This window comes from Frigoribacterium salinisoli (genome assembly GCF_054781095.1).
In genome coordinates this window covers 327,396-382,418 of record NZ_BAAGVB010000003.1, presented here as the reverse complement: position 1 = coordinate 382,418, position 55,023 = coordinate 327,396, and the positions used below count along the sequence as shown (strand labels likewise).

Here is a 55,023-nt window from a genome sequence, read left to right as displayed (position 1 = left end):
CTGCTGATCCTCGTGCCGGCCATGGAGATCTACTTCGACCTCCGGCCCATGAACCTGCACATCTCGGTGGGGCAGTGGGCGCTCTTCTACGCGGGCTTCTACGTCCTGCAGATCGTGCTCGCGTTCTACACGCTGGGCTCGTTCCGCTGGGAGGTGCTCATGCTCGCCACGGTGTCGTTCCCGATCTACGTCAAGGCGCTGTGGAACGTGCTCTGCGGCAAGGACGTGGCCTGGAGCGTCACGGGCGCCGGCAAGACGTCGTCGCCGTTCAACGTCATCGTGCCGCAGGTGCTCTTCTGGGTGTTCCTGAGCCTCACCAGCGTGGTGGCCATCGCGCGCGACCTCGACAACGGCGTGCCGACGCTCGCCACGGGGTGGAACCTCGTCAACACGGGCGTGCTCACCGTCTTCGTGGTCGTCGCCCTCCGCGAGCACCACGCCCTCCGGCGTGCCGCGCGGCCCCGCCGCCGCCGCGCCCTCGTCGGGCCGATCGCCCCGACCCCCGCTCGCGAGGCGGTGCCGACCCGCACGGTCGTCGCCCGCCCGCTGCCCCGCACCACCGACGTCGAAGGACCCCGCCGATGACCTGGACCAACCGTTTCAAGCTGACCCTCGGCCTGGTCGTCGTCCTCGCGGTCGTCGCCGTGGCCACCCTCCTGTCCACCCAGCGCCAGGCGCAGGCGACCAGCACGAGCGCCACGGTGCAGGCGCAGGACTACGCGGTCGGCACCGACTACAGCGGCACCGTCGTCGAGCAGTTCGTCGTGGTCGGCGACGTCGTCACGGCCGGCGACCCGCTGTTCCGGGTGCAGAGCCCGTCGCTGGTGCAGGAGGCCGGGCGCGGCCTGGTCACGGTCGACACCGCCTCGTACTCGGTCGCCTCCGACGGCACCGTGACCTTCACGTCGACGGTCGACGGCACCGTCTCCGAGGTGACGGCCGAGGAGGGCACCTTCGTGCCCGGCGGCTCGCAGCTCGCGACCGTCGCGCAGGACGGCAGCCTGTCGGTCCAGGCGGACTTCCTGCTCAGCCCGCGCGACTACGAGCGCATCGAGGAGGGGGCCGAGGTCGACCTCCTGCTGCCCGACCAGGAGTCCGTGCGCGGCACGGTCGACACGGTCGCCGTGACGACCGTGGAGGGCCAGGCGCAGACGAGCATCCGCGTCGTCAGCCCGGAGCTGGTGGAGGGCACCTGGAACGGGCTCGCCGCCCCCGGCACGCCCATCGAGGCGACCCTGCACCTCCGCGGGGACGGCATCCTCGCCGGGGCCGTCGACGAAGGGCGCCAGTTCCTGCGCCAGATCGGACTCTGACCCATCGTCCCCCGTGCCTCCGCTCCCACCCGCCCGCGCGCCCGTCCGCGCCTCCGGCCGGCCGCGCTCACCGGGCTCGTCGTCGCCGGCCTGCTCGTCGTGACCGGCTGCACCACGGCCTCGGTCGACCCCGACGACGCCGCCACCAGCCGTCCCGTCGGCGGCCAGGGCACGGGCACCGTGTTCCCCGCCGAGCAGGTCGACCCCCTCGTGGCGGCGCTGCCGACCGAGTCGGTCGCCGCGCCGCCCGAGATGCGCCTCGCGGACGGCCTCGTGCCGCCCACCAACCGCTGGTTCTCGGGCCTGGCCTTCGGGGACGCCCCGATGCCGGTGTTCCCGTACCCGATCTCGTTCCAGGTCACCGGCACCGGGTTCGCCGCCGGCCTGCCCGAGCCGGTGGCCTCGGCGGACGCGATCGTCTCGACGGCACTGCCCCAGGTGGGCCTCGACCTCGGCGCCGACGGCACGGTGGTCAGCGACTACGACGCCGTCGCCGTCACCGTCGAGCACCGGGCGGGCGACCGCGCGCTCGGGCGCACCACGATCGCCGAGGGCTCGCCGCTCGTCTCGTACGTCGCGGCCGAGCAGCAGGAGGTCGCCCTCACGACGCCGCTCGACGACGTCGACGAGGAGGCCGGGCGCGGCACCGTCGAGGTGGGCGACGCGCTCTGGGCCGTCGCCGTCACCGGTGGTCGGCTCGACCGCGGCTCCGTCGAGCTCGACGAGGGCGGCTCGGTCGTCCTCGCCGCCCTGCCCGCGGCCGCCGCGGACGACGCCGACCGGCTCGACGAGCTGCTCGACGCCGCCGCCTCGCCGCTCACGGGCGTCACCGTCGAGCGCTCCGACGAGGGCGACGCGCAGCGCACGACCCTGCGCTACGCGAGCGCCTCGGGCGAGGCGACCCTCGTCGTGGCCGCGCCGCACCAGGAGGCCCCCGACGGCGCCGCCGGGCTCGACTACGCGACGGTCTACGGCGAGGGACGCCTGGGCGTCGCCACGTCGCTCGGTGCCGCGGCCCCCACGGTCAGGGCCGAGGCCGGGCTCGACCTCGAGGGCCTCGACGACGCCGAGCGCGACGAGCTGCGCGAGCACCTCGTGGCCGACGTCGCCGCCCTGCCGACCTTCGCCGCCGACACCTACTTCGGCGGCAAGTCGCTCTACCGCGCGGCGATGCTGCTCGAGCTGGCCGAGCAGCTCGGCGACGACGCCTCCGCCGACACCCTGCGCACCGCGCTCGTGGACGCCCTCGACCGGTGGACCGACCCCGAGGGCTGCGCGACCCGCGACCAGGAGTGCTTCGTCCACGACGAGGCGATGCACGGCGTCGTCGGCAAGGCCGCGTCGTTCGGTGCGGACGAGTTCAACGACCACCACTTCCACTACGGGTACTTCCTCTACGCCGCAGGCGTGGTGGCCGCCGACGACGAGCGGCTCGCCGAGCGCTGGGCGCCGGTCCTGGACCTGCTGGCCGCCGACATCGCCTCCGACGCGGGCAGCGGGACCTTCCCCGACCAGCGCGCCTTCGACCCCTACTGGTCGCACAGCTGGGCGTCGGGCACCTCGCCCTTCGTCGACGGCAACAACCAGGAGTCGTCGAGCGAGGCCGTGACCGCCTACGCCGGGCTGTCGCTCTGGGCCGCCGCCTCGGGCGACGACGCGCTCGCCGCCGAGGCGACGTGGATGACGAGCGCCGAGGCCGCCGCGGCCCTGGCCTACTTCGTCGCGCCGGACCTGTCGTCGCCGGTCCTCGAGGGCTTCGACCACGACCTCGTGTCGCTGAACTGGGGCAGCAAGCGCGACCACGCCACCTGGTTCTCGGCCGAGCCCAGCGCGATCACGGGCATCCAGCTCATCCCGCTGAGCCCGTCGTCGATCGGCTACCTCACCTCCGAGGCGGCAGGAGGCCCCGACCACGTCGACGCGCTCGTCGCGTCCGCCGCCCCCGACGGCTACGAGGGCGCGCTCGGCGACTTCGTGCTGATGTACTCCGCGCTGGCGGGGCGCGAGCAGGCCGCGGCGGCCCGGGAGGCCCTGGCCGCGCTGCCCGACGACGCCCTCGACGACGGCAACTCGCGCACGTACGCGACGGCCTTCGTCATGGTGGCGGGCGCGCGCGACTGAGCCGGGCGGGCCTCCTGACCCGAGCGGGCCTCCTGGCCCGAGCCGTGCAGGAGGCCCGCCCCGGCCCGGCGGGCACGGTAGCGTGGGCCGGGCCATGGACTCCCTGATCGTCTCCGTCCTCGTGTCGGCCGTCGTCCTGTTGATCGTCGTGCAGCTCGCCTACCGCCGCCGCGTGCTCAAGCGTCGCGAGGCCGCGGGGGAGCAGGTCGTCGGCCGGTCGTCGTGGATCGTGCTGGCCGTGATGGCCGCCTTCTTCCTCTTCGCGGTGTTCGTGTTCCCGCAGCTCGTGCGCTGAGCCGCCCCGCCCCGAAGCACGGCCCGACCGGCGGCGGTCGCCGTCAGCCGACGACGCGCGGCGGCGCGAGGCCGCGGGCCACCCCCAGGGCGTCGACCTCCACGAGGGTGGGCCCCCAGAAGTCGAACCGCCCGTCGGCGGCGCGCTGCCAGAGGTGGTGGCCGTCCGCCAGGTCGAAGGCCGTGACGGAGCCGCCGGCCCAGCCCCAGCCCCCGATCGCGTAGCCGGTCGTGCCCGACGCGGCCACGACGACGGCGTCGGCGGGGAGGTCGGCGCGCCACCGCTCCGAGCCGTCCGCGCGGACCGCGACGGTGGGCAGGGTCCCCGTCGTCCCGCCGTCGGCGGAGAGCTCGAGCGCGCCGAGGCGCACGAAGGCGTCCGGCGAGCCCGTCGGGCGGGTCAGCCCGCCGACGGGCTCGTCACCGGGCAGGGGACTGCTCCAGCGGTCCTCGCCCCCGTCGACGTCGAGGCAGCGCAGGCGGGCGCCCTCGCCGAGCAGGAGGCAGCCGGAGGCCGCGAGGGTCGACTGCGGTCCGCCCGTGGTGGGGTCGACCGCGACCGGCCGGCGCCACGCGACGTCGCCCTCCTCGTCCACCCCCAGGACGGCGGCGCGGCTGCTGCCGTCGGTCGTGCTCACCACCGTCGTGCGGCCCATGGTCGTGACCGACTGCAGGAACGCGCCCTCGAGCGGCACGCGCAGCACCGACTCGGCGGCCCCGTCCTCGGGCACGTCGACGACGAGGACCGCGTCGTCGACCGCCGCCACGATCCTGCGCCCCAGCAGGGTCACGCTCGTGAAGTCGGGCAGCTCGACCGTCCAGGCGGGCTCGCCCAGCGACCCGGAGGCGAGCACGTCCGCCACGCGGTGCACGCCGTACCGGGTCGTGTCGCCCTCCTCCGAGGTCCACGTGCCGTCCCGGAACCGCTCCCGGGGCCGCTCGGAGACGAGCAGCAGATCGGCGGTCACCTGCTCGACGGAGGTGACCCGGGAGCCGTCCGTCGCCTCGCCGGCGAGGGTGCGCACGACGACGCCCTCGGCGAGGTCGACGATCGAGGTGGGGGCGTCCGGCTGAGGACCGGCCCCCGTGACGAGCGCGAGGGGCGGGCCGTCCGCGGGGCCCTCGACCGGCACGACGGTCCACCACGACATCGGCCCCTCGCCGAGCTCGTCGGAGCCCAGGGCCCACGCGACGTCGCCGGTGACCGGGTCGACGCGCGCGAGCCCGCCACCGGCCGCGCCCTCGCAGGCGGCGCCGAAGGGGCCGACCGCGGCGGCCACGAGGACGTCGTCGCCGACCCTCCCGGCCGCCTGCCAGTTCGAGCACCCGGGACCGGCGAGCGGGGTGAGCCGGCGGCCGAGGTCGGTCGTCCAGGCGACGCCGTCGGGCGCGGTCCGCAGGTCGTCGACCGGGCCCGCCGCCGTCCAGTCGTCGCCGCGGGCCAGGGCGAGGGGGTCCAGCCCGGCCGTCGCGGCGTCGGGGTACGCGGGTGCCGTGAGCAGCCCCGCGGCGACGACGACCGCGGTCCCCACCGCGAGGGAGACCGACGCGGCGCCGAGGCGGCCCGGGCCCGAGGCGCGGCGCCAGCGCGAGGCGGCCGCGGCGCGGAGCCGGTGCGCGGCCCAGGCGACGGGCGTCGGGAGCCGGGGCGGGCCTCCTGCGCCGTCGTCGAGGGGCGCCGGGCCTCCTGCCGCGTCGCCGGGGGACGCGGCACCCCCTGCCGCGTCGCCACCACGGTGCGCGCCCGCGGGAGGCGGAGCCGCCGCGCGGAGCGGCGGCGTCGCCGTGCTCACGGGCCTCGTCGGCGTCCACCCCATGCGGTCATCGTAGGGGCGGCGCGCGCCGCTGACGAGGGCCGCCTCAGCCAGCGACGCGCACCGGGTCCACCAGCCGGTGCGCCGTGCCGTCGGGGTCGACGCGCACCAGGGAGCCGCCCCAGAACTGCAGGTCGCCGTCGTCGCGGGTCAGCTCCCAGAGGGCGTGGCCGTCGGCGAGGTCGAAGGCCGTCACCGACGTCTCGCGGCCCGTCTGCGACCGGGCGCTGAAGGCGTAGCCGACCGTCCGCGACGCCGCCCGCAACCGGGACTCCCGCGGCACGGCGGCGCGGAAGCGCTCGGCCCCGGTCGCCTCGTCGAGCGCGAGGACCGTCCGGGTCCACGCCGTCCGTGCCTCGTCGCCGCCGGCCCCGGGCGCCCGCCGCGCGACCTCCACCCACACGTCGCCCGTCGTCGTGCCGGGCGGCGCGGGGCGGGCGGAGAGGAACGGCGCGCCGTCGTCGGGACGCTCCCAGCGCTGCTCGCCCGTGTCGACGTCGACGCAGCGCACGCCCGCACCGCCCGCCGTGAGCAGGACGCACGAGCCCGACAGCACGGGGAACCGCTCGCCGACGTAGTCCCTGGTCCACCGCACGCGACCGTCCGGCGCGTACGCCGTGAGCCGCCCGCCCGCCTCGCCCGCCGCCGTCCCGCCGAGCGCGGACGCCGCGTACGCGCGCCCGTCCACCGTGAAGGGGAGCGCGGAGGTCGGCAGGGCACCCCGCCACGTCGACGCCCCGCCCGTCGCCGCGTCGACCACCAGGGCCGCGTCGTCGCCCGGCAGCACGAGGCGGTCGGCGAGCAGCAGGGGCGTGGCGTCGTCCTCGGTCGTGCCCGTCCAGATCGGGTCGCCCAGGTCGTCGACCCGCAGCAGCGACCACCGGGTGCGCGTGACCGCGTCCGGTGCGAGGGCGTCGCGGGCGGCGGCGGCGGCGCCGTCGGTGCCGGCGGCGTCGGTGGCGGTGCCGCCGTCGGTGCCGGTCCAGCTGTCGTCGGGGACGGTCCCCGTGTCGTCGGGGGCGGCGTCGGCCCGGCTGTCGGTGGTGCCGGCGGGGGCGGCGTCGGCGACGAGGGCGAGCGGCCCGACCGTCGACACGACGCGCGACCGCCCCTGCCCGCCCGAGCGCTGCACGTCGTGGACCTCGCCCGTGCCCAGGTCGAGCCGGGCGTGCGCCGCGGCAGCCGCCCCGGTCACCTCGACGACCACCGAGGTGCCGGAGGCGCGCGCGGTCGGTCCCGTCGCCGCGACCCCGGTCAGCACCTGGTCCGCGTCGTCGAACCACACCGTGACGAGCCCCTCGGCCCCGTTGCCCTGGTCGACGCCGAGCACGGCGGCAGGGTCGAGCACCCAGGCCACGGCGCCCGTGGCCGGGTCGAGGCGGACCAGGCGGGGCGACTCGTTCGGGCACGACGGCGAGCCGAACACCTGCCGACCGGTGAGCGAGACCGAGAGCAGCACGTCGTCGCCGACCGTGCCCACGACCTCGTGGTCGACGCAGGTCTCGCGCGCGTCGAGGCCGAGGTCGGCGACCGGGTCGAGGGACCAGGAGGCCGCGACCGGCTCGTGCCGCAGGTCGTCGACGGCCCCGCCCGCGACCGGTCCGGCGCCGCCGTAGTCGGGGAGGGCGGCGGTCCCCGCCGTGACCACGAACGCGGACGCCACGGCCGTCGCGAGGAGCGCCGCCGCGACGCGCGTCCGGCCGGAGGCCCGCCCCCAGCGCGTCCGCACCGCACGCCCCGCCCTCCGCAGCGGCACGTCGTCGGCCGCTGCCCGGGCGACCGTCGTGGCGGGGTCGACCGGCGCCTCCTGCCCCACCCGGTCACGGCCGGCGGAGCGCGGCCCGGGCGCTCCGGCCCCGGTCGGGCGCGGTCCCGTCGAGGCGCCGGACGGGCCCGCGTCGGAGCCGCCCGAGCCCGCGCCGCGCGCCCGGTCCACCAGTGGGTCCTCGCCGCGCCGGCCGGCGGGCGGGACCGACGCCGGAGGTGCCGGTGTCCACCCGCTCTCGCCCATCCGGTCATCGTAGGCACGCGCGGCGGCGGGCGGTCCGAGGAGCCGCGGCCGCCGCCGACCCCGACGTGGCCGGGCCGCGGGCCGCTGGGTACACTGACGCGTCGCCCCCGCGCCGGGGGCGGTGCGCCCCCTCGGCGCCCCCGGACCAGGAGACCGCACATGGCCGACGCACGCAGCACGACGACACCGGGGGCGAGGCCCAGCCGGAGCCTCCTGCGCACCAAGTCCGTGGAGTCGTCGATCGCCGACTCCCTCGAGGAGTCGACCGGGCTGAAGCGCTCGCTCGGCACGGCCGACCTCACGCTCATGGGCATCGCCGTCGCGGTCGGTGCCGGCATCTTCTCGGTCGGCGCGAACGCGGCCGCCAACTTCGCCGGACCGGGCGTGATCCTCTCGTTCGTGCTCGCCGCGATCACCTGTGGCCTCGCCATCATGTGCTACGCCGAGTTCGCCTCGACGATCCCCGTCGCCGGCAGCGCCTACACCTTCACCTACGCGACGCTCGGCGAGTTCCTCGCCTGGATCATCGGGTGGGACCTCATCCTCGAGACCCTCACCGGTGCCGCCGTGCTCGCGAAGTACTGGGGGATCTACCTGACCGAGGTGTTCGCCGGGTTCGGGCTGGACGTCCCCGACACGCTCGCGCTCGGGCCGGTGACGCTCAGCTGGGCACCGTTCCTCATCGTCACCGCGTTCACGGTGCTGCTCGTGCTCGGCACGCAGCTCAGCTCGCGCGTCGGCTCGGTGTTCACGGTCATCAAGGTCGCGATCGTCCTGTTCGTCATCGTCGTCGGCTTCTTCTTCGTCAAGGCCTCGAACTACACGCCGTTCGTGCCGCCGTCGCAGCCGACCGGCGACGCGGGCGGAGCGGGCGACGTGTGGTCGCAGTCGCTCTTCTCGTTCCTCTCGGGCGCCGAGCCCGCGCAGTACGGCGTCTTCGGCCTGCTCGCCGGGGCGTCGCTCGTGTTCTTCGCGTTCATCGGCTTCGACGTCGTCGCCACCAGCGCCGAAGAGGTCAAGGACCCGCAGAGGACCATGCCGCGCGGCATCTTCCTCGGCCTGGGCATCGTCACGCTGCTCTACGTGCTCGTCGCGATCGTGCTCACCGGCATGGTGTCGTACCGCGACCTGGCCGCCTCCGGCGACCCCACCCTCGCGACCGCCTTCCGCCTCGTCGGCATCGACTGGGCCGCCCAGGTGATCGCCGTCGGCGCGCTCGTCGGCCTCACGACCGTGATCATGGTCCTGCTGCTGGGCCTGGCCCGCATCGTCTTCTCGATGAGCCGCGACGGCCTCCTGCCCCGCGCCCTGTCGAAGACGAGCGAGAAGCGCCGCACGCCCGTGCGCGTGCAGGTGCTGGCCGGCGTCCTCGTCGCCCTCATCGCCGGGTTCACCGAGGTCAGCGTGCTCGAGGAGATGATCAACATCGGCACCCTCAGCGCCTTCGTGCTCGTGAGCATCGGCGTCATCGTGCTGCGCCGCACCCGCCCCGACCTGCAGCGCGCCTTCCGGGTGCCGTTCGTGCCGGTGCTGCCCATCGTCTCGGCCCTGCTCTGCGTGTGGCTCATGTTCAACCTCACGACCCTCACCTGGGTGCGCTTCGCCGTGTGGCTCGCCGTCGGCGTGGTCATCTACTTCGCCTACGGACGTCGTGCCTCGCGCGTCGGTCGCGGAGAGGACGCGGCCGCGCCGGCCGTCAGCGCCTCCTGAACCGGCCGTCTGTGCGGGGACCGGTCAGCGGACCGGTTCCCGCGCAGACGCGTGGTGCGGGGGCGCCGTCGCGGGGCGCCGTCGCGGGGGCGCGTCGTGCTGTCGCCGGGTGCACGGGCGCCCTCGGCACCGCGACGTGCGCTCCGCACCGCGAAAGTCTGCGGTGCCGAGCGAACTTCGCGGTGCGGTGCGGTGCGGTGCGGTGCGGTGCGGCCGGGTGCCGGGTGGCGGGCGCGCCTCCTGCGCACCAGCCATCTGCTCGGGAACCGGTCAGTTGACTGGTTCGCGGGCAGGAGGGTGGTTCGGCGCCGCCGCGGGGGCGCGTCGTGCTGTCGCCGGGCGCGCGGGCGCCCTCGGCACCGCGAAGTGTGCTCGGCACCGCGAAAGTCTGCGGTGCCGAGCGACCTTCGCGGTGCGGTGCGGTGCGGCCGGGTGGCGGGCGCGCCTCCTGCGCACCAGCCATCTGCTCGGGAACCGGTCAGCTGACTGGTTCGCGGGCAGGCGGGTGGTTCGGCGCCGGTGGCGGTGGCGGTGGCGGTGGCGGTGGTGGCGGCGGCGGCCGTGGCGGCCGTGGCGCAGCGACCGTCGGCACCGTGAAGTGCGCTCGGCACCGTGGAAGTTCGCGGTGCCGTGCTCACTTCGTAGTGCCGAAGAGGTGGCGCCCCGGTCCGGTGCCGGTGCCGGTCCCGGGCCGCCCGCGGCCGCCGGTTCAGGTCTGGCAGTGGGGGCACCAGTAGGTGTCGCGCAGCTCCAGCTCGCTCTCGCCGAGCTGCCCGCGCAGGACCTTCGTGCCGCAGCGCAGGCACGGCTTGCCGGCACGGCCGTAGACCCAGTCCGTGGTGCCCCGGAGCCGACCGGTCGTGGTGCGTTCGACGCGGTCCTTGTTGGCGACGATGAGGCGGTGCGCCAGGTCGACCATCTTCGGCAGGTCGGGCACCTCGCCGACGGGCCGTGTGGGCAGCACGCCGCGCAGGAAGCACAGCTCGGCCCGGTACACGTTGCCGACGCCCGCCATGACCCGCTGGTCGAGCAGCGCGAGGCCGATCTCACGGTCGGGGTCGGCGGCAAGGCGCTCGAGGGCGAGGGCCGGGTCCCAGTCGGGTCCGAGCAGGTCGGGGCCGAGGTAGGCGGTGACGGAGTCCTCCGGGTCGCGCGGCACGAGCTCGACGATCCCGAGGTCGAACCCGACCGTGACCCACTCGGCGGTCTCGAGCACGACCCGCGCCTGGTGCGTCGGACGCCGCCACTTCGTGCCGTGCTTGTAGACGTGCCACGACCCCTCCATCTTGAGGTGCGTGTGCAGGGTGAGGTCGCCGAGGTGGTGCAGGAGGTGCTTGCCCCGGCTGATCACGTCGTCCACCACGACGCCCGTGAGGTCGACCGTGGCGAACGCGGGCACGCGGAAGTCGGTGCGCGTCAGCACCTGGCCCCGCAGCACGGCGTCGAGGTTCTTCGCCGCTCGGTAGACGGTGTCGCCTTCTGGCACCGGTCAGCCCTCCGTGCTCGGGCTCAGGAGGCGCGCGCCGGCCCGCCCCGCCCGTCGCGTCGACCTCGCCCCGCTGGCGCGGCTGGTGCCGCTGGCGCCGCTGGTGCGGCTCGCACCGCTGGCGCGGCTGGCGCGGCTGGCGCGGCTGGTGCCGCTGGCGCCGCTGGCGCGGCTGGTGCCGCTGGTGCCGCTGGTGCGGCTGGTGCCGCTGGCGCCGCTGGCGCCGCTGGTGCGGCTGGTGCCGCTGGCGCGGCTGGCGCGGCTGGTGCCGCTGGCGCCGCTGGCGCCGCTGGCGCCGCTGGTGCGGCTCGCACCGCTGGCGCGGCTTCCACCGCTGGTGCCGCTCACGCGGCCATGACGGTCGCCACCGCTCACGCGGCGACCGCAGCACCTGCCGCTCACGCCGCTCACGCCGCTCACGCCGCTCACGCCGCTCACACCCCTGGCGCCGCTCACGCCCGGAGCCTCACGCCGCTGGGCGTCGGGGCGAAGCCGGCGTCGCGGAGGGCGTCGCCGAGCGGCGTGCCGAGCACGAACTCGCCGTCGACGCGTTCGACCGCGAGCTTGCCGAGGCTGCGGCGGACGACCGCGGCGAGGGACCCGGCCGCGAGCGAGAGCGCCCGTTCGTCGGGACCGCCGAAGGTCAGCACGGTCTTGCCGCCGCGCTCGACGTAGACGACGAGGCGCCCGTCGACGAGGACGACGAGGGCTCCCGCCTTGCGCCCGGGGCGGTGGCCGCGGCCCTTGGCGGGGGCGTCGGCGGGGGCGACGTCCGCGCTCGGGCCGGTCGGGCCTCCTGTCGGTGCAGCCGGGGCAGCCGCCTCGGCGGCGCCCGCCTCGGACCCGGCCTGGTCGGGCCAGGGCAGGGCGGCGCCGTAGGGGTTGGCGGGGTCGGTGGCCGCGAGCGTGACGACGGGGACGTCGTGCGAGCGGCCGGCGGCGACGAGGGCCTGCTCGTCGCGGCGGTCGCCCTCGTCGCGGGCGAACGAACGGAGGCGGTCGACGGTGGGCCCGGTCGCGAACTGCGCCGCACCCAGCCCCTCGATGAAGTAGCCCCGGCGGGCCCGGCCCGTCTCCTCGAAGCCGCTGAGGACCTTGTAGACGGTGGAGAAGCCTCCGGGCACCCCCTCGGTGACGACGGCCCCGCGCGTGACGACGCCGTGCCGCTCGAGCAGGAGCTCGCTCGTGGCCGCGGCCCGCACGGTCGCGTCGGGCTCGGCGAGGGGCAGCAGCGACCAGCGGCCACCGACCGTGGGCGGTCCGCTCTGCCGGGGCAGGGCCGCCCGGCCACGGCTGCGGTACGACGATCGGGAGCGGGTGGGCGTGCGCGGCTTCACGGCACGGCCGCCACCGACCTGCGTCCGCAGCGGCGCGAAGGTGTCGTTGGTGATCTGCCCCGCCCAGACGAGGTCCCAGATGGCGGTGACGAGCCCGGCGTCGTCGGTGCTGCCGACCGCGTCGGAGAGCTGGCGGAAGAAGTAGGCGCCGCCGCCGGCCAGGGCGGCGAGCACCTCGCGCTGCAGCTCGTCGGTCTCGGTGCCGACCGGGGTGGGCAGCGTGACCTGGGCACCGTCGGCGAGGTGCAGGCTCACCCAGCCGTCGGAGCCCGGCAGGGTCCCGGTGCCCGACCAGATGACGTCGCCCGTCGCGGTGAGCTCGTCGAGCATGGCGGGGGAGTAGTCGAGCACGCGCGCGGGCAGCACGAGCGACTCCCACGCGGAGGCCGGCAGCGAGACGCCGCTGAGCTGGTCGACGACCTGCAGCACCCCGTCGAGGCCGCGCAGGCCGGAGCCCTTGGTGCCCGTGGCGACGTGCTGCCAGGCGGGCAGGAACCGCCCGAGGGTGTCGGGCGCCACGGGCTCGACCTCGTGCCGAAGCGCGGCGAGCGAACGGCTGCGCAGGCGGCGGAGCACCTCGGCGTCGCACCACTCGCTGCCCTGCTGCTGCGGCCGGAACTCGCCCTCGACGACGCGCCGCTGCACGCCCAGGCGGCGCAGCACGTCGAGCACGACGGCGCTGCCGAGGCCCAGCCGCTCGGCGACCGCCGAGGGGGTGAACGGCCCGTGGGTGCGGGCGTAGCGGCCGACCAGGTCGCCGAGGGGGTCGTCGACGGGCTCGACGAACGCCGTGGGCACGCCGATCGGCAGGTTGACCCCTAGGGCGTCGCGCAGCCGGCTGGCGTCCTCGACGCCGGCCCAGCGCTCGGTCCCGGCGTGCGTGAAGCGCAGCACGCGATTGCTGCGCGCGAGGTCGGCGAGCGCGTCGGTGAGCGTCGCGCGGGCGGCGTCGGCGGCGTCGCCGGAGGCGGTGGCCCCGTCGGCGAGCCAGGAGCGCTCGACGATCTCGGTGGTGGTGAGCGGGCCGAGCAGGCGCAGGAGGTCGACGACGCCCTCGACGTCGCGGGCGCGGCGCTCGGGCACGAGCCGTTGCAGCTCGAGCTCGTGGCGGTCGATGACGTCGGCGTCGAGCAGCTCGCGCAGCTCGGCCCGGCCGAGGAGTTCTTGCAGGAGGGTCGAGTCGAGCGAGAGGGCGGCGGCGCGGCGCTCGGCGAGGGGCGAGTCGCCCTCGTACATGAACGCCGCGACGTAGCCGAACAGCAGCGACCGGGCGAAGGGAGACGGCACCTGCGTCTCGGTCTCGACGACGCGCACCTCGCGGCGCTCGAGGGCTCCCGTCAGCTCCATGAGGGCGGGCAGGTCGTACACGTCTTGCAGGACCTCGCGCACCGCCTCGAGCACGATCGGGAACGACGGGTACTTGCGGGCCACGTCGAGCAGCTGCGACGCGCGCTGGCGCTGCTGCCACAACGGCGAGCGGCGCCCCGGGTCGTACCGGGGCAGCAGGAGGGCCCGTGCGGCGCACTCGCGGAACCGCGACGCGAACAGGGCCGATCCGCCGACCTCCTCGGTGATGATCGCCTCGAGGTCGTCGCCCTCGAACGAGAAGAGGTCGGCCCCAGGAGGCTCGGCGTCGGTGTCGGGGACGCGCACGACGATCCCGTCGTCGGCCGCCATCGCCCCGCCGTCGACGCCCAGCTGGTCGCGGATGCGGGCCGAGACGGCCAGCGCCCACGGGGCGTGCACCTGCATGCCGTACGGGCTGTGCAGGACGAGCCGCCAGTCGCCCAGCTCGTCGCGGAAGCGCTCGACGACGAGCGTGGTGTCGGTGGGCACGTGCCCCGTGGCCTCGCGCTGCTCGGCGAGGAAGGTCAGGAGGTTGCGCGCGGCCCGCTCGTCGAGGCCGCCGGCCGTGACGCGGGCCGTGGCGTCGGACTCGCTGCTGTGCGCGAGCTCGCGCACGTAGCCGCCGATGGCGCGGCCGAGCTCGGCGGGGCGGCCGAGTCCGTCGCCCTTCCAGAACGGGACGCGGCCGGGCTGGCCGTAGGCGGGCGAGACGAGCACGCGGTCGTGCGTGATGTCCTCGATGCGCCAGCTCGTGGCGCCCAGCGCGAAGACGTCGCCGACGCGCGACTCGTAGACCATCTCCTCGTCGAGCTCGCCGACGCGCGCCGCCTTCTCGCCGACCATGAACACGCCGAACATGCCGCGGTCGGGGATCGTGCCGCCGCTCGTGACGGCGAGCCGCTGGGCCCCGGGCCGCCCGGTGAGGCCGCCGTGGACGCGGTCCCACACGATGCGGGGCCGCAGCTCGGCGAACTCGTCGGAGGGGTACTTGCCGCTCAGCAGGTCGAGCGTGGCGTCGAAGGCCGAGCGCGGCAGCGTCGAGAACGGCGCGCTGCGACGGACGGTGTCGAACCAGGCGTCGGCGTCGAGCTCGTCGAGCGCGACGGCGGCGACCGTCTGCTGGGCGAGCACGTCGAGGGGGTTCGTCGGCACGCGCAGCTCTTCGATGAGCCCGGTGACCATGCGCTCGGCGGCGACCGCCGAGTGGATGAGGTCGGCGCGGTGCTTCGGGAAGAGCACGCCGCGCGAGGTCTCGCCGACCTGGTGCCCGGCGCGCCCCACGCGTTGCAGGCCGCTCGCGACGGACGGCGGCGACTCGACCTGGACGACGAGGTCGACGGCGCCCATGTCGATGCCGAGCTCGAGCGAGCTGGTCGCGACGACGCAGCGCAGGCGGCCGCTCTTCAGGTCGTCCTCGATCATGGCCCTCTGGTCTTTCGACACCGACCCGTGGTGGGCGCGGGCCAGCAGCGGCTCGGCACCGCTGGTCTGCCCCGACCCGCCCATGAGCTGCGCCGGCGCTCCGCCCGCGGTCACCGGGTCGCGAAGAGCAGCACCGGAGGCGCGACCCGGCCCCGTCGCGGAGGTCGCGCCGACCTCGCCCGCGGAGGTCGTGCCTCCTGCGCCGACCGCGCCGACGGTCGCGAGCTCGACCTCACCGGCCTCGTCGCCCTGCTGCGCCTCGGCGGCGGCGTCGCCGCCCGTGCGCTCGAGCCAGATGTCGTTGAGCCGGGCCGTGAGGCGCTCGGCGAGGCGCCGCGAGTTCGCGAAGACGATGGTCGACCGGTGCTCGAGCACGAGGTCGACGATCCCCTCCTCGACGTGCGGCCAGATCGAGCCCTGGGGTGCGCTGCCGGCCGCCGACCCCTCGAGCGGGGCGGCGGTGCCGAGCTCGGTCATGTCGTCGACGGGCACGACGACGCGCAGGTCGAACTGCTTCTCGCTCGGCGGGGCCACGATCGTCACCGGTGCGGAGGCCGAGAGGAACCGCGCCACCTCTTCGGGCGGGCGCACCGTCGCGGACAGGCCGATGCGCTGCACGGGCTCGTCGAGCAGGTCGTCGAGCCGCTCGAGCGAGAGCGCCAGGTGGGCGCCGCGCTTCGTCGCCGCCACCGCGTGCACCTCGTCGACGATGACCGTGCGCACGCCCTTGAGGGTCTCGCGGGCCTGCGAGGTGAGCATCAGGTAGAGCGACTCGGGGGTCGTGATGAGGATGTCGGGCGGGGTCGACAGCAGCTTGCGCCGCTCACCGGTCGGGGTGTCGCCCGAGCGCACGCCGACCGTCAGCTCGGGCGCGTCGAGGCCGAGCCTCTTCGCGGTCTGCGTGATGCCGACGAGCGGCGACCGGAGGTTGCGCTCGACGTCGACGCCGAGCGCCTTGAGCGGCGAGACGTAGAGCACGCGCGTGCGGTGCGCCTTCTCGTCGGGCGGCGGTGCAGACGCCAGTGCGTCGATCGACCAGAGGAACGAGGCCAGGGTCTTGCCCGACCCGGTCGGCGCGACGACGAGCGCGTGCGCACCCTCGCTGATCGCCCGCCAGGCACCCGCCTGGGCGTGCGTCGGCGCCGCGAACGCCCCGCGGAACCACTCGCGGGTCGCGGGGGAGAAGCGCTCGAGAACGTCGTCCATCGGGGACATCCTGCACCGGACCCCTGACAGTGCTCGGGCGGGCTACGGTGGCGGCATGCCCCCGCAGCGACCCTTCGACGCCGGTGCCGCGCTCGTCGCCCGCTCGCTGGGCCTCCTGGCCGCCGCGCTCGCGATCATCGGCGTCGTGCGGTTGGCGCAGGGCGCGATCCTGCTCGGGCTCGTGCTGCTCGCCGTGGCCTTCGTCGCGGTCGCCGGCGCCTACTCGATCCTGCGTGCCGCCACGCGTCGCCGCTGACCGGGCCCGTCGGTCCCTGCCCCCGGTCCGTCCGGCCTCCTGCCGGCCTCCTGGTGTCTCCTTCCGCCTCTTTCCGTCCCCTTCCGCCCCCCTTCCGCCCCCTTCTGTCGTAAAAGGCGACAAGTCGGGGCCGACGCGCCGCGGCGGTGGCGCGGCCGTCGGCGTGTCGGCGGAGAACCGTCGCCTTTTACGACGGGAGGGGGCCTGGAGCCCACCGGGAGGGCGGCAGGAGGCGCGACGGGAGCAGCCGGGGAGCCAGCAGGGGGCCGGAGGGCCCAGGAGGGCGGCAGGAGGCGCGACGGGAGCAGCCGGGGAGCCGGCAGGAGCCGCAGGGCCCGGGGAGCCTGCAGGAGGCGCGGCGGGAGCAGCCGGGCAGCCGGGCAGGCGCCAGGAGGCGCAGGTCGGCGGCCCGCCGTCGGGGGTCGCGCCTACGCTCGGGCCCATGCAGACACGCACCCTCGGAAGGACCGGCCGCGAGGTCTCGGTCATCGGACTCGGAACATGGCAGCTCGGCGCCGACTGGGGCGACGTCAGCGAGGCCGACGCGCTCGCCGTGCTCGACGCGTCGGCAGAGTCGGGCGTGACGTTCTTCGACACGGCCGACGTCTACGGCGACGGCCGCAGCGAGCAGGTCATCGGCCGGTGGCGGCGGTCGAACCAGGAGGCCCCGCTCACGGTGGGCACGAAGATGGGGCGCCGTCTCGAGCAGGTCCCGTCGAACTACGTGCGCGACAACTTCGTCGCCTGGACGGACCGCTCGCGCGCGAACCTCGGCGTCGACACCCTCGACCTGGTCCAGCTGCACTGCCCGCCCACGGCCGTCTTCGAGGACGACGCGGTCTACGACGCCCTCGACGAGCTCGTCGAGCGCCAGGCGATCGCGGCGTACGGCGTGAGCGTCGAGACGGCCGAGCAGGCCCTCACGGCGATCGCCCGTCCGGGCACCGCGACCGTGCAGATCATCCTCAACGCCTTCCGCCTCAAGCCGCTCGACGAGGTCCTCCCCGCGGCGCAGCGCGCCGGCGTGGGCATCATCGCGCGGGTGCCGTTGGCCAGCGGCCTGCTCTCGGGCAAGTACACGACCGAGACGACGTTCGCCGCCGACGACCACCGCAGCTTCAACCGCCACGGCGAGGCCTTCGACCAGGGCGAGACCTTCAGCGGCGTCGACTTCGAGCAGGGCGTCCGCGCCGCACAGGAGTTCGCGGCGGCCGTGCCCGACGGCGTCACCGTGCCGCAGGCCGCGCTGGCCTGGATCGCCGAGCAGGAGGGCGTGAGCACCGTCATCCCCGGTGCCCGCAACGTCGAGCAGGCCCGTGCGAACGCGGCGGCCGGCGCCGTGCGCCTCGACGACGGCCTCGACAGCGAGGTCGTCCGGATCTACGACCAGTACTTCCGCGAGGTCGTCCACCCGCGCTGGTGATCCGTCAGGAGGCGCGCGCGGCCCAGGTGGGCACGCGCGCCTCCGCCCCTACCGCGGCCGGTAGACCCTGAGCGACCGGGCGTGGAGCCGCACCCGGAGGTCCCAGCCCTCCGTCGCCGCCGTCGCGGGCAGCTCGGTGTCGGAGTCGCCGTCGTGGGCGAGGGCGGGATCGCGGCGGGGCCCGACGCGCAGCCGCAGGTCGTCGGTCGTCGTCACGGAGAAGGCCGACTCGTCGGGCAGCAGGCCGAGGCCCCGCACGATCGCCGTGCTGCGCGGCCCGAAGGCGAGCGAGGCCAGGGCGCCGACGCGGGTGCCGCGGGTGAGGGCCCGCACCTCGAGGGTCCCGTCGTCGAGGTGGCGGCGGCGCATCGGCGAGACGACGTCGTCGTCGTTGCGCCCGACGCCGACGAAGACGCTCCACACGTCGGTGGTGGCACCCTCCCGCGAGACGGTGACCGGCCGACCGCGACGGAGCACCTGCAGCCCGGCGGCCAGGCCGGCGATCCGCTTGCCCAGGCGCGGTTCGAGGCGGTCCCGCTCCGCCAGGTAGTCGGCGTAGACGCCGATCGCGACCGCGTTGTCGGCCAGCGCGTGCGGCCGGCCGTCGACCTCGACCACGGCGGTGTCGACGAGGGCGCCCCGACCCTCCTGCAGCGTGCGCACGGCGACGTCGACGCTGGTGGAGCCGAGGGCCCGGGCGAAGTGGTCGAACGTGCCGCCGGGCACGACGAGCAGCGGCAGGTCGTGCTCGCGGGCCACGTCGGCGGCCGGGGCGATGGTGCCGTCGCCCCCGCACGCGGCGAGGACGGTCGGGCGGCGGCCCGCGGCGATCTCGTCCGCGACGAGCTCGGCGGTGCTGCCGTCGGCGAGCGACCGGAACCGCGCCTTCGGCAGGGCCGCGCGCAGCTCCTCGAGCGGGTGCCGGCGGAGCTTGCCCTTGCCCGCACCGGGGTTGCCGACGACGAGCACGCCCTCGCCCCGGCGGGAGCGCGGCAGGTCGACGAGGTCGCCGTGCAGCACGGCCGGCCCGGCCGGGTGCGCGGGCACCGGCGCCACGAGGCGCCCCACGACCGCGATGCCGGCCCCGAGCAGGGCACCGCCGATGACGTCGGAGGCCCAGTGCACCCCCACCTTGAGCCGGGAGAACGCGACGGCCGAGGCGAGCGGTGCGAGCAGGAGGCCCGTGCGCGGCGACTCGAGGGCGACCCCGGTCGCGAAGGCCACGGCGCTCGCGGAGTGCCCCGACGGCCAGGACTTGCTGCGGGGCTGGTGCCGCAGCTGGCGGGCGAGGGGCACGTCGTCGAGCAGGGGGCGCGGGCCGCCGACGAGGTTCTTGCCCACGGCGTTGGCCACGAGGCTGGCCGCCCCCAGCGACAGGGCACCGCGCACGCCCGCCCGGCGGTCGCCGACGACGAGCAGCACGGCCGCCGTCGCGAGCCAGAGGGTGCCGTGGTCGGCGGTCCGCGAGAGCGACGCCCACGCGCGGTCGGTGCGGTGGGTGCCGGGCCTCCCGTTGACGGCGGCGTTCACCCGCCGGTCCCAGGCGCGCACGGGCTCCGGCAGGGTCACGAGCGGACGGCGGCGCGGAGCGTGGGCGTCGGACGGGGTGGTGCGGCGGAACATCCCGGCAGCGTAGCGCGGCGACCTGTCGGGGAGCCGCCCCGTCGGGCACCGGTCAGGGGGCGCTGGTCGTGGCGAGGCGCGCCTCGAGCCCGGCCCGGACCTCCGGCCACTCGTCGCGCAGCACCGAGAAGTACGCGGTGTCGCCCACGCTGCCGTCGGCGGCGACCCGGTGCCCGCGGAGCACGCCCTCGGGCGTCGCGCCGAGGCGGCGGATCGCACGGGCGCTGCGCTCGTTGCGGCTGTCGCAGCGGAGGGCGACGCGGTGCAGCCCGAGCGCCTCGAACGCGTGCGTGAACAGCAGCAGCTTCGCCTCGGGGTTCGTGCGCCCGCCCCACCAGGCGCGGCCGTACCAGGTCGAGCCGATCTCGACGCGGCCCTGGGCCGGGACGAGGTCGTAGAGGGTCGTCGCCCCGCGGGCCTCGCCCGTCGCGGCGTCGCGGACCGTGAAGGGCAGGAGGCCCGGTGCGGCCAGCTGCCGGGCCAGGAGCTCGGCGTGCGCGCCGACGTCGGCGGGCCGAGGCGCCGTCATGCCCGCCCACAGGGCGTCGTCGGTGAGGGGCCACAGCTCGGCGGCGTCCTCGGGACGAGCGGGGACGAGCCGGATCGTGCGGCCGGTGAGGGTGACGTCGTGCGCGGTCATGCGGCGAGGGTAGCGGGGCGGTCGCCGGGCCGGGACCGCCGGGTCGGCCGCCACGGGCGGCTCCCGTCCGGGCTCGCTAGGCTCGGAGGATCGACCGCGACCGCCGGTCGAGCAGAACCGTGAGAGGCGACCGCTCCGATGCTCCCCACCGACGTCGCCCTGCGCGCCCCGGCGACCGGTGACCAGTCGTCCTGCCCCGACCTCTTCGACCTGTTCGAGGGCGTGCCCACGACGGCCGTCTTCGCCTGCGACGGCGTGTGCGACGACTACGAGGGTGCCCTGAGCCTCTTCGAGGACCGCATCGAGCTGGGCTGCGGCACGCCCCGGTCGATCGCGTTCGTCGACGTCGAGGCCTGGTGGGCCACGGTCGTGGGCGCTGCCGTCACCGTGACCGTGCAGGCCCGGGGCGCCCACTCCACGACCCTGCCGTCGGCCTACCGCGCCGCGCTCCTCGTCGCGCTCGACGCGCAGCTCGGACCGGAGCGGGTCCGTGCCTGACCGGGGGCGCGGCGCGTCCTCCCCGCTCGACCGCGCGCACATGCGCGCCTCGGCGACCATCGCCGGCACCGACGTCGACCAGGCCAGGGCGCTCTACCAGGAGGCGTACCGCGGCGAGGACTTCCGCATCACCACGACGGACCGGCCGTTCCGCTACCGCTACCGGGTGTCGGGCGACGACGAGGTGTCGGTCCGCGCCAACCTCTTCTCGGGTGCCGTGTCGGGGTCGTTCGAGCACCCCGGCGAGTACGTGGTCACGTGGATCACGGAGGGCGAGGGCTCCCACGTCGCGGGCGGGACCGAATCGGTGCTCGTGCACCGGACGCCGAAGCTGCACCCCGTGGGCGAGCGCACCTCGTTCCGGTTCCGCGACCACGTGCAGAGCCTCGTGCACGTGCAGGCACCGTTCCTCGAAGCCGTCGCCGCCGAGGCCGAGGGGCACCCCGGGGGGCAGATCGCGTTCGACCACGCCGCCGTCCCCGGGCCCGGCGCGCTCGCGGCCTGGAACAGGACACTCGCGGTCGCCGCGCCGGTCATCGTCGATCGGGCCGCGACCGTGCTGGCCCGCGAGGCCGCCAAGCGCGACGTCGCGCTCGCGCTCCTCGAGACCTTCTCGCACGCACCCGTGGCAGGAGGCCCGGCCGAGCCCGCCCCCACGGCGCGCGTCCACGAGGCGGCCGACCTGCTCCGCGCCCGCAGCGGGGAGCCCGTGCGCCCGAGCGACGCCGCGGCCGAGCTCGGCGTGCCCCTCGCGAGCCTGGCGGAGGGGTTCCGGCGGACGTTCGACGCGGCTCCTGACGCGTGGCTGCAGCAGGTGCGCCTCGGGCGGGTCCGGTCGGAGCTGACCGAGCAGGGGCTCGAGGGCGAGGCCTCGCTCGAGCTCGGGCGCCGCTGGGGCTTCTACGACGAGCTCGGGTTCGTCGACGCCTACGGTGCCGCCTTCGGCGCCGACCCCCGCCACCGGGGCTGAGACCGCCGGGCCAACGGCGCGGCCGCGCCCGCCGGGCCGGCAGCGCGGCCGCGCCGGCCGGCCCACGGCCCCGCCACCCGGCGACGGTGTCCCCGAACGGTGGTCCGGTCGGCCCGGGAGGGGCCGTCCGTGGACAGCCTCGGCTCGAGGGCGTCCACGAACGGTGGCGACGCCCGGACGTGAGCCGCGTGTCGTGGACACCGTCGAGGTGGTGGGCACCGGGCCGGCGGAGCCGGGCCTGGGGCCGCGGGTCAGGGGTGGCGGACGCCCTCGCCGGCCAGGACGGCCCGGTAGCCCTCGCGGAAGGTGGGGTGCTCGAACGTGAACCCCGTCGAGCGCAGCAGGGCGTTCGACAGGCGCTTGCCCTCGCCGGCTCCGACGTCGACGCCGTCGGTCGGGTCGGCGACGCCCAGCTCGGCGGCGAGCCAGCGCAGCACCTCGGCCAGCGGCGCGGGCTCGTCGTCGGTGCCCGTCACGAGGCGCGGCGGGTCGGCGACGTCGAGGGCGAGGTGCAGGAGGGCCCGGGCGGCGTCGTCGCGGTGGACCCGGTTGGTGACGCGCGCGGGGTCGCGGGGCGCGCCTCCTGAGCGGACCTGGTCGATCAGGCGCTCCCGGCCGGGGCCGTAGATGCCCGACAGGCGCAGCGCGACGCCGTCGGTCGTGCGCTCGTGCAGCAGGCGCTCGGCCTCGAGCAGCGCCGGTGCCGTCGGGGAGCCCGCCCCCGTGGCGGGCACCTGCTCGTCGACCGGGCGGCCGGAGGCGCGCTCGGCGTCGGCCTCGCCCCACGCCGCCGTCGACGAGACGAACAGCACCCGGGGCCGCTGCGCGCCCGGCAGGGCGTCGACCGCGTCGAGCACGTGCCGCAGCCCCTCGACGTAGGCGGCGCGGTAGGCGTCGGGCTCGCGGGAGCCGGCCGCGAGCGCCACGACGACGACGCCCGTGCCGTCGGGCAGCGGCGGGCAGGCCACGGAGATGTCGGCGGCGACGCCCTCGATCTCGGGCGGCAGCACCTCGGGCCGGCGGCGCAGTCCCACGACGCGGTGTCCCCGCGCCGCGAACCGGAGCCCTGCCTCGGTGCCGAGGTCGCCGCACCCCGCGAGGACGACGGTGCCGAGGGGAGTCCGGGCGGGGGACGGGGGCGCGCTGGTCATCCTGCGAGCGTACGACGGCGGGGTGGTCCCGGCCTGGGCGGACGGGGCCGTGGAGCGGGCTTGCCCGGGCCGTCGCGCCGCCACTAGCCTGGTCGGCTGCCCCGTCCCGGGCGGCACCGGGCGCGCCGAGACGCGGCCGGGTCCGTCCGCCCCTCCGGAGACCGCCATGAGCACCACCCCCGACCGTCCTGCCGACCCGGCCCGCGCCTCCGGTCCCGTCGTGACCGAGGTGACGGTCCCCGCGACCGCCGACGCACCCGATGGTGCGCTCTACCGCGCCTGCATCGACCTGCAGAACGCCGTCGACGCGGAGGGCTACGGCACCACCGACCTGGAGTACCTCGCCGACGAGCAGCTCGCGGAGTGGCACGACCCCGAGCACCGGCCCCGCGTCATGCTCGCCGTGCACGACGGCGACCGGCTCGTCGCCATGGGCACCCTCGAGACGCGGCGGGGCGAGGCCGCCGGCACGGCCTGGCTCGACGGCGTCGTGCACCCCGAGCACAGGAGGCGCGGGGTCGGCGGCGCGCTCCTCGACCGTCTCGAGGCGCTCGCCCGCGAGCGCGGCGCGCACCAGGCGCACGTCTACCTCACGACCGGCCCCGCCCCGGCCGACCCGGGCGCCGCCCTCGTGCCGCCGACCGGTGCCGGGGCCGTGCGGGCCGACGCCGCCGGGGTGCGGTTCCTCCAGGAGCGGGGGTACGCGCTGCAGCAGGTCGAACGGTGCAGCCGCCTCCCGCACCCGGCCGACGAGGCCGCGCTCGGACCGGTGCGGCAGGAGGCCCTGGCTGCGGCGGGCGACGCGTACCGCCTCCACACGTGGTCGGGTCGCAGCCCCGAGCGCTGGCTCGCCGACCTCGCGGTGCTCGCGACGCGCATGAGCACCGACGCACCGTCCGGCGGGCTCGACGAGCCCGTCGACGAGCACACCCCCGAGCGGGTGCGGGCGGCCGACGACCTGCTGGAGGCCGGCCCGCGCACCATGCTCAGCGCGGCGGTCGAGCACGTCGCGAGCGGCCGGCTCGTCGGCTACTCGCAGCTCGCGGTGCCCGCCGACCGCGACCGCCCCGCGATGCAGTGGAACACGCTCGTGCTGCAGGAGCACCGCGGCCACCGCCTCGGCTGGCTGCTCAAGGTCGCGAACCTCGACGCCCTGCAGGCGGCGTTCCCGACCGTCCCGAGCACGTACACGTACAACGCCGAGGAGAACCGGCCCATGCTCGCCGTCAACGAGGCCGTCGGCTTCGAGCCCGTGGCGTCGGTGGGCGCCTGGTCGCGCCAGCTCTGACGGGCAGGGTTCCTGTCAAGGGGGCGCCGTGGGCAGGAGTCGCGCCTACCGTCGTCGAGGTCGGCGGGCGGGGCAGCCGCCCGCCGGCACCCCGTCGGGGCGGTCGGCCGGCGGCGGGGGGTCAGCGGGCGAGCAGCTCGTCCGTCGCCGCATCGGCCCGGCCGTCGAACCACCGCTCGAGCACGCGGGCGAACACCGCCTCGTCGGGTGCGGCCCGCGCGAACAGGGTCGCCGACGACCGCAGCTTGAGCGCGTCGACGCTGCCCAGGAGCTCGTCGGCGCTCGCCGCGCCGGAGTCGGCCACGACGCCCGCGACCTCGCGCAGCCGCTCCCCGAGCACGGGGTGCGCGAGGTAGGCGCGCGCCTCGTCGAGCGAGGTCAGCGCGTAGTGCTGCGCGGTGCTGCTGCGCCCGAGCCCGGCGAGCTGCGGGAACGTGAACCACATCCAGTGCGAGCGCTTCTCGCCGGCCCGCAGCTCGGCCACGGCCTGCTCGTGCACGCCGCCCGACTGCGCCCGCACGAAGCGCCGCAGGTCGAACGCATCGCCGTCGAAGGGGTCGCCGCCACCACCGTCGCCGCCACCACCGGCGGCGGCGCGGCCGGCGGCGCGGCTGGCACCGGCCCCCGTCGCGCCGGGGGCGTCGGTCACGCGGGGCGCTCGCTGGCGCCGGACGTCGTCGGCAGCCAGGCGTCGTCGGGGTCGTCGACCGTCGCGGCGTCGTCGTCGGCGTTGATCTCGACGGGCTCGGCCTCGGGGTCGTCGGCGGCCCAGGTGCTCGTGGCCCGGCCGATGAAGGCGTTGAGGTCGTCGAGCTCCTCCTGCGAGATGCCGTGCGCGAGGCCGGGGTAGACGGCGATCTCGGCGTCGGCGTGCGCGGCGAGCCACTGCTCGGTGCGCTGCACGGCCGCGGCGGGGATCACCTGGTCGACGTCGCCGCGCCCGTAGAAGACGGCCGGTCGCACGGCGGCGACGGCCTCGTCGTGGCCCCGGTCGGCGTCGGACGCGACGAAGCCCGCCAGCACGGCCGTGAAGCGGAAGCGGTCGGGGGCGTGGCGGAGCAGCTGCAGCGACAGCGACCCGCCCTGCGAGAAGCCGAGGAGGCTCACGCTCGGGTGGTCGCCCCCGTGCTCGTCCAGCCAGTGCAGCACGGCCCGCGCGGCCTCGTCGACACCGGCCACGTCGGGGTCGCCGGGCGTCTCGAGCGGGTACCACGAGAAACCGTCGCCGTGCGCGAGGGGCGCCCGCAGCGAGACGAGCACGTAGTCCTGGGGGAGGTACGGGGCGAGGCCGATGAGGTCGCCCTCGTGGGAGCCGACGCCGTGCAGCAGCACGATCAGCGGGCGGCCGGCGCGGTCGCCCTCGTCGTGGGACCAGCGGGCCGTGGAGGCGTCGATCGCGAGCATGTGCCGAGCCTAGCCAGCGGGACGGGCGCAGGGACGGCCTCCTGGGGTCGCGTGTTCGCCCTGGGCGTGCCCGACCCCCGGGGAGGACGGGTGTTGGTAGACAGTGACCATGGCCTCCGTGCAGACACCCGACCCGACGCCCGACCACAACCCGGGGTGGTTGTCCGACGCCGAGCTCTCGGACGTGCGCCAGCGGCTGCCGATCCTCTACGTCGAGGCCGTGCCCGTGCGCACCGACGGCATGGGCGTCGTGACCGAGGTCGGCGTGCTGCTGCGCGCCTCCGACGAGGGCGAGATCAGCCGCATGCTCGTCTCGGGGCGGGTCATGTACGGCGAGAGCCTGCGCACCGCGCTCTTCCGGCACCTCGAGAAGGACCTCGGGCCCATGGCGTTCCCGCAGCTGCCGCCGTCGCCGACGCCGTTCTCGGTGGCCGAGTACTTCCCGATCCCGGGCGCCTCGGTCTACACCGACCCCCGGCAGCACGCCGTGTCGCTCGCCTACGTCGTGCCCGTCACGGGCACCTGCGACCCCCGCCAGGACGCGCTCGAGCTCACCTGGCTGACGCCCCACCAGGCCGGCTCCGACGAGGTGGCCGCCGAGATGGTCGGCGGCCGCGGGGCCCTGCTGCGGGCCGCGCTCGCCTCCGTCGGCGTCCTGCACTAGCCGCCGCGCCGCGCCGCCGCCGCCGCTCGCTGCCGGCCGCCGCGCCGCCGCCGGCCGCCGCGCGTCAGAGTCCGCTCGCACCCCAGGGACCCGCCCGCACCCCAGCTCGAGACCTGGGGTACGGGCGGGTCCCTGGGGTGTCGGGCCCTCGGAGCGGACCGCGCGACCGGTCCTGCACACGCGTCGTGCCACGCGGCAGGCCACAGGCGGCCGAGGGGGCAGGAGGCGCGGAGGGCGCGACGAGGCACGGTCGCCTCGTGCACGACCACGGCGACGCCACCCTCCTCCACCGCCGCGACCTCCTGCTCGAGGGGCGCGACGACCACGCGCTGCGTCGCGCCGTGCGCGAGGGGACCCTCGTGCGGGTGGCTCCGGGCACCTTCGTCCGCTCGACGGTCTGGGGGGCCCTCGACGCGCGCGAGCAGCACGTGCTCCGCGCCCGCGCCGTGGTCGGGCGGCTCGGGCCCGACGTCGTCGTCGCCACCGAGTCCGCCCTGGCGTTCCACGGGGTCCCCGTGCTCGGAGCCTGGCCGCAGCGCGTGCACGTGATCGACCCGCACCGTCGGTCCACGCTGACGTCGCCGACGCTGGTCCGGCACGCCGCGCCGCTCACCGACGACGAGGTCGTGCGCCTGGACGGCCTCCACGTGGTCCGGCCCCTGAGGGCGACGATCGACGCCTGCCGCCGGCGCGACCTCCGTGGTGCCGTGACGGCCCTCGACCACGCCCTCCGTCGAGGCCTCTTCGACCGGGAGGGAGCGGAGCGTGAGCTGCAGGGGCGACGGGGCCTGCCGGGTCGCCGTCTCGCCGTGCTGGCCCTGGGGCTCGCGGACCCTGCCTCGGGGTCCCCCGGTGAGTCCCTCAGCCGGGTCGGCATGTACCTCGAGGGGCTGCCCGCGCCGGTGCTGCAGCAGGAGTTCCGCGACACGGACGGCTTCGTGGCCCGGGTGGACTTCTGGTGGCCGTGCTGCGGGGTCGTGGGCGAGTTCGACGGAGCCGTGAAGTACCTCGACCGCGCCACCCGCGCGGGCCGCGCGCCGGAGGAGGTCGTCGTGGACGAGAAGCGGAGGGAGGACCGGCTGCGGGCGCTCAGGCCCGTCCGGGGCGTGGCCCGGTGGACCTGGCGGGACGCACTGCTCGTCGCCCCGATGGTCGCCACGCTGCGCCGTGCCGGCCTCGCCGGTTGTCGGCACGCGAGCCCGTGGCCGCGGCCGTGACCGCGGCCGTGACCGTGGCCGCGGCCACGACGCACGACACCCCAGGAACCCGCCCGGACCCCAGCTCGGGAGCTGGGGTGCAGGCGGGTTCCTGGGGTGCGGCGGGTGCAGGAGGCGCGGGTCAGCGCCCGCCGCGCCCCTTGCCGCCGGGGCCGGCACCGCCGCCGCGCACGAGCGAGCCGACCGCGAGGCCGCCCCCGGCGCGGCCGTCGCTCGAGGCGCGGCGTCCGCCGGTGCGCGCGCCGCCGGAGCGGGCGGGCCCGCCGGAGCGCTGCGCGCCGCCCGACTGCTCGGCCGCGAACGCGGCCTGGTCGTCGCGCAGGGCGTTCGTGCGGCTGCTGCCGCCGTCGCTGGACGCGCGGCGACCGGTGCGACGCTCGCCGCCGGCGCTGGCGCCGCGGGGCGACTCGTCGGTCGACGGGCCGCGGCCCGACTCGGTCGAGTAGAAGGTCTTGGAGCCGGTGCGGGGCGCGTCGTCCCGACGGGCGCCGTCGCGACGGGCGGGCGCGCTGCCGCGTCCGCCGCGACCGCCGCCGGCCTGGCCCTGCCCGGCACCGCGACCGCCGCCGGCCTGGCCCTGCCCGGCCGCCGCGGGGCGTCCCGAGCGGTCCTTGCGGGCGATGGGCGCACCGGTCGAGTCCTGGCGCGCGGCGCGCTTGCGCTGGGCGTTGGCGCCCTGCGAGCGTCCGCCGCCCTGCTGCTGGGCCTGCTCCTGCTTCGGCACGGGCTTCACGTAGGCGGCCTTCTCGCCGACGAGCGCCGTGACCTCGGGCGACGAGGGGGTGACGGCCGTCGTCGTCGGACGGATGTCGGCCTTCTTCATGAGCTGCTGCACGTCGCGCTTCTGGCTGGGGATCACGAGGGTGACCACGTCGCCCTCGGCGCCGGCGCGGGCGGTGCGGCCCGAGCGGTGCAGGTACGCCTTGTGCTCGGTCGGCGGGTCGACGTGGATCACGAGCTCGATGTCGTCGACGTGCACGCCGCGGGCGGCGACGTCGGTGGCGACGAGCACGCGGGCCGAGCCGTCGCTGAACGCGGCGAGATTGCGGTCGCGCTGGGGCTGCGACAGGTTGCCGTGCAGGTCGACGGCGGGGATGCCCGCCTCGGTGAGCTGCTTGGCCAGCTTCTTCGCGTGGTGCTTGGTGCGCATGAAGAGGATCCGGCGGCCCTTGCCCTGCGCGAGCGTGTGGACGAGCTGCTTCTTCGTCTCGACGTCGGCCGTCTCGAAGACGTGGTGCGTCATGGCGGCGACGGGCGAGTTCGCCTCGTCGACCGAGTGCAGCACCTCGTCGTGCAGGAACTGCCGCACGAGCTTGTCGACGCCGTTGTCGAGGGTCGCGCTGAAGAGCAGGCGCTGGCCGTCGGTGGGCGTGGTCTTCAGGATGCGCGTGACGACGGGCAGGAACCCCAGGTCGGCCATGTGGTCGGCCTCGTCGAGCACCGTGATCTCGACGGCGTCGAGCTTCACGAAGCCCTGCTTCATGAGGTCTTCGAGGCGACCGGGGCAGGCGATGACGATGTCGACGCCGGCCTGCAGGGCCTGGACCTGGCGGTGCTGCGAGACGCCGCCGAAGATGGTGGTGGTCTTCATGCCGTAGGCCGCGGCGAGCGGGGCGAGGACGGCGTCGATCTGCGTCGCGAGCTCGCGCGTCGGGGCGAGCACGAGGCCGAGGGGGCGACCGGCGCGGCGCTTGCCGCCGGCGAGCTTGGTGCCGAGGCGGGCGGCCATGGGGATCGAGAAGGCGAGGGTCTTGCCCGAGCCGGTCTTGCCGCGGCCGAGGACGTCGCGGCCCCCGAGCGTGTCGGGGAGCGTGTCGACCTGGATCGGGAACGCCGAGGTCTTGCCGTCGGCGGCGAGCGCCTGGACGATCGGCTGGGGGACGCCGAGCTCGGCGAAGGTGGTCGTGGGGGCGTCGTCGACGCCCGTGGTGAGGGTGGACATGCGTGCCTTTCGGGCATCGTGTCGAGCCGGGCCGATCTGCGGGCGGACGCCGGGCCGTGGGGCACGGCGGCGCCGGGCGGTGCCGGTGCGCGGCTGTCGTAGCCGGGCTCGAGGTGGGGCGACGGTGCAGGTGTGCACGATCGGTTCGCCGCAGGGTGAGCATCGCGCGCCTGTGCCTCGGCCGGTGGCCGTGGGGTGGCGGGTGAGGGGCGTGCTACGACGCACGGAGCCGGGCTGGCCGACTCACGAGTGCTCCCACCCTATCGTCCGCGGGCAGGATGCGCGAGGGGCGCCGACGAGGACGAGGCCGCCGGGCGCGCTCCCCGGCCCGCGCGACGGCCGTGCGCCCCCGCGTGCCGGGCACCGCGCCTCCTGCGCCCGTGCCCCGCGCCTCCTGCGCCCCGCCCCGACCTCAGTGCGACCCGTGGTACCGCTCGCCGACCGGGATCTCGACGGGCACCCGGTTGCCGGGCTGCGCGAGCGGGCAGGCCCACGCGGGGTCGTAGGCGCAGCTCGGGTTGTAGGCGAAGTTGAGGTCGAGCACGATCGAGCCGGGCTCGCGCCCCGGGCCGAGGTCGGCGCCCTTGACGCTGTCGATCAGGTAGCGGCCGCCGCCGTACGTGCCGCCGGGCTTCCCGGCGAGCGCGTCGCCGACGGGCACGAAGAGGCCGCCGCCGTACGACCTCAGGCGCCAGACGTCGAGCGAGCCGACGTCGGGCAGCTCGACGCGGCCGACCCGGTCGAAGGGCACGTCCCCGTCGGTGCCGGTCGTGACGACCATGCGGTGCGGCTCGGCGGGCAGGATCGTCGCCTCGAAGCGCCAGGCCGGGTCGTAGGGGGTCGTGGGCAGGCCGGTGAAGCCGGCGCGGTCCTCCGGCAGCAGGGGCGTCACCGGGTTCGTGCGGAACAGCTCGTCGCGCGTGCGGCGCCAGAGATCGTGCGCGGCGACGACGTCGTCGGCCTCGCGCACCTGGCGGTAGAGCCCGTGGATCGTCCGACGCCAGGCGGCGAGGTCGAGCCCCGAGTCGGTGGTGGGGACGGCGGGGCCAGGGGTGCGGGTCGGGTCGGTCACCCCGGCGACGCTAGTCCGCGTGCCGCCCCGACGCCTCGGGCGACCGCCAGGTCGGCGCCAGCTGGCGCATCCGCAGGCCGCGCCACTGCCAGACCAGCCAGAGACCCGGCCAGAGCACGGGGCCGAGGGCGCCCGCCGGCCCGGCCCGGAACCGGAGCCGGTCGCGCAGCAGCGTGCGGCCGTCGGAGGTGGGCGACACCGCCATGCGGTGGTCGATGGTGAGCTGGGCGAACTGGCCGCTGACGCCCTCGCCGGTGTCGCGCTGGATCCACGCGCCGTCGCGCTCGTGCCAGTCGAGGTCGACGTGCGTGGTGCCGAGCGGGAACGCCCCGAGCACGCTCGCCGTCACCCGGTGCGGCTCGGTCGACCAGCGGTGCGGGAAGCCCCCGGGCTCCGCCGAGCGGTACCGCACGAGCGGCGTGGTGACCGCCCGCATGACGGCGGGGTCGCGGAGGGCGTCGGCGGCCGCGTCGACGGGGCAGTCGAGGACGATCTTGAGCTGCACGTGCATGGCTCCACTGTGCTCCCGCGAGCTGCGGGGCGGGCGGGAGCCGGGCCTCCTGCGCTCGTGCGCGTCACACGCGGCAACCTGCGGGCACGGCCGTCGCCGACCGACCTACCCTGGCCGGGTGAGCGAGACGCAGCAGCAGCGGTACCAGGTGAGGTTCGACCAGGGCGAGGCCGGTGCGGCGCGCGTCGCGCCGGGAGCGCACGTCGTGGTCGTGACGGACGTGCTCGACGGGCACGGCACCGTGGCGCGCGACGAGCTGCTCGCCCGCGTCGCCGCCCGGGCCGACGCCGGCGCCCTCGTGCTCTGGGCCACCGCGACGAGCGCGGCCGACGCCGCGGGGCACGTGCTCGCCCGTCAGGCCGAGCGCGGGGACCGCGCGGTCGTGGCCGTGATCGCCGCCGGTTCGGTGGACGACGACGGGTTCCGCCCGACGGTGGAGGACCAGCTCGCGGCCGGTGCCGTCGTCGACGCGCTCGCCGTCGTGGGCCTCGACTCCGCCTCGCCCGAGGCCGCCCTCGTCTGCGCCGCGGCCGTCGGCCTGCGCCGGGCGTCGTCGCACCTGCTCACCGCGAGCACGTCCGCGGGCGAGCTGCAGCGCACCGGCCGGCAGGAGGCCGTGGCCGCGGCCCGCACCGCCCCCGACGTCGCGCACGTGGTGCGGGAACAGGGCGTCGCCGCGTAGCGTTCCCACCCAGGCGGAGCGATCCGCCCGCGGGCCCCCGCCCGCCTGATCGAGGAGGAACCATGAAGGCAGTGCTGCAGGACGGGACCGTCGTCGCCGAGGCGACGAAGGACGACCTCGTGTCGATCGAGGGCAACTGGTACTTCCCGCCGTCGAGCGTGAAGGCGGAGCTGCTCGAGGAGAGCCCCACCCAGTACCACTGCCCGTGGAAGGGCGACACCCAGTACTTCAGCGTCAAGGCCGGCGACGAGCTGCTGCAGGACCGCGCCTGGAGCTACCCGACGCCGATCCCGTCGTCGTTCGAGCGCGTCGGCTCGGACTACTCGGGCTACGTCGCGTTCTGGAAGGACGTGCAGGTCGTCGAGAGCTGACGACCGGCCGTGGGTCAGGTGCGGGCGCGCTCCCGGTGGGCCCGCACCTTGGCCCGGTTGCCGCAGCGCTGCATCGAGCACCAGCGACGGCTGCCCGCTCGGGAGTCGTCCACGAACACGAGGCCGCAGGCCGGGTTCTGGCAGCGGCGCAGCCGCGATCCGTCGCCGGCCTCGAAGCCCGTGGACGTGAAGAGGGCGACCCCGTCGCGAGCGACGCTCGCCAACGCCTGGGCCAGCCGGAGGCGCGCGGCGCCGGCCCGTCGACGACCGCCCGGCAGCGCCGGGGGCACGTCCGGCAGCGCGGCGAACAGGTTGAGCGTGTCGACGTCGTCGCCGTCGGCGGCGCGGCCGTCGACCGCGGCGACGGCCAGGCGGGCCAGGACGTCCCGGAGCGAGCGCGCGTCCACGAGCTCGCGGTCGCTCGAGCCCAGGGCGATGCCCGCGAAGCGCTCGCCGAGCCAGTGGTCGAGGTCGGCGGGGACGAGCAGGCCGTCCCACGGGGTGCTGCCGGGGGGCGTGGCGAAGCCGGACTCCGGGCCCAGGCCGGACGCGCCTCCTGACGGCGAGGCGGCGTCGAGGGCGCCGAAGCCGCCGAGGAGGGCGAAGTCGAGGGCCGTCGAGCCCGCGTCGAAGAACCACCGCGTGCCGGTGTCGGACCGGAACCACTGACCCGTCATGGCACCAGACTAGGGGGTTACGGCTCGCTCAGACGTCGCGCTTCGTCCAGGTGATGAGGTTCCGCGGGTCGAAGCGGCGCGCGCAACGGCCGCAGGCGAGGGGCCTCGACGGCCGTCGGTAGCGGTAGTGGTCGTGGCCCACGGGGCAGGTGCCGACCCACGGGGCCAGCTCGGTGGCGACCTCGCCGTCGTGGACCCGGCCGCCCGTGTAGCCGAGCTCGCCCGCGACCGCGCGCCAGCGGGGGCCGTGACCGGCGCGGGGCCCGGCCAGGGCGTGCGCCACCTCGTGCAGCAGCACCTGGTGCACCTCGGCGTCGTCGTAGCGCGCCGCGAGGTGCCGCGAGACGCTGATGCGCCGCGCGGCGTAGTCGCAGAGGCCCGCGCGGGTGCGGGCACGGTCGAAGGCGAAGGTCCACCGGCCGGGGCCCAGGTGCGCGCGGAGCAACGCCTCGGCCTGCTCGCGGACCCGCTCGAGGTCGGCCACCGTCAGCGCACCCCGGGCGTCGGGGCGCCCGTCACCGTCGGGGGAACGGCCAGGTCGTGGGCTCGTCGTCGCGCGGCAGGCCCTCGACCGTGCCCGTCACGCCCGTGACGCCCGGGCGCGGCTCGTCGCCGTGCTCGCGCTCGCGCTGGTTCTGCTCGGAGCGCGCGGCCGCGTTCGCGGCGAGGTTCGAGATCTTGCCCCACAGCCCGTTGTCGCGCGGCGCGGGACGCTCGGCCTCGGCGGCGCGCTCGGCGGGACCGGCCTCGACGTCGGCGGGCGACCCCGGGGTCGACGTCGGACCGTGCTCGTCGACGTGCTCGCCGGCCGTCGGGATCTCGCGCGTGCGCCACGGCCCGTCCACCTCGGGGCGGGCGGCGGGCTCCGGGCGAGCCTCGTCGGGAGGGCCGCCGGCGGTGCGGGCGTCGAGCGGCACGGGGTTCGTGTCGCTCGGGCGGCGGTCGGGACCGGGCGCCGAGGTCACCGCGGGGGCGACCGGGGCCTCCGGCAGGCTCAGCACGGCCTCGATGGCGTAGCGCAGCCCCTCGGTCTGCTGGCGGGGCACGCCGGCGGCGACGTACGCCTCGAGGGCGTCGGCGAGCGCCACGCGCGCCTCGTCGGTGCGGCCCAGGTCGTGCAGCGTGTACCCCTGCAGCTCGGCGGCGGCGGCCTCGAGCTCGCGCCACTCCTCGGTGCTCGCGGTGATCCGGCTGGTGTGCAGGTCGTTGAGGGCGCGCTCGAGCTTGCCCTGCTCGCGCAGCACGTGGGCGCGACGGATGCGCGCGGCCGTCGAGTCGGCCCGGTCGCCCGTGAAGTGGGCGAGGCGGAAGGCCTCCTCGGCGATCGCGAGGGCCTCGTCGAGGCGGCCGAGCGTGCGCAGCAGGTCGGCGCGCTCGCCGAGGGCCGTCGTGCTGCGGCTCTGGCCGAGGGCGGCCAGCCGGGCCTCCGCGGCCTCGACGTCGACCGCCGGGCGGAGGGTCACCGGCACGAACGACGGACCGGTCGGCACGGGCGCGGGGGTGCGCTGCGGGGTCCCCTGCGGGCGGCCTGCGCGCGGGGCCGTTCCGTTGCGGGTGTCGTGCTCGCTCATCGTGATCGAGGGTAGTCGTCGCGGCCCCGAACGAGGCCCCCGACTCGCGACCCGCCGCGAGGGCGCGTCACGGATCGCCGGCGGGGGCTCGGGCCCCGGTCAGGCGCCCCCGGCCAGCAGGCCCAGCAGGGCGGCGGCCACGGTGGCGACGAGCCCCACGGCGGCGACGCCCAGGCCGGGCGCGGGGCGCCGGTCGAGCAGGAGGCGCACGGCCTCGACGCTCGCCGTGCTGAAGGTCGTGTACCCGCCGAGCAGGCCGCCGCCGAGGACCAGCAGCCAGGCCTGGTCCAGGCCGGACGAGGCGGCGAGGCCCGTGAGCAGGCCGAGCAGGAACGACCCCGTGACGTTGACGACGAGCGTCGCGAGGGTGGACCACCGGGCCGGCAGGGCGGCACGGACGGTGCCGTCGACGAGCAGGCGCAGGGCGGCGCCGACGCCACCGGCCAGGGCGATCGGCACGAGGAGCCAGGGGGCGGTCACGGGGCCTCCCGCCGTCGACGCCTGTCGTCCAGGGCACGCGCCGCGGCGATGCCGACGGCGGCGGCGAGGAGCCCGGCCACGACCGAGCCCGCTCCGTAGCCGAGCGCGACGGGCAGGTGGCCGTCGCCCAGGAGGGCCGTGTCGACCGCGAGGGCGCTGTAGGTCGTGAAGCCGCCGAGCACGCCGGTGCCGAGCAGGAGGCGGAGGTCGCGGCGGCGCCCCTCGTCCGGTCCGCCTCGTGCCAGGCCCTCGAGCAGGAGACCGAGCACGGCGGCGCCCGTGACGTTGATGGCGAGGACGCTCCACGGCACGCTGCCGGCCGGTGCCGGGGCGGACAGGGCGATCACCTCGCGCAGGGCCGTGCCGAGCGCGCCGCCGAGGGCGACGAGGGCGAGGGACCTCCCGCGCAGGTGCAGGGGGCGTGCCGTCACCGGGTCAGGGTACCGGCGCGACGGGGACGGAGACGAGGCGGTCGTCGCCGGAGCGGGGCTCGCCCCGGCCGTCGGTGTTGTTCGTGACGAGCCAGAGCTCGCCGTCGGGCCCGGGCAGCACGTCGCGGAGGCGGCCGAGCGAGTCCCGACCCGTGAGGAGCTCGCTCGCCGTGGCCGCGCCGTCGGCGCCCACCTGGATCTCGAAGAGCCGCTCGCCGCCGAGCCCGGCCAGGTAGAGCGTGCGCCCGATCGCCGTGAGCCCGCTCGGGCTGGCGGCGTCGGTGGTCCACTGCAGGACGGGCGCGGTGAAGCCGTCCTGGTCGGCGCCCTCCCCGCCGCCCTCGACCTCGGGCCAGCCGTAGTTCGCCCCCGGCTCGATGCGGTTGAGCTCGTCCCAGGTGTCCTGGCCGAACTCGGCGGCCCACATCGTGCCGTCGGCCGTCCAGGCGAGCCCCTGGGGGTTGCGGTGCCCCATCGACCAGACGGGCGAACCGGACGTCGGGTTGTCGCCGGGCACCTCGCCCTCGGGCGTGACGCGCAGGATCTTGCCCCCGAGGGAGGACGGGTCCTGCGCGTTGGCGGTGACGCTCGCGTCGCCCGTGGTGACGTAGAGCATCCCGTCGGGGCCGAGGGCGAGGCGACCGCCGTCGTGGTTGGCGGCCTTCGGGATGCCGGTGAGGACGTCCTGGCGCTCCCCGAGGGCGTACGAGCCGGGCCCGCCCTCGAGGGGCAGGCGCACCACGCGGTTGTCGCCGGCGGTCGTGAGGTAGGCGTAGAGGTACGACGGGTCGCCCTGGAGGACGGCGAGGCCGAGCAGGCCGCCCTCGCCGCGGGCGTCGACGTCGTCGACGACGCCCATGTCGCGGGTGCCGCCGTCGTCGAGGAGCTCGAGCACACGGCCCTCGTCGCGCAGGGAGACGAGGGAGGAGCCGGTGTCGAGCCGGACGACGGACCACGGCGCGGCGAGGCCCACGGCGACGTCGGTGGCGTCCGGCGTGACCGTGACCCGTCCCGTCGTGGCAGGGGCGGGGGCCGGCCCGGGTCCCGTGGTGCCCGAGGTGGGGGGAGCGGTGACGGGGGCGGGCTCGGGGGTCCCACCGGGGCCGTCGGTGGTCGCGCTGCAGCCGGCGAGGAGCACGATCCCGGCCGTGAGGGCGGCGGCGAGGCCGACCCCGCTGCCGAGGGTCGGGGCGGTCGCGTGCTCTCGGTCCCGGGACCGGGGGTGCTGCGTCATGGGGCCTCCGTGCCTCGTCGCTGGTGCTCGGCCCAGTCGATCAAGAGCGCCTGGGAGCGACGTGCACGGGCCGGGGTGCCCGACCGGTGCTCGTGGTCGGGGGAGGGCGGCACCAGAGGTCAGTGCACGGAGGTCAGTGCACGGCCAGCTCGGCGCGCAGCGGGTGGTCCTGCCCCTCGAGGATCAGCTGGGCGGCGTGCCCGGTGGCGACGTGCGCGACGATCGGCGCGAGGAGGTTGACGGTCGTGCCGTCGTCCCCGGGGGTGACGACGACGAGGAGCAGCGCGTCGGCCGGGTCGGTGATCCCGAGGCCGGCGGCCTGGGCGTCGGTGAGCTCGGGGGCGTAGTCGGGCAGGTGCACGCTCGCGTCGAGCACGAAGAGCCTCACGTCGTCGGCACCGCGGAGCGCGAAGAGCCCGGGGCCGATCTCGTCGACGGTGACGTCGACGAGGTGCTCCAGGCCGAAGGGGGGCGTGACGAAGACCAGGCGGCCCAGCGGCGCGCTCATCGCAGGAAGTCCATCAGCGTCGGCTGCAGCACCTTGGCGGTGACGGCGAGAGCGGACTGGTAGGCGTTCTCCTGCAGCTTGAGGTCGAGGACGGCGGCGGCGAGGTCGAGGTCCTCGAGCCCGGCGCGCTGGGCCTCGAGGCTGGTGCTGGTGTCGATGAGGGTCTCCTTCGAGCGGAGGATCTGGGCGTGGCGGGCGCCGACGTCGCCCTGGACGGCGCGGACGTCGGTCATGCGGGCGTCCACGGCGGCGAGGCGCTCGAGGACGCCGGTCCCGGACCGGACGTCGCCGGCGAGGCCGTCGAGCAGCGTGAAGACGGAGGCGGGGCCCGTGCCGAAGGTCGCGGCTCCGTCGGCGTCGACGCGGACGGTCGTGTCGGGGCCGATCCGACGGGTCACGGCGGCGCCGGGCACGCCGGACCAGCTGCCGTCAGCGGTGAAGGCCGACGGTGCGTCCGAGGTGCCCGCGAAGACGTTGCGCCCGGCGAACGTCGTGTTGGCCGTCTGCAGGAGGTCGGCGCGGAGTCCCTCGATCTGTCGCGCGATCGCGTCGCGGGAGTCGGGACCCAGGGCCCCGTTCGCTCCTTGCACGGTGAGGTCGCGCACCTTGGCGAGGATGCCGTGCACGGAGCTGAGGGCCGAGTCGACGGTGTCCAGCCAGGACGACCCGTCGTCGACGTTGCGCTGGTACTGCGCCGTGGAGGCCTGGAGGTTGCGCACGCGCAGCGCCTCGCCCGTCGCCGTCGGGTCGTCGGAGGGCTTCGACAGCTTGTCGAGCGTCGAGGCGCGCTCCTGCACGTCGGCGAGGCGGGCTGCACCGAGCTGCAGGTGGCGCTGCGCGGCGGCAGCGGTCATCGAGCTGGTCACGCGGTTCATCATGGTCATCTCCCGACCCGTCCCATGCCGTTGATCAGGGTGTCGAGCATCTCGTCGATGGCCGACATGACCCGTGCCGCGCCCTGGTAGGCGCGCTGGTGGCTCAGCAGGGCGAGGTTCTCCTCGTCGAGGTCGACGCCGGCGCCCGACTGCTGCCTGTTCTTCGCGGTGGTCGTGGCGAGCCCGGTGAGCTCGGCCTGGCCCCGCTCGGCGGCGCTCGCCGCACCGATGGTCGACACGACCGTCGACCAGGCGCGGTCGGGGGACCCGGCGGAGGTGCCGATCCGGCCGATGGCGTCCGCGACGGAGCCGTCGAGGGCGCCCGAGCCCGTCGCCGCGGCCGCGATGCCGGCGGGACCGGTGGGCGCCACGCCCAGGCCCCTGGCCGCGGGCACGCCGGCCTCGAGCGTGAAGAAGTCGAGCCCGGTCGTGCCGGTGCTCGTCGAGCCCGTGCGGTGCACCGCGTTCACCTGCGTCGCGATCTGCACGGCGAGCGCGTCGTAGGCCGCGCTGGTCTCGGCGAGGATCCCACCGCGACCGTCGGCGGCAGGAGCGAGCACGGACAACGAGCCGGCGAGCGAGCCGCTGTCGGCCCCCACGGAGCTGCCCGGGCGGTCCGCCCACTCGAGGCCGACCGCGTCGCCGAGCACCCGGCCCCCGACGGCGGTCACCGCGCGGGCGACGTCGCCGCGCACGAGCGCGTTGCCGCCGACGAGGACGTCGACGGTCCCGTCGGCGCGCTCCGTCACGGTGCCACCGGCGAGGCCGGCGATCTTCTCGGTGAGCAGGGCCCGTCGGTCGACCAGCTCGGACACGCTGACGCCCTGCTGCAGGCCGGACCGGATGCGCTCGTTGAGGGCGGCGACCTGGACCGCGGCCTGGTTGAGCTGCCCGACCTGCCCGTCGACCTGGTCGCGGACGGTGCTCCACTGGGCGTCGATCGCGCGGGACCCCGTCGCGAGGGTCGTGGCGACCGCGCCGGCCCGGGCGATCAGCACGGAGGCCGGTGCTGCTTCGCCGGCGTGGTTGGCGACGTCGCCCCAGGCCGACCAGAACGAGGTGAGGCCGGCGGCGAGGCCCGTCGTGCGGGGCTCGCCGAGCGTCTCCTCGAGCGTCGACAGCGTCGTGGCGCGGACCTGCTGGTAGCCGTCCGCGGCGGCCGCGGAGCGGACGCGCCCGTCGAGGGCGACGTCGCCGAGACGGGCGATCGCGTCGACCGAGACGCCCTGTCCGGGCACCGTGCCGGCGCTCGCCGACCCCACGCGAGCGGGCGACTCGACCGAGGTCGTGACGACGCGCTGTCGCGTGTACCCGTCGGTGTTCACGTTCGCGATGTTCTGGCCGACGACGTCGAGCCCGGTCCGGGCGGCGACGAGGCCGGAGTAGGCGGTGTTCAACCCGCCGAAGGTGCTGCCCACGGTCAGAGGCTCCCGTCGAAGATGCGGCCGCCGGTGACGTCGGCCGTCCCGGCGCCCGGGCGCTGCCCCGTGGCGTCGTAGGTGAGGGGCGCGTCGTCGGGGACGGACCCGGCCAGGGCCTCCTGCGTGGCGCGGGCCGCGGCGCGGAGGAACCGCTCGTTCTCGTCGCGCAGCCGCGCGATGCGCTCCGTGAGCTCGGTCATGGCGGCGAGGTGGGCCGCGAAGATCTCGCCCCAGGGGCCGGCGGGTGCGGCGGCGACGAGGTCGCGGAGGGGTGCGTCGTCGTCGGTGCCCCACTCGCGGGCGAGCTCGGAGACGGCGACGCCGCGCTCGAGACCGGTGCCGCGCAGGCGGCCGAGCACCTGCTCGACCTCGCGCGTCGCGTGGTCGATCCAGCGCGTGCGGCCGGCGGTGAGGAGGAGCTGCTCGACCTCGAGCTTGAAGGTGAGCAGCTCGAGCAGCTCGCGTTCACGCCAGAGCAGCGCGGACAGGTCGTTCGCGCTCATGGTGCCTCCTCGTTCGATGGGGGTCGGGCCGTGTCGGTGCTCCGTCCTCAGGGACCACCATCGGCCGACGGTGCTCCGACGTTAGGCGAGCGACCCGGGAGGGGGCGTAGCGCCCCCGGGGTGCGAGGGGAACCCGCACGGCGCTCCCAGTTCGGGGGGAGGGCCGCTCCGTGACCCCCTGAACGGGCCACGTCCGTTCCCCCGCACTGGGGGCGGCGGACCCTTCTGGGGCCCCCCGGGCGTCGATAAGTTGAGGGTGTCGCCACGGCCCCTCGCCACGCCGACGCCCACCGCCGGACCACCCGCCGCACCACCCGCGGGCAGGGACTGGCCACCCCCGTGACCAGTGCCCGATCCCCAGGGAGACCAGATGGACCGCCGAGCGCGCAACGACATGATCGTGGCGAACCTCCCCCTCGTCGGCTACCTCGTCGCCGAGGTCGCCGCCCGGGCCACGCACCTGTCGCGCGACGACCTCGCGAGCGTCGGTGCCGTGGCCCTCGTCCAGGCCGCCGAGGCGTTCGACCCCACCCAGGGCGTGCCGTTCGGCGCCTACGCCCGCACGCGCATCGTGGGGGCCTTCGCGGACGACATGCGCGCGGGCGACTGGGCCAGCCGCGGCACGCGCAAGCGCATCAAGGAGACCCTGGCCGTGCAGGACTCCCTCACGGCCGCCCTGGGGCGCACGCCCAGCGTCGACGAGATCGCGGGCGCCCTCGGCGTCGACCGGCAGACCGCGTCCGACGCCCTCGTCGACGCCGCGAGGACCGTCGCCGCCCTCGACGACTCCGTCGCCGAGCACCTCGCGGCCGACCTGCCCCTGCCCGAGGAGCAGGCGCTCGTCACCGAGCGCAGCCGTTACCTCGCGGCCGCCGTCGAGGCGCTGCCCGAGCGCATGCGGCTCATCGTCGAGGGCGTCTACTTCGGCGACCGGACGGTCAAGGACCTCGCGGCCGAGCTCGGGATCACCCACTCCGCCGTCTCGCAGCAGCGCACGGAGGCCGTGCGCCTGCTCCGCGACGCGCTCGCCACCCACTACGCCGACGACCCCGAGACCCCCGTCGAGGCCGTCTCGACCGCCTCGGTCGCGCGCCGCAGCGCGTACCTCTCGCGCGTGGCCGCGAACGCGGCCGTCGGCGTCGCCCGCGCCCTGCGCGAGCCGGAGGCCCCGCGCGGCCTCAGCACGGCCGTCTGAGGCCGGAGAAAAAACTTCCGGGTCGGCTAACCGACCCGGGCGACCGACCGACAGTGGTCGGTGTCAGCCCACGGACGGGCTGGCGCAATCCAGTCCCATCACGGAGGAGAACACCATGGGCATGCAGATCAACACCAACCTCGCGGCGAACAACACTTACCGCAACCTCAACAGCACGCAGAACGACCTCTCGAAGAGCCTCGAGAAGCTCTCCAGCGGTCTTCGCATCAACCGTGCCGCTGACGACGCGGCCGGTCTCGCCATCTCGGAGGGCCTGCGCTCGCAGATCGGTGGCCTCACGGTCGCCGCCCGCAACGCGCAGGACGGCATCTCGGTCGTCCAGACCGCTGAAGGCGCGCTGACGGAGGTCCACTCCATCCTGCAGCGCGTCCGCGACCTGGCCGTCCAGTCGGGCAACGACTCGAACAACGCCGACGCCCGCACCGCGATCAAGACCGAGGTCGACGCCCTGGGCGACGAGCTGACCCGCATCGGCAACTCGACCAACTTCAACGGCATCAACCTGCTCGACGGCAGCGCGAACCTCACCTTCCAGGTGGGCGCCGGCTCGACCGCGGCGAACGACCAAATCGGCGTCGACCTGTCGGCCTCGAACATCGCCACGCTCGGCGCGACGGTCAAGGGGCTCACGTTCGACTCGTCGGCCAACGCCCTCACCACGATCGGCACGCTCGACACCGAGATCAAGGCCGTCTCGACGACGCGCTCCGAGCTCGGTGCCGTGCAGAACCGCTTCGAGCACTCCATCGCGGCGACCAACGTCGCGAAGGAGAACCTCACGGCGGCGCAGTCGCGCATCCGCGACGTCGACATGGCGGAGGAGATGGTCAAGTACACCCGCTCGAACATCCTGAGCCAGGCCGGCACCGCGATGCTCGCGCAGGCGAACCAGAGCACGCAGGGCGTGCTGTCGCTGCTCCGCTAGGCCCTCTCGAGCCCAGCAGTGCACCGACCGGGAGGCCGGAGCAGGACGTCACGTCCCGCTCCGGCCTCCCGTCCACCACCCCACGACCACGACCAGCAGGAGACGACATGGCGCTCGGCATCGACGGACTCGTCAGCGGGCTCGACACCACGGCGCTCATCAATTCGCTCATCCAGGCCGAGGCCGCGCCCCAGACGATCCTCAAGTCGAAGGCCACGGCTCAGCAGACGTACGTCTCGGCCCTCCAGACGCTCAACTCCTCCGTCGCCGCCCTGGCGACGAAGGCGCGCGAGGCCTCGGCGGCCACGTCGCTCGATGTCTACGCCGGAGCGAGCTCCTCGACGGCCGTGACCGTGAGCACGACGGGTGCCACGAGCGCCGGCAGCATCGACATCGTCGTCGGTGCGACCGCGAGGGGCATGGTGGGCGTGACGGCCCCCTCGACGAGCTGGCCGACCGATCCGCCCACCCTGACCTTCACGTCGTCGACGGGCACCACCACCGAGGTCACGGCCAGGTCGGGCTCGCTCGACGACGTCGTGACCGCGATCAACGCCTCCACCGCCGGTGTCCGGGCCGTCAAGATCGCGTCCGGTACCGACGCCGTGGGCGCGCCCCAGTTCCGGCTCCAGCTCACCTCCGCCTCGACGGGAGCCGCTGGTGCTTTCACGGTGCACGCGGGCAGCGCCGCCGAGGTCGCGGCCGGGACGGCGACCGACGTGCTCGCCGCGCCCGGCGCCGCCGTCACCGCTACCGCGCGTGACGCCTCCGTCACGCTCTGGGCGGGCACGAGCGCCGAGCAGGTCGTGACCAGCAGCACGAACACGTTCTCCTCCCTCCTGCCCGGCGTCGACGTCATGGTCGCGGCGGCGTCGGCCGATCCCGTCACGGTCACGGTGACCCGAGACACGGCCAAGGCCTCCGCCGTGGCCTCCGACCTCGTCAAGGGCGTGACGGACCTCTTCGCCTACATCAGCAGCCGGACGGCGATCACCACCACGACGAGCTCGACGGGCGCCGCGACCGTCAAGGCCGGTGCCTTCACCGGTGACTCCACCGTGCGCGACGTCCAGCAGAGGCTCACCAGCGCCCTCGCGATGCCCACCGCGAGCGGTTCCTCCCCGAGCGTGATCGGCATCTCGATCACGCGGACCGGCTCGTTCGAGTTCGACCAGGCCACGTTCACGGCGGCGCTCGAGAAGGACCCCGTGGGCACCCAGGCGGTCCTCGCCGAACTGGCGGGCCGCCTCGCGACCGTGGCCGAGCGGGCCTCCGACAAGTACGACGGCACGCTCACGCAGACGGTGAAGGGGCAGCAGTCCGTCGCGACCGACCTGACGAAGCAGATCGAGAACTGGGACTCCCGGCTCGCCGCCCGCCGCGCCCAGCTCACGAAGACCTACAGCGCCCTGGAGGTGCAGTTGAGCAACCTGCAGTCGCAGTCGAGCTGGCTCTCCGGCCAGCTCTCGTCCCTCGCCGCGAGCTCGGGCACGTCGTGATGGACGCCCGCGCCTTCGCCGCGGCCGCCGTGGCCTCGCAGTCCTCGCCGCTCGCCGCCTCCCGCCGCGCCCAGTACGGCGCCGACGCGGTGCTCTCCGCCACGCCCGTGCAGCTGGTCACCATGCTGTACGACCGCCTGCTGCTCGACCTCTCGCGCGCCGTCGTCGCCCAGGAGGCCGCCGACTGGGCCGCCGCCGGCGAGCAGCTGCTGCACGCCCAGGCCATCGTCGCCGAGCTCTCGTCGTCGCTGCGCATCGACGTGTGGGACGGCGGCGAGGGCCTCCTCGCGCTCTACTCCTACGCCTCCACCGCCCTCGTCAACGCCAACGTGCACCGCGACGTCGCCGTCACCCGCGAGGTCGTGGGCCTGCTCGAGCCCCTCCGTCAGACCTGGCACGAGGCCGCCGCGGCCCTGCCCTCCAGTGGCTCCTCGACCTTCGCCGGCGCCGCCGGTCACGTCACGGCCGGCGCCGTCGCCGCGGGCGGAGCGCTCGGTGTCGCCTGACGACGCCGAGGCGATCGCCACCTGGGCGAGCGTCCTCGACGACCTCGAGACCGCCACCGCGCGATCCGTCGACGGTGCCTCCCCGGCCTGGGCTCCGCCCCCCGGCCTGGGCCCCCTGCCCCTCGACCTCCGGCCGAGGGCCGAGGAGGTCCTGGCCCGGCAGCAGGGCGCGCGCCAGCGCCTCGACGCCGAGCTCCGCGACGTCACCGGGCAGCTCGGCGCCGTCCGCGCCGTCGTCCGCTCCGCGGCCCCCGAGCGCCCCGTGTACCTCGACGTCAACGGCTGACCCCGACTCGCCCACGCCCCGGACGGGTCCGCGACGGCCGAGCGCGCCACCGCGTACCGTGCACCCCTCGACGACCCGAGGCAGGTACGACATGTGGTTCGACAGCTGGTCCGACGTCCTGCGCGTCCTCCTGGTGGGCACCGCCGCCTACGTGACGCTCGTGCTCGTGGTGCGCACCACCGGCAAGCGCACCCTCAGCCAGCTCAACGCCTTCGACTTCATCGTCACCGTCGCCCTCGGCTCCACCCTGGCGACCATCCTGCTCAGCAGCGACGTGTCGTGGGTCGAGGGCGCGACCGCGCTCGTCCTCCTCGCGGGGCTCCAGTTCGTCGTCGCCCTCGCCTCGTCCCGCCTGCGCCGCGTCCGGGCGGTCATCACCGCCGGCCCCACCGTCGTGCTCCGGGACGGTCGGCTGCAGCACGACGCGCTGCGCGGCGCCCGGCTCGCCGAGTCCGAGGTGCGGCAGGCTGTCCGCAGCAGCGGCAGCGGCGACCTCTCCACGGTCGCGGCCGTGGTGCTCGAGACCAACGGCACCCTGAGCGTGATCACCGACGCGCAGATGGGCGACGGCTCGGCGCTGGGCGACCTGCGCTGACCACGACGCGCCGACCACGACGGAAGGACCCACCATGACGACGGACCTCACCCGCGCCGAGGCGCAGCTCCGGGCAGCGACGGTGTCGAACGTGCGGTACGCCGTCGACCTGGACCTCACGTCGCCGGGTGCCGCCACCGCCCGCAGCACGACCCGCCTCACCTTCGACGCCCCCGAGGGCTCGGCGACGTTCGTCGACGCGGAGGCGGTCACGGTGCACGCCCTGACCCTCAACGGCGCGCCGCTCGACGTCGCCGCCGCCTGGCGAGACGGCCGCGTGCACGTCTCGGACCTCCTGCTCGAGAACGTCCTCGAGGTCGACGCGTCCTTCCCCGTCGCCTCCTCGGGCGAGGGCCTGCACCGGTTCGTCGACCCGGCCGACGGCGAGACCTACTTCTACACGTTCACCGCTCCCGCGTTCGCACGGCAGGTCTTCGCCTGCTTCGACCAGCCCGACCTCAAGGGCGAGTTCGCGGTGACCGTCACGGCGCCCGCCGACTGGACGGTGCTCTCGAACGCGCTGCCCCTCGGCGCCCCGGAGGCGCGTGACGGCTCCGCCCTGCTCCACCGGTTCGCCCCCACGCCCCCGATCGCGACGTACCTGCTCGCGGTCGCCGCGGGCCCGTGGCACAGCTGGCACGCCGAGGCGACCCTGCGCGACGGTCGCGTCGTGCCGCTCGCCTGGCACGCGCGCGCCTCGCTCGCCGACGCGGTGGCCCCCGACGTGGACGACCTGCACGACCTCACGCGCCGTGGCCTCGAGGCGTACGAGCAGCTCTTCGACCACCCCTTCGTCTTCGACTCGTACGACCAGGTGTTCGTGCCCGAGCACGTCGTGGGGGCCATGGAGAACCCCGGCCTCGTCACCTTCTCGGAGCGCATGGTGCACCGCGAGGCGGCGACCGACGCGGAGCTCCAGCGGCGCGAGCTCACGGTGCTGCACGAGATGGCGCACCAGTGGTTCGGCGACCTCGTCACCATGCGCTGGTGGGACGACCTCTGGCTCAACGAGTCCTTCGCCGACTTCGTGGCGGCGCTCGTCGCGTCCCGGCTGGCTCTCGCCGCCGACGCGGGGCACGACCCCTGGGTCGAGTTCGCGATCACCCGCAAGGGCTGGGCCTACGCCCAGGACCTGCTGCCCACGACGCACCCCGTCGTCGGCGACGTGCCCGACCTCGGATCGCTGACGGGCTCCTTCGACGGCATCACCTACGGGAAGGGCGCCGCGGCCCTGCGGCAGCTCGCCGCCGTCGTCGGCGAGGACGCCTTCTTCGCGGGCGTCGCCGACCACCTGCGCCGGCACGCCTTCGGCTCGGCCACCCTGGGCGACCTGCTCGCCTCGCTGGAGCGCGCCGCCGGCCGCGACCTCGGCGAGTGGGCGCGCGTCTGGCTCCGCACGAGCGGCGTCAACCGCCTCCGGGCCTCCTGGGTCGACGGCGCCGTGCGCCTCGAGCAGCACCCCGACGCGGCCGACGGCCTGCTGCGCCCCCGCCGCGTCGACGTGGCCCTGCTCGACCTCGACCACGACGGCCCGCCCACCAGGCAGCTCGTCGCCCTCGCCCTCGACGGCGCCACGGCCGTGCAGGAGGCCCGACCCGGCCCCGTCGACCCGGCCGGCGGTCCGTCGCGGGCCCGCACCGCGCCTCCTGCCCTCGTGCTCGCGAACGCGGGCGACCTCGACTACGCGGTCGTCGAGCTCGACGACGCGTCGCTCGGAGCGGTGGGGGAGTTCCTCCGCCGGTCCGACCACGGCCTCGACCGGGCCGTCGTGCACGCTGCGCTGTGGCGCGCGGTGACGGCGGCGCGGCTGGCGACGCCGCGGTACCTGCGCCTCGTCCTCGACGGCCTCCCCGCCGAGGTCGACGCCTCGACCCTGCGCACGGTGCTCGGACAGGTGCAGCACGCGCTCGCCGGGTTCGTCCCCGGGCGGGCCGGCACCGCGCTCGTGGCCGAGGTCGGGACCCGCCTGTGGGACCTGGCCCGGGAGGCCGGGCCGGGCTCGGACCGACAGGTGCAGTTCGTGCGCGCGTTCACCGAGGTGGCCGGGGCGCCGGAGCACGCGGCGGTGCTCCGGGGCCTCCGCTCCGGGAGCCTGCGGCTCGACGGGTTCGAGGTCGGCGGGGAGACGGCCTGGCGGCTGCTGACGGCGCTCGTGCGCGCGGGCGAGGCCACCGGCGGCGAGGTCGACGCCGCCGAGCTCGCCGATCCGACCGACGTCGGCCGACGGTGGGCGGCACGGGCGCGGGCGTCGGCCGCCGACGCCGGGTCGAAGCAGCGGGCTTGGCTGCGCGTGCTCCGCGACGACGCCCTCTCGCCCGAGCTCGTCACGGCCGTCGGCGAGGGGTGGTGCTCGACGGGCGGGGCGGACGCCTTCGCCGGCCACGCCGAGGCCTACGTCGCGGCGCTCGACGACGCGTGGGCGCACCGCGGCGTCCGCGCCGCACAGGACCTCACGGCGGCGTTCGCCCCACCGCCCGAGCTCGGTGCCGCCGGGGCGGACGCCCTGAGGGGCTGGCTCGACGCGCACCCGGCCCCCTCCGGTGCCCGGCGCGCGGTGCGGGAGGCGCTCGCCCGTCTCGAGGAGGCCCTCGCCGCCCGGGAGCTCACGGCCCGCGCCCTGGGCGGCTGAGACCGCCGAGGGCGGGGACGACGGAGGCCCGGCACCCCGAGGGGGTGCCGGGCCTCCGTCGGTCCGAGATCAGTGCTGCGTCTCGTCCTTGGCCTTCTCGGTCTCCATGCGGTCCTCGCCCATGGACTGGTCCTTGCGCCCCTGGGCCGTGAGCTCCGCGTCGTCGGTCTTCTTGCCGACGAACTCCTCGGCCTTGCCCGCGGCCTGCTGCACGGCGTCCTTCGCCTTGTCTCCGATCGACATGACGTTCCTCTCTCCGGTCGTTCGCCGGGCTCCCCGGCACGCGTGCGACGGTAGGCCCGACCGACGGGCCGGGTCCTCCTCCCCAGGCCGTTCCCAGCGCACGGCCCGCCCGCCTCGCTCAGCGGCCATCGCGACGCACCGACGGGTCGGCTAGCGTGACGGCATGTCCGGTGCCTACGACCTGTACTCGTCGTTCTACCTCGGGGGCGTGTTCCTCGCCTTCGCGACGGGCCTCGTGCTCGCGGTGCTGCTCTGCGGCGTCGCCCTCGCGGCTCGGCGCTACCTCCTCGCCGCGACGCGGCACCGCGAGCTCCAGACGGGCCTGCTCCTCGCCGACCTCGAGGCCGACGCGGCCACGGGGCCCTCGGCGGCCGGTCCCGACCAGGGGCCCACGGGGCCGTCCGCGCCGCCGACGGCCTGAGCGCGAGGGCTCAGGGGCGGTAGCGGTCGCGGGGTCGCGGCAGGTCCGGGCCCGGGGCCTGTCCTCCGAAGCCACCGGACAGGGCGAGCCCGACGGCTCCGAGTCCCGCCGCCAGTGCCCGCACGAGGCTGCCGAGCACGGCGGCGGCGATCCGCCGGCCCCTCTTCCGGGTCGTGGCCACGGCGTCCTCCCGTCGATCGGTGAGGCGACCCTACCGGTCCGTGGGGCGGGCCGCTCCTGTCCCCAGGAGTGGGGCCGGGCCTCCTGCTGACGCGCACGGCGCGACGGCCGACAGTGACCACCGAGCACGGATCGCTCGACCCCTGGCCACGGATCGGCCCGCAGCAGCCCCCGCACCAGAAGGCAGACCGCCATGCCCGTCGGATCCGTGACGCAAGCAGCGCTGCAGAGCGCCCTCGACGGCCTCGCCCTGCGCCAGCGCAGCATCGCCGACAACATCGCCAACGTGAACACCCCGGGCTACACGGCCAAGCGCGTGCAGTTCGAGGACGCCCTCGCGCAGAGCGTCCGGCAGGGCCAGGGCGTCGTCACCGCGAGCACCTCCCGCTCGCTCGAGCCGACCCGCCTCGACGGCAACAACGTCAACCTCGACACCGAGACGCTGTCCAACGTCGACACCGTCCTGCGCTACCAGTTCGCCTCCCAGGCCATGAACGGCGAGCTCACCGGCGTGCGCGCCGCGTTCAGGACGAACTCGTGACCGCCTTCGACGCGATCGGCATCGCCGGCACGGGGCTCACGGTGCACCGCAAGTGGCTCGACGCCGTCAGCGACAACATCGCCAACGTCAACACGGTCGCGGCCATGGACGACACGGCCTTCCAGGCGCGCTACGTCATCGCGCGCGAGGGCGAGGGCGTCACCGGGGCCTACGTCGCCGGTGCCGCCTACGGCAGCGAGGCCGGCCGCGTCGTCTTCGACCCCGACCACCCGCTCGCCGACGCCGAGGGGTACGTGCGCATGCCCGACATCGACCTCGGCGCCCAGATGAGCGACCTGATCATGGCGCAGCGCGGCTACCAGGCCAACGCCGCCGTGGTCGACCGTGCCAAGACGGCCTACGAGGCCGCCCTCCAGATCGGACGCAGCTGATGCCCCTCTCCTCCCTCCAGGCCGTCGGGGCCGTGCAGCCCACGCAGGGCACCCAGGCGTCAGGAGCCGCGTCCGCGGTCGACGCGCTCGGTCGCGTCGGCGGGGCCGACCGGGCGGGCACCTCCGGCGTCGCGGGCCCGGCCGACGCCTTCGGGGCGACCATGGCCGGCGCCGTGCAGGGCCTCACCGAGCTCCAGGGCACCGCGAAGACCCTCGCGGTCAAGGCCGTCACGGGCGACCTCACCGACATCCACGACGCGACCATCGCCGCCACCCGTGCGCAGGTCACCATGGAGCTCGTCGCCGCCGTCCGCAACAAGGGCGTCGACGCGTTCAACGAGATCATGCGGATGCAGGCCTGATGCCCGCCGTCCTGCAGGAGCGCTGGGCGAAGCTCGTCGAGACGCTCAAGGGGTTCACCGTCCAGCAGCGCACCCTCGCGGTGATCCTGCTCGCCGTCGTCGTGCTCGGCGTGGTCGCGCTCACGGCGTGGCTGTCGAAGCCGTCGATGACGCCGCTGTTCTCGGGCATCGACCCCTCCGACGCGAACGCGATCGTCGAGCAGCTGCGCACCGACGGGGTGCCCTACGAGCTCACGGCGGGCGGGGGCACGATCCTCGTGCCCGAGGAGTCGGTCTACGACCAGCGCCTCAAGGCGGCCGCGGCGGGGCTCCCCGAGGCCGGTTCCGGCGGCGGCTACTCGCTGCTCGACACGATGGGGGTCACCTCGTCGGAGTTCCAGCAGGACGTCACCTACAAGCGCGCCATCGAGGGCGAGCTCGCCCGGACCATCTCCGCGATGGCCGGCGTGAAGACCGCGAGCGTGCAGCTGGCGATCCCCGAGCAGACCGTCTTCGTCGAGGAGCAGCGCGACCCCACCGCCTCCGTCTTCGTCGAGACGAAGGCCGGCGCCCAGCTCAGCGGCGACCAGGTGCAGGCCATCGTCAACCTCACGAGCGCCTCGGTCGAGGGCATGGCGCCGACCGACGTCGCGGTCACCGACGCCGCGGGCACCGTGCTGGCCGAGGTCGGCACCGGCGCCACGGGCAGCGGCTCCGACCGTGCCGGCGAGTACGAGTCGAAGGTGCAGTCGTCCGTGCAGGCGATGCTCGACAAGGTGGTCGGCCCGGGCAACTCGTCGGTCGCCGTCGCCGCCGACCTCCAGGAGTCCTCCGGCACCCGCGTGACCGAGTCGTTCGCCGAGCCCGAGTCCGGGCCGATCGCCCTCAACGAGGCCGGCACGAGCGAGCAGTACGGCGACGGCGCCGCCGGTGCCGGGACGGCCGCCGGGGTGCTGGGCCCCGACAACATCGCCGTGCCGAACGTCGGCACGGGCACCGCGGCCGACGGCGGGTACCTCAACGAGTCCGCGACGAAGAACAACGCCGTCGACAAGACGACCGAGACGATGTCGATCCCGGCCGGCACGGTCGCCCGGCAGACCGTCTCGGTCGCCATCGACAGCGGGGCGGCAGGAGGCGCGAACGTGCAGGCGATCACCGACCTCGTGCGCACGGCGGCCGGGATCGACCCCGCCCGCGGCGACGCCGTCGAGGTGCAGGTCGTCGACTTCGACACGAGCGCCGCCGAGGCGGCGCAGGCCGCCCTCGAGGCCTCCGACGCCGCCGCCGCGAGCGAGGCGATGTGGTCCACGATCCGCACCGCGGGGATCATCTCGCTCCTCGCCCTCGTCCTGGTGGTCGGCCTCGTCGTCTTCGCCCGGCGCAGCCGGCGGCAGGCGCGGGAGGACGTCGACCTCGGCGAGCTCGACGCCGCCCCGGCCGGCACCTGGGACGCCACCGTGCCGCTGTCGCTCGACGACGCCGTGTCGTCGTCGACCCTGCGGCTGCCCGGCATGCCCGACGCCCCGACCGAGCTGCTGCCGACCCCGGCGCCCTCGCCCGAGCTGCTCACGGCCGAGCGCAAGCGCGCCGAGATCGACGCCCTGGCGGCGCGGGACCCCGACCGCACGGCGGACCTGCTCCGTGAGCTGCTCGACGAGCGGCCGACCCCGTGACCATGGTGCCCACGGGGGCGTCCGCCCCGTCGACGGTGTCGACCAAGGCCCTGACGGGGGCGCAGAAGGTCGCCGTCGTGCTCATGCAGATGGACCAGCAGCGTGCCGCGCAGGTCCTGTCGCGGCTCAGCCCGGCCGAGACCGAGCTCGTGACGGCCGAGATCGTCCGCCTCCGCCGAGTCGACGCGGCGGTCGCCGAGCGCACCCTCGACGAGTTCCACGCGCTGAGCCTCGGCGGCGGGTCCCGACGGGGCGGGCACGACGTCGCGGCAGGGCTGCTCGAGGCGTCCTTCGGCGCAGAGCGGGCCGCGGAGCTCATGGACAAGCTGGCCGCCGGCATGGTGGGCAAGGCCTTCGACTTCTTCGACGACGCCGAGGCAGGCCAGGTCATCACCCTGCTCGAGGGCGAACTGCCGCAGACCATCGCGCTCGTGCTCGCCCACCTGCGCCCCCAGCAGGCCTCCGTCGTCCTCGCCGGCCTCGACACCGGCGTGCGCACCGACGTCGCCCAGGCGATCGCGACCATGGGCACCGCCACGCCCGAGGCCGTCGGCATCGTCGCGACGACGCTGCGGGTCCGTGCCGGCGCCGTCGTGTCCCCGCGCGACCAGGTCGAGGTCGTGGGCGGCGTGCAGCCGCTGGTCGAGATCATCAACCGCAGCGACGTGGCCACCGAGCGCCTCCTGCTCGAGGGCCTCGACGCGCGCGACCCGACGCTGGCAGAAGAGGTGCGCTCGCGCATGCTCACCTTCGAGGACGTCGTCAAGCTCGAGACCCGGGACATCCAGCAGGTGCTGCGCGGCATCGACAACGCCGTGCTGGCGACGGCCATGAAGGGCGCCCCGGCCGCCGTCACCGAGGTGATCCGCGGCAACGTGTCCGAGCGCAACCGCGAGCTGCTCGACGACGAGCTGGCGTCGATGGGCCCCGTCCGGCGGAGCATGGTCGAGGAGGCACGGGCCGAGGTGGTGCGCGCCATCCGCGAGCTCGAGGCGATGGGCGCCATCACCGTGCACCGTGCCGACGAGGACGCCCTCGTCGAGTGACCGGGTCGCGTCCCCACTTCGGGGCGACGCCTGACGGGACGGGGCGCGCTGCCGAGAGTCCTCCACGAGCACGGATCGCTCATCCTCCTCGGCCACGGATCGGCCGTCCCCACGACGAACGGTCCACCGTGCCCAGAACCACGCGCTCGCTGCCCCCTCAGGGGTCGTCGGCGAGCACCCGCGCAGCGTTCGCCCCCCTCGCCTACCCGGCGCTCGACACGGGCCGCGCCGCGGGCGCCGCTGCCGCGTCGCGCCCCGGCGCCGACCTCCCCGCCTCCACGGACCTGCTCCGTGAGCGTGCCGAGGCGCGAGGGCACGCGGCCGGGTACGCCGCCGGGCTGCGACTGGCCGAGCGCGAGCTCGAGGCGCGCCGCGACGAGCTCGAGGCCCTGCACGTCGACCGCCTCGTGCGGCTCGAGGCGCAGGTCGCCGCCCGCGTCGCCGCCCTCACCGCGGCGACGCGCGCCCTGGACGCCCGCGTCGCGCCCGTCGCCGCCGAGGCCGAGGGCACCCTCGCGGTGCTCGCCGTCGACCTCGCCGAGGCCGTCCTGGGGCACGCCCTGCGCACCGATCCCGTCGCCGGGGCCGAGGCCGCCCTCCGGCGCGCGCTCGACGTCGTCGACCCGGCGCTCGTCGTCTCCGTGCGGTTGCACCCCGACGACGTGGCGGTCCTGGCGGGGGCGACCGACGACTCCTGGCCCGCACTCGTCGCCGACCCGTCGCTCGCGCGGGGCGACGCCGAGGCCGACCTGCCCGTGGGCCACGTCGACGCCCGCCTGACGACGGCGGCCGCCCGCATGCGCGCCGCGCTCCTCGAGGGCGACGCCTGATGCCCACCGTGCAGCTCGAGCGCCGGCGCGCCGCGGCGCGCGCCGCCGCCCGCCCCCAGCGCGTCGGCCGCGTCACCAGCGCCGTCGGCCTCGGCGTGACCGTCGCCGGCCTCGACGCCTCCGTCGGCGAGGTGGTGTCCCTGGGCGTCGAGGGCACCCCCGCCGAGGTCGTCGCGACGACGCCCGAGGGCGTCCGCTGCATGCCGCTGGCGCGCCCGGCCCCGCTCGCGGCGGGGGCGCCCGTGCGCGCCTCCGGCAGCCCGCTGCGCGTCCCCACCGGCGCCGGGCTCTTCGGCCGCGTGCTCGACGGCCTGGGCCGCCCGATCGACGGCAAGGGGCCCCTGCGGCACGACGGCCTCGTCGACCTCGACCACGACGTCCCCTCCGCGATGGCCCGCGCGCGCATCGACGCGCCCCTGCAGCTCGGCGTCCGGGTGCTCGACACCCTGACCACGGTGGGTCGGGGCCAGCGCCTCGGCCTGTTCGCGGGCTCCGGGGTGGGCAAGTCCTCGTTGCTGTCGATGATCGCGCGCGGCACCGACGCCCAGGTGTCGGTCGTCGCGCTCGTGGGGGAGCGCGGGCGCGAGGTGCGCGAGTTCCTCGAGGACGACCTGGGGCAGGAGGGGCTGGCCCGGTCCGTCGTGGTCGTCGCGACGAGCGACGAACCGGCCCTCGTGCGCCTGCGGGCCGCGTTCACCGCGACCCGCATCGCCGAGTCCTTCCGCGACGGGGGCGCCGACGTGGTGCTCATGATGGACTCGCTCACGCGCGTCGCGATGGCCCAGCGCGAGATCGGCCTCTCGGTCGGCGAGCCGCCGGCCACCCGAGGGTACCCGCCGTCGACGTTCTCGGTGCTCGCCGGGCTGCTCGAGCGGGCGGGCACCGACCGCGTCGGCTCCGTCACGGGCCTCTACACCGTCCTCGTCGACGGCGACGACCACAACGAGCCCGTCGCCGACGCCGCGCGGAGCATCCTCGACGGGCACGTGGTCCTCGACCGCGCGCTCGCGGTCACGGGGCACTTCCCGTCCGTCGACGCCCTCGGCTCGGTGTCGCGCGTGGCGTCGAAGGTCACGACCCGCGAGCAGCGCGACGCGGCCTCCCAGCTGCGCCGCGTCATGGCGGCGCGCCGTGCCGCCCAGGACCTCCTCGACGTCGGCGCGTACCAGCGCGGGGCGAACCCCCTGGTCGACGCGGCCGTCGACCACCAGGGCGCCATCGACGCGTTCCTGCGCCAGGGCATGGACGAGCAGGCGCCGGCCGAGGCGTCGTGGGCGTCCCTCGCCCGGCTCTCGGCCCTGCTGGGCGGGGCCCGCTGATGGCGCGCGGGTTCCGGCTGGCCGCCCTGCTCCGGTTGCGCCACGCGCAGCAGGACCAGGCCGGTGCGGCCCTCGCGGCCGCGGGCGACAGGATGCGCGAGGCCGCCGACGCGCGGCTGCGCGCCCGGCGCACCCTCGCCGACGCCCCCGCCACGGTCACCGACGCGGCGACGCTCAGCGCCGTCGCCGCCTCGCGCGCCTCCACCCGGGGCATGCTCGTCGAGCTCGACGCCGTGGCCGAGCAGCGCCGCTCCGACCACGAGGCCGCGCAGGCGACCTACGCGACGGCCCGCCGCGCCGCGCTCGGGCTCGAGAAGCTCGAGGTGCGGCACGCGGCCGAGGCGGCCGCCGACGAGCTCCGGGCCGAGCAGGTCGCGCTCGACGAGATCGCCACGACCCGTCGACCCGGCACGGAGGGCGACCGATGAGCCCCGTCGGCGAGGTGCTGGCGCGCATCCAGGACATCCGGACCACCCTGCAGCAGCTGCAGCAGGGGACCACGCCCGCCGCGTCGTCGGCTGCGTCGTCGGCGCGCGCCGGTGCCTTCGCGCAGGCCCTGTCGGCGGCGGGCCCGTCGGCCACCGCGCCCGCCGCGTCGTCGCCGTCGAGCGGCGTGCCGGCCGCGGCCGCCGCGCCGGGCGCGACCGGGGTCCCCGGTGCCACCCTGCCGACCGCGGGCGACGCGACCGGCGAGGACGTCGTGGCCGCCGCGAAGCGCTACCTGGGCGTGCCCTACGTCTTCGGGGGCGAGGACTCCTCGGGCATGGACTGCTCGGGCCTCGTCCAGCGCGTCTTCGCCGACCTCGGCATCGAGGTGCCGAGGGTCGTCCCCGACCAGGCCCGCCTCGGGACGGAGGTGGCCTCGCTCGCGGAGGCGCGCCCCGGCGACCTCGTGGTCAGCCGGG

Annotated in this window: 56 protein-coding genes (2 of these 56 running past the window's edge); 32 read left to right on the top strand and 24 right to left on the bottom strand. The window is 75.9% G+C overall.

Translation table 11 applies throughout. The features are described 5' to 3' along the window. The 4 genes from ACYVHQ_RS09830 to ACYVHQ_RS09815 form a co-directional block, all read left to right on the top strand. Positions 1-585, top strand: the 3' end of a protein-coding gene (locus ACYVHQ_RS09830; protein ID WP_460512523.1) for a glycosyltransferase family 2 protein. 1,221 nt of this gene lie to the left of the window's left edge; 585 of the gene's 1,806 nt are visible here — the last part of the coding sequence; its start codon lies off the left edge, out of view; it ends in the stop codon at positions 583-585. Continuing rightward, positions 582-1,313, top strand: coding sequence for an HlyD family efflux transporter periplasmic adaptor subunit (locus ACYVHQ_RS09825; protein ID WP_460512521.1), 732 nt, complete (start codon positions 582-584; stop codon positions 1,311-1,313). Before ACYVHQ_RS09830 ends, ACYVHQ_RS09825 begins: the two co-directional genes overlap by 4 nt. A gap of 99 nt (positions 1,314-1,412) precedes the next feature. Continuing rightward, complete coding sequence (locus ACYVHQ_RS09820; protein ID WP_460512519.1) at positions 1,413-3,434, top strand: glycosyl hydrolase; 2,022 nt, start codon at positions 1,413-1,415, stop codon at positions 3,432-3,434. A gap of 94 nt (positions 3,435-3,528) precedes the next feature. Further along, positions 3,529-3,729 carry a hypothetical protein gene (locus ACYVHQ_RS09815; RefSeq protein WP_460512517.1) on the top strand — a complete coding sequence of 67 codons (201 nt, stop codon included), beginning with the start codon at positions 3,529-3,531 and terminating at the stop codon, positions 3,727-3,729. Positions 3,730-3,772: 43 nt separating this feature from the next. Here the strand turns inward: ACYVHQ_RS09815 and ACYVHQ_RS09810 are convergent, their stop codons facing one another. Further along, positions 3,773-5,545, bottom strand: a complete 1,773-nt coding sequence (locus ACYVHQ_RS09810) for a hypothetical protein (protein WP_460512516.1) — start codon at positions 5,543-5,545, stop codon at positions 3,773-3,775. Positions 5,546-5,588: 43 nt separating this feature from the next. Next, positions 5,589-7,478 (bottom strand): outer membrane protein assembly factor BamB family protein, encoded by a 1,890-nt coding sequence (locus tag ACYVHQ_RS09805; protein WP_460512514.1) that lies wholly within the window; start codon positions 7,476-7,478, stop codon positions 5,589-5,591. 234 nt (positions 7,479-7,712) lie between these two features. On the opposite strand from ACYVHQ_RS09805, the gene ACYVHQ_RS09800 reads away from it, so the two are divergent. Beyond that, positions 7,713-9,263, top strand: coding sequence for an APC family permease (locus ACYVHQ_RS09800; protein ID WP_460512512.1), 1,551 nt, complete (start codon positions 7,713-7,715; stop codon positions 9,261-9,263). Between the two features lie 709 nt (positions 9,264-9,972). Here the strand turns inward: ACYVHQ_RS09800 and ACYVHQ_RS09795 are convergent. Continuing rightward, complete coding sequence (locus ACYVHQ_RS09795) at positions 9,973-10,749, bottom strand: DNA-formamidopyrimidine glycosylase family protein (RefSeq protein WP_460512510.1); 777 nt, start codon at positions 10,747-10,749, stop codon at positions 9,973-9,975. Between the two features lie 13 nt (positions 10,750-10,762). Between ACYVHQ_RS09795 and ACYVHQ_RS09790 the strand changes: the two genes are divergently transcribed. Beyond that, positions 10,763-11,107 carry a hypothetical protein gene (locus tag ACYVHQ_RS09790; RefSeq protein ID WP_460512508.1) on the top strand — a complete coding sequence of 115 codons (345 nt, stop codon included), beginning with the start codon at positions 10,763-10,765 and terminating at the stop codon, positions 11,105-11,107. Positions 11,108-11,201: 94 nt separating this feature from the next. Here the strand turns inward: ACYVHQ_RS09790 and ACYVHQ_RS09785 are convergent, their stop codons facing one another. Continuing rightward, a complete protein-coding gene (locus ACYVHQ_RS09785; RefSeq protein WP_460512507.1) occupies positions 11,202-16,061 on the bottom strand; it encodes an Lhr family ATP-dependent helicase in 4,860 nt (1,619 codons plus the stop codon). 55 nt (positions 16,062-16,116) lie between these two features. On the opposite strand from ACYVHQ_RS09785, the gene ACYVHQ_RS09780 reads away from it, so the two are divergent. Together ACYVHQ_RS09780 and ACYVHQ_RS09775 are read left to right on the top strand one after the other, a co-directional pair. After that, positions 16,117-16,317, top strand: a complete 201-nt coding sequence (locus tag ACYVHQ_RS09780; RefSeq protein WP_460512505.1) for a hypothetical protein — start codon at positions 16,117-16,119, stop codon at positions 16,315-16,317. 442 nt (positions 16,318-16,759) lie between these two features. Continuing rightward, a complete protein-coding gene (locus ACYVHQ_RS09775) occupies positions 16,760-17,740 on the top strand; it encodes an aldo/keto reductase (RefSeq protein ID WP_460512503.1) in 981 nt (326 codons plus the stop codon). 48 nt (positions 17,741-17,788) lie between these two features. On the opposite strand, the gene ACYVHQ_RS09770 is transcribed toward ACYVHQ_RS09775, so the two are convergent. Further along, on the bottom strand, positions 17,789-19,363 hold the full coding sequence (locus ACYVHQ_RS09770) for a phosphatase PAP2 family protein (RefSeq protein ID WP_460512501.1): 1,575 nt from the start codon (positions 19,361-19,363) through the stop codon (positions 17,789-17,791). Positions 19,364-19,415: 52 nt separating this feature from the next. After that, positions 19,416-20,003, bottom strand: coding sequence for a GNAT family N-acetyltransferase (locus ACYVHQ_RS09765; RefSeq protein ID WP_460512499.1), 588 nt, complete (start codon positions 20,001-20,003; stop codon positions 19,416-19,418). A 138-nt stretch (positions 20,004-20,141) separates the two neighbouring features. Here ACYVHQ_RS09765 and ACYVHQ_RS09760 point away from each other — a divergent pair, with 138 nt between their 5' ends. Continuing rightward, positions 20,142-20,501 (top strand): hypothetical protein, encoded by a 360-nt coding sequence (locus ACYVHQ_RS09760; protein WP_460512497.1) that lies wholly within the window; start codon positions 20,142-20,144, stop codon positions 20,499-20,501. A 40-nt stretch (positions 20,502-20,541) separates the two neighbouring features. Further along, positions 20,542-21,471, top strand: a complete 930-nt coding sequence (locus tag ACYVHQ_RS09755; protein WP_460512496.1) for a helix-turn-helix domain-containing protein — start codon at positions 20,542-20,544, stop codon at positions 21,469-21,471. 251 nt (positions 21,472-21,722) lie between these two features. On the opposite strand, the gene ACYVHQ_RS09750 is transcribed toward ACYVHQ_RS09755, so the two are convergent. Beyond that, positions 21,723-22,622, bottom strand: coding sequence for a Rossmann-fold NAD(P)-binding domain-containing protein (locus ACYVHQ_RS09750; protein WP_460512494.1), 900 nt, complete (start codon positions 22,620-22,622; stop codon positions 21,723-21,725). A gap of 166 nt (positions 22,623-22,788) precedes the next feature. Between ACYVHQ_RS09750 and ACYVHQ_RS09745 the strand changes: the two genes are divergently transcribed. Beyond that, on the top strand, positions 22,789-23,910 hold the full coding sequence (locus ACYVHQ_RS09745; RefSeq protein ID WP_460512492.1) for a GNAT family N-acetyltransferase: 1,122 nt from the start codon (positions 22,789-22,791) through the stop codon (positions 23,908-23,910). Between the two features lie 121 nt (positions 23,911-24,031). Here the strand turns inward: ACYVHQ_RS09745 and ACYVHQ_RS09740 are convergent, their stop codons facing one another. After that, entirely contained in the window at positions 24,032-24,559 is a 528-nt protein-coding gene (locus ACYVHQ_RS09740) for a DUF1810 domain-containing protein (protein ID WP_460512490.1), read from the bottom strand. Next, entirely contained in the window at positions 24,556-25,314 is a 759-nt protein-coding gene (locus tag ACYVHQ_RS09735; RefSeq protein WP_460512488.1) for an alpha/beta hydrolase, read from the bottom strand. The genes ACYVHQ_RS09740 and ACYVHQ_RS09735 overlap by 4 nt, the downstream gene beginning before the upstream one ends. Positions 25,315-25,423: 109 nt before the next feature. Here ACYVHQ_RS09735 and ACYVHQ_RS09730 point away from each other — a divergent pair, with 109 nt between their 5' ends. Together ACYVHQ_RS09730 and ACYVHQ_RS09725 are read left to right on the top strand one after the other, a co-directional pair. Beyond that, positions 25,424-25,978, top strand: a complete 555-nt coding sequence (locus tag ACYVHQ_RS09730; RefSeq protein WP_460512486.1) for an NUDIX hydrolase family protein — start codon at positions 25,424-25,426, stop codon at positions 25,976-25,978. A 257-nt stretch (positions 25,979-26,235) separates the two neighbouring features. After that, positions 26,236-27,195: a hypothetical protein gene (locus tag ACYVHQ_RS09725; protein ID WP_460512484.1), complete on the top strand. Its 960-nt coding sequence runs from the start codon at positions 26,236-26,238 to the stop codon at positions 27,193-27,195. A 121-nt stretch (positions 27,196-27,316) separates the two neighbouring features. Here ACYVHQ_RS09725 and ACYVHQ_RS09720 read toward each other — a convergent pair whose 3' ends face one another. From ACYVHQ_RS09720 to ACYVHQ_RS09710, 3 genes are all read right to left on the bottom strand, one after another. Next, complete coding sequence (locus ACYVHQ_RS09720) at positions 27,317-29,137, bottom strand: DEAD/DEAH box helicase (protein WP_460512482.1); 1,821 nt, start codon at positions 29,135-29,137, stop codon at positions 27,317-27,319. Between the two features lie 412 nt (positions 29,138-29,549). Beyond that, entirely contained in the window at positions 29,550-30,209 is a 660-nt protein-coding gene (locus ACYVHQ_RS09715) for a DUF1684 domain-containing protein (RefSeq protein WP_460512480.1), read from the bottom strand. Positions 30,210-30,219: 10 nt separating this feature from the next. After that, a complete protein-coding gene (locus ACYVHQ_RS09710) occupies positions 30,220-30,720 on the bottom strand; it encodes a hypothetical protein (protein ID WP_460512478.1) in 501 nt (166 codons plus the stop codon). A gap of 118 nt (positions 30,721-30,838) precedes the next feature. Here ACYVHQ_RS09710 and ACYVHQ_RS09705 point away from each other — a divergent pair, with 118 nt between their 5' ends. Then, positions 30,839-31,402, top strand: coding sequence for a 2-phosphosulfolactate phosphatase (locus ACYVHQ_RS09705; RefSeq protein WP_460512476.1), 564 nt, complete (start codon positions 30,839-30,841; stop codon positions 31,400-31,402). 62 nt (positions 31,403-31,464) lie between these two features. Further along, positions 31,465-31,773 (top strand): DUF427 domain-containing protein, encoded by a 309-nt coding sequence (locus ACYVHQ_RS09700; RefSeq protein WP_460512473.1) that lies wholly within the window; start codon positions 31,465-31,467, stop codon positions 31,771-31,773. Between the two features lie 14 nt (positions 31,774-31,787). Here ACYVHQ_RS09700 and ACYVHQ_RS09695 read toward each other — a convergent pair whose 3' ends face one another. From ACYVHQ_RS09695 to ACYVHQ_RS09650, 10 genes are all read right to left on the bottom strand, one after another. Further along, positions 31,788-32,450 (bottom strand): CGNR zinc finger domain-containing protein, encoded by a 663-nt coding sequence (locus tag ACYVHQ_RS09695; protein ID WP_460512470.1) that lies wholly within the window; start codon positions 32,448-32,450, stop codon positions 31,788-31,790. A gap of 28 nt (positions 32,451-32,478) precedes the next feature. After that, positions 32,479-32,934, bottom strand: coding sequence for a SprT-like domain-containing protein (locus ACYVHQ_RS09690; protein WP_460512468.1), 456 nt, complete (start codon positions 32,932-32,934; stop codon positions 32,479-32,481). A gap of 31 nt (positions 32,935-32,965) precedes the next feature. Continuing rightward, positions 32,966-34,021: a tetratricopeptide repeat protein gene (locus ACYVHQ_RS09685; RefSeq protein WP_460512466.1), complete on the bottom strand. Its 1,056-nt coding sequence runs from the start codon at positions 34,019-34,021 to the stop codon at positions 32,966-32,968. Positions 34,022-34,120: 99 nt separating this feature from the next. Continuing rightward, positions 34,121-34,501: a fluoride efflux transporter FluC gene (locus ACYVHQ_RS09680; RefSeq protein WP_460512463.1), complete on the bottom strand. Its 381-nt coding sequence runs from the start codon at positions 34,499-34,501 to the stop codon at positions 34,121-34,123. Then, entirely contained in the window at positions 34,498-34,932 is a 435-nt protein-coding gene (locus ACYVHQ_RS09675) for a fluoride efflux transporter FluC (protein ID WP_460512461.1), read from the bottom strand. The genes ACYVHQ_RS09680 and ACYVHQ_RS09675 overlap by 4 nt, the downstream gene beginning before the upstream one ends. Before the next feature lie 4 nt (positions 34,933-34,936). Beyond that, on the bottom strand, positions 34,937-36,166 hold the full coding sequence (locus ACYVHQ_RS09670) for a PQQ-dependent sugar dehydrogenase (protein ID WP_460512458.1): 1,230 nt from the start codon (positions 36,164-36,166) through the stop codon (positions 34,937-34,939). Positions 36,167-36,299: 133 nt separating this feature from the next. Beyond that, entirely contained in the window at positions 36,300-36,674 is a 375-nt protein-coding gene (locus tag ACYVHQ_RS09665; protein WP_460512455.1) for a flagellar assembly protein FliW, read from the bottom strand. Continuing rightward, positions 36,671-37,549: a flagellar hook-associated protein FlgL gene (gene flgL / locus ACYVHQ_RS09660; protein WP_460512592.1), complete on the bottom strand. Its 879-nt coding sequence runs from the start codon at positions 37,547-37,549 to the stop codon at positions 36,671-36,673. The genes ACYVHQ_RS09665 and flgL overlap by 4 nt, the downstream gene beginning before the upstream one ends. Before the next feature lie 5 nt (positions 37,550-37,554). Next, positions 37,555-38,967, bottom strand: coding sequence for a flagellar hook-associated protein FlgK (flgK, locus tag ACYVHQ_RS09655; RefSeq protein WP_460512452.1), 1,413 nt, complete (start codon positions 38,965-38,967; stop codon positions 37,555-37,557). A 2-nt stretch (positions 38,968-38,969) separates the two neighbouring features. After that, positions 38,970-39,473, bottom strand: coding sequence for a flagellar protein FlgN (locus ACYVHQ_RS09650; RefSeq protein WP_460512450.1), 504 nt, complete (start codon positions 39,471-39,473; stop codon positions 38,970-38,972). Between the two features lie 370 nt (positions 39,474-39,843). Between ACYVHQ_RS09650 and ACYVHQ_RS09645 the strand changes: the two genes are divergently transcribed. The 7 genes from ACYVHQ_RS09645 (at position 39,844) to pepN (ending at position 47,129) form a co-directional block, all read left to right on the top strand. Next, on the top strand, positions 39,844-40,668 hold the full coding sequence (locus ACYVHQ_RS09645) for a sigma-70 family RNA polymerase sigma factor (protein ID WP_460512447.1): 825 nt from the start codon (positions 39,844-39,846) through the stop codon (positions 40,666-40,668). 115 nt (positions 40,669-40,783) lie between these two features. After that, entirely contained in the window at positions 40,784-41,614 is an 831-nt protein-coding gene (locus tag ACYVHQ_RS09640) for a flagellin N-terminal helical domain-containing protein (RefSeq protein WP_460512445.1), read from the top strand. Between the two features lie 107 nt (positions 41,615-41,721). After that, positions 41,722-43,113 carry a flagellar filament capping protein FliD gene (gene fliD, locus ACYVHQ_RS09635; protein ID WP_460512442.1) on the top strand — a complete coding sequence of 464 codons (1,392 nt, stop codon included), beginning with the start codon at positions 41,722-41,724 and terminating at the stop codon, positions 43,111-43,113. Beyond that, positions 43,113-43,619: a flagellar export chaperone FliS gene (fliS, locus tag ACYVHQ_RS09630; RefSeq protein ID WP_460512440.1), complete on the top strand. Its 507-nt coding sequence runs from the start codon at positions 43,113-43,115 to the stop codon at positions 43,617-43,619. Before fliD ends, fliS begins: the two co-directional genes overlap by 1 nt. Beyond that, a complete protein-coding gene (locus ACYVHQ_RS09625) occupies positions 43,609-43,905 on the top strand; it encodes a hypothetical protein (protein ID WP_460512438.1) in 297 nt (98 codons plus the stop codon). The genes fliS and ACYVHQ_RS09625 overlap by 11 nt, the downstream gene beginning before the upstream one ends. Before the next feature lie 91 nt (positions 43,906-43,996). Next, positions 43,997-44,500: a DUF421 domain-containing protein gene (locus ACYVHQ_RS09620; RefSeq protein ID WP_460512436.1), complete on the top strand. Its 504-nt coding sequence runs from the start codon at positions 43,997-43,999 to the stop codon at positions 44,498-44,500. A 34-nt stretch (positions 44,501-44,534) separates the two neighbouring features. After that, on the top strand, positions 44,535-47,129 hold the full coding sequence (gene pepN / locus ACYVHQ_RS09615) for an aminopeptidase N (protein ID WP_460512435.1): 2,595 nt from the start codon (positions 44,535-44,537) through the stop codon (positions 47,127-47,129). Positions 47,130-47,198: 69 nt separating this feature from the next. On the opposite strand, the gene ACYVHQ_RS09610 is transcribed toward pepN, so the two are convergent. Then, complete coding sequence (locus tag ACYVHQ_RS09610) at positions 47,199-47,372, bottom strand: CsbD family protein (protein ID WP_460512433.1); 174 nt, start codon at positions 47,370-47,372, stop codon at positions 47,199-47,201. A 163-nt stretch (positions 47,373-47,535) separates the two neighbouring features. Here ACYVHQ_RS09610 and ACYVHQ_RS09605 point away from each other — a divergent pair, with 163 nt between their 5' ends. After that, positions 47,536-47,793 (top strand): hypothetical protein, encoded by a 258-nt coding sequence (locus tag ACYVHQ_RS09605; protein ID WP_460512431.1) that lies wholly within the window; start codon positions 47,536-47,538, stop codon positions 47,791-47,793. 10 nt (positions 47,794-47,803) lie between these two features. Here ACYVHQ_RS09605 and ACYVHQ_RS09600 read toward each other — a convergent pair whose 3' ends face one another. Beyond that, positions 47,804-47,974: a hypothetical protein gene (locus ACYVHQ_RS09600; RefSeq protein WP_460512430.1), complete on the bottom strand. Its 171-nt coding sequence runs from the start codon at positions 47,972-47,974 to the stop codon at positions 47,804-47,806. 192 nt (positions 47,975-48,166) lie between these two features. Between ACYVHQ_RS09600 and ACYVHQ_RS09595 the strand changes: the two genes are divergently transcribed. From ACYVHQ_RS09595 to ACYVHQ_RS09555, 9 genes are all read left to right on the top strand, one after another. Further along, positions 48,167-48,514: a flagellar basal body rod protein FlgB gene (locus ACYVHQ_RS09595; protein WP_460512427.1), complete on the top strand. Its 348-nt coding sequence runs from the start codon at positions 48,167-48,169 to the stop codon at positions 48,512-48,514. After that, entirely contained in the window at positions 48,511-48,906 is a 396-nt protein-coding gene (locus ACYVHQ_RS09590; RefSeq protein WP_460512425.1) for a flagellar basal body rod protein FlgC, read from the top strand. The genes ACYVHQ_RS09595 and ACYVHQ_RS09590 overlap by 4 nt, the downstream gene beginning before the upstream one ends. Continuing rightward, on the top strand, positions 48,906-49,268 hold the full coding sequence (fliE, locus tag ACYVHQ_RS09585) for a flagellar hook-basal body complex protein FliE (protein WP_460512422.1): 363 nt from the start codon (positions 48,906-48,908) through the stop codon (positions 49,266-49,268). Before ACYVHQ_RS09590 ends, fliE begins: the two co-directional genes overlap by 1 nt. Then, the gene (gene fliF, locus ACYVHQ_RS09580; protein WP_460512420.1) at positions 49,268-50,923 is read left to right on the top strand and encodes a flagellar basal-body MS-ring/collar protein FliF; all 1,656 of its coding nucleotides are present in this window, start codon (positions 49,268-49,270) and stop codon (positions 50,921-50,923) included. Before fliE ends, fliF begins: the two co-directional genes overlap by 1 nt. Before the next feature lie 2 nt (positions 50,924-50,925). Next, positions 50,926-51,969 (top strand): flagellar motor switch protein FliG, encoded by a 1,044-nt coding sequence (fliG, locus tag ACYVHQ_RS09575; RefSeq protein WP_460512590.1) that lies wholly within the window; start codon positions 50,926-50,928, stop codon positions 51,967-51,969. A gap of 128 nt (positions 51,970-52,097) precedes the next feature. Continuing rightward, complete coding sequence (locus ACYVHQ_RS09570) at positions 52,098-52,799, top strand: FliH/SctL family protein (RefSeq protein ID WP_460512418.1); 702 nt, start codon at positions 52,098-52,100, stop codon at positions 52,797-52,799. Next, positions 52,799-54,118: a FliI/YscN family ATPase gene (locus ACYVHQ_RS09565; protein WP_460512416.1), complete on the top strand. Its 1,320-nt coding sequence runs from the start codon at positions 52,799-52,801 to the stop codon at positions 54,116-54,118. Before ACYVHQ_RS09570 ends, ACYVHQ_RS09565 begins: the two co-directional genes overlap by 1 nt. Continuing rightward, the gene (locus ACYVHQ_RS09560) at positions 54,118-54,546 is read left to right on the top strand and encodes a hypothetical protein (RefSeq protein ID WP_460512415.1); all 429 of its coding nucleotides are present in this window, start codon (positions 54,118-54,120) and stop codon (positions 54,544-54,546) included. The genes ACYVHQ_RS09565 and ACYVHQ_RS09560 overlap by 1 nt, the downstream gene beginning before the upstream one ends. Next, positions 54,543-55,023, top strand: partial view of a C40 family peptidase gene (locus ACYVHQ_RS09555; protein WP_460512413.1) — the 5' portion only. The gene runs 227 nt beyond the window's last position; 481 of the gene's 708 nt are visible here — the first part of the coding sequence; its start codon is at positions 54,543-54,545; the stop codon falls past the right edge of the window. The genes ACYVHQ_RS09560 and ACYVHQ_RS09555 overlap by 4 nt, the downstream gene beginning before the upstream one ends.

Coding starts and splice junctions, on each gene's coding strand:
- ACYVHQ_RS09610 (WP_460512433.1), bottom strand. CDS start 47,372: ATGTCGATCGGAGACAAGGCGAAGGACGCCGTGCAGCAGGCCGCGGGC.
- ACYVHQ_RS09775 (WP_460512503.1), top strand. CDS start 16,760: ATGCAGACACGCACCCTCGGAAGGACCGGCCGCGAGGTCTCGGTCATC.
- ACYVHQ_RS09640 (WP_460512445.1), top strand. CDS start 40,784: ATGGGCATGCAGATCAACACCAACCTCGCGGCGAACAACACTTACCGC.
- ACYVHQ_RS09665 (WP_460512455.1), bottom strand. CDS start 36,674: ATGAGCGCGCCGCTGGGCCGCCTGGTCTTCGTCACGCCCCCCTTCGGC.
- ACYVHQ_RS09755 (WP_460512496.1), top strand. CDS start 20,542: ATGCGCGCCTCGGCGACCATCGCCGGCACCGACGTCGACCAGGCCAGG.
- ACYVHQ_RS09650 (WP_460512450.1), bottom strand. CDS start 39,473: ATGAGCGCGAACGACCTGTCCGCGCTGCTCTGGCGTGAACGCGAGCTG.
- ACYVHQ_RS09785 (WP_460512507.1), bottom strand. CDS start 16,061: ATGGACGACGTTCTCGAGCGCTTCTCCCCCGCGACCCGCGAGTGGTTC.
- fliF (WP_460512420.1), top strand. CDS start 49,268: ATGCCCGCCGTCCTGCAGGAGCGCTGGGCGAAGCTCGTCGAGACGCTC.
- flgL (WP_460512592.1), bottom strand. CDS start 37,549: ATGAACCGCGTGACCAGCTCGATGACCGCTGCCGCCGCGCAGCGCCAC.
- fliS (WP_460512440.1), top strand. CDS start 43,113: ATGGACGCCCGCGCCTTCGCCGCGGCCGCCGTGGCCTCGCAGTCCTCG.
- ACYVHQ_RS09685 (WP_460512466.1), bottom strand. CDS start 34,021: ATGAGCGAGCACGACACCCGCAACGGAACGGCCCCGCGCGCAGGCCGC.
- fliD (WP_460512442.1), top strand. CDS start 41,722: ATGGCGCTCGGCATCGACGGACTCGTCAGCGGGCTCGACACCACGGCG.
- ACYVHQ_RS09800 (WP_460512512.1), top strand. CDS start 7,713: ATGGCCGACGCACGCAGCACGACGACACCGGGGGCGAGGCCCAGCCGG.
- pepN (WP_460512435.1), top strand. CDS start 44,535: ATGACGACGGACCTCACCCGCGCCGAGGCGCAGCTCCGGGCAGCGACG.
- ACYVHQ_RS09760 (WP_460512497.1), top strand. CDS start 20,142: ATGCTCCCCACCGACGTCGCCCTGCGCGCCCCGGCGACCGGTGACCAG.
- ACYVHQ_RS09825 (WP_460512521.1), top strand. CDS start 582: ATGACCTGGACCAACCGTTTCAAGCTGACCCTCGGCCTGGTCGTCGTC.
- ACYVHQ_RS09730 (WP_460512486.1), top strand. CDS start 25,424: ATGGCCTCCGTGCAGACACCCGACCCGACGCCCGACCACAACCCGGGG.
- ACYVHQ_RS09605 (WP_460512431.1), top strand. CDS start 47,536: ATGTCCGGTGCCTACGACCTGTACTCGTCGTTCTACCTCGGGGGCGTG.
- ACYVHQ_RS09670 (WP_460512458.1), bottom strand. CDS start 36,166: ATGACGCAGCACCCCCGGTCCCGGGACCGAGAGCACGCGACCGCCCCG.
- ACYVHQ_RS09815 (WP_460512517.1), top strand. CDS start 3,529: ATGGACTCCCTGATCGTCTCCGTCCTCGTGTCGGCCGTCGTCCTGTTG.
- ACYVHQ_RS09710 (WP_460512478.1), bottom strand. CDS start 30,720: ATGCACGTGCAGCTCAAGATCGTCCTCGACTGCCCCGTCGACGCGGCC.
- ACYVHQ_RS09735 (WP_460512488.1), bottom strand. CDS start 25,314: ATGCTCGCGATCGACGCCTCCACGGCCCGCTGGTCCCACGACGAGGGC.
- ACYVHQ_RS09810 (WP_460512516.1), bottom strand. CDS start 5,545: ATGGGGTGGACGCCGACGAGGCCCGTGAGCACGGCGACGCCGCCGCTC.
- ACYVHQ_RS09645 (WP_460512447.1), top strand. CDS start 39,844: ATGGACCGCCGAGCGCGCAACGACATGATCGTGGCGAACCTCCCCCTC.
- ACYVHQ_RS09745 (WP_460512492.1), top strand. CDS start 22,789: ATGAGCACCACCCCCGACCGTCCTGCCGACCCGGCCCGCGCCTCCGGT.
- ACYVHQ_RS09720 (WP_460512482.1), bottom strand. CDS start 29,137: ATGTCCACCCTCACCACGGGCGTCGACGACGCCCCCACGACCACCTTC.
- ACYVHQ_RS09620 (WP_460512436.1), top strand. CDS start 43,997: ATGTGGTTCGACAGCTGGTCCGACGTCCTGCGCGTCCTCCTGGTGGGC.
- fliG (WP_460512590.1), top strand. CDS start 50,926: ATGGTGCCCACGGGGGCGTCCGCCCCGTCGACGGTGTCGACCAAGGCC.
- ACYVHQ_RS09780 (WP_460512505.1), top strand. CDS start 16,117: ATGCCCCCGCAGCGACCCTTCGACGCCGGTGCCGCGCTCGTCGCCCGC.
- ACYVHQ_RS09700 (WP_460512473.1), top strand. CDS start 31,465: ATGAAGGCAGTGCTGCAGGACGGGACCGTCGTCGCCGAGGCGACGAAG.
- ACYVHQ_RS09765 (WP_460512499.1), bottom strand. CDS start 20,003: ATGACCGCGCACGACGTCACCCTCACCGGCCGCACGATCCGGCTCGTC.
- ACYVHQ_RS09770 (WP_460512501.1), bottom strand. CDS start 19,363: ATGTTCCGCCGCACCACCCCGTCCGACGCCCACGCTCCGCGCCGCCGT.
- fliE (WP_460512422.1), top strand. CDS start 48,906: ATGCCCCTCTCCTCCCTCCAGGCCGTCGGGGCCGTGCAGCCCACGCAG.
- ACYVHQ_RS09595 (WP_460512427.1), top strand. CDS start 48,167: ATGCCCGTCGGATCCGTGACGCAAGCAGCGCTGCAGAGCGCCCTCGAC.
- ACYVHQ_RS09565 (WP_460512416.1), top strand. CDS start 52,799: ATGCCCACCGTGCAGCTCGAGCGCCGGCGCGCCGCGGCGCGCGCCGCC.
- ACYVHQ_RS09695 (WP_460512470.1), bottom strand. CDS start 32,450: ATGACGGGTCAGTGGTTCCGGTCCGACACCGGCACGCGGTGGTTCTTC.
- ACYVHQ_RS09560 (WP_460512415.1), top strand. CDS start 54,118: ATGGCGCGCGGGTTCCGGCTGGCCGCCCTGCTCCGGTTGCGCCACGCG.
- ACYVHQ_RS09750 (WP_460512494.1), bottom strand. CDS start 22,622: ATGACCAGCGCGCCCCCGTCCCCCGCCCGGACTCCCCTCGGCACCGTC.